The sequence below is a fragment of the Thiomicrospira aerophila AL3 genome, assembly GCF_000227665.2.
Lineage (GTDB): Bacteria > Pseudomonadota > Gammaproteobacteria > Thiomicrospirales > Thiomicrospiraceae > Thiomicrospira > Thiomicrospira aerophila.
On record NZ_CP007030.1, the window covers coordinates 1,897,133 to 1,954,803 of the forward strand.

Here is a 57,671-nt window from a genome sequence, read left to right on the forward strand (position 1 = left end):
AAGTCGATCAAACCGGTCCAGCCTGTCATACAGGCCGCTCAAATTGTTTTTATAATGGTATTGATGGGCAACACCTCACCATCTTATCCGATCCGCTAATTGACCCAAGCCAACTTTACGGCCACAGTCATACCCCTAAATAGCAGCCAATAAAAAGCCCGAGTAAACACTAGGCTTACTCGGGCGGCTTAGGAGAGCGTTAAAGCTTGCGCTTATTCAGCTGAGGCCACTGACTCGCGTGCATCAAAATTCCAGCTTAAAAAACCACCTGGCTGTTCTTCTAAACTTGCGACCGCTTCTTCAGTCACCGCTACAGCCGGGACATCCAACTTACAGCCAAATGCCCAACTAATCGTTTCCTCTGACTGAGCCATAACGCCCGTCGAACCCAAAACTAAACTACCAGCTAATGCCATAGATGCAAATAATTTCATGTAAAACTCCTTTTGATGAATTACTCAATGTCAAAAACAGTTTACAACCATACAAAAAACTTATCAACCCATAGAATAAAAATATATTATAAAAATCTAATATTAATAAACCCTAATTGGTTTTAATGCCATTACGGCCATTGTTCGCGCGGATTAAACCCGCGCTGTTCAGCCATTTGCTGATACCAGGCCTGGTCTTCCTCGCTCACTGCAGGCGGAATTTGAATCAATACCTGGACCACTAAATCTCCGGCTGGCTTACCATAACCACGCCCTTTTAAACGCAACCGCTTGCCTGAGGGGGTATTAGGCGGCAAGGTTAATTGAATTTTGCCTTGCAAGGTCGGCAAGGTCACTTTGCCGCCCAAGGCGGCTTCCCAAGGGGTAACCGGCAAATCGAGCACCAACTGCTCATCTTCAAAACGATAATAGGCATGGGGCAATAAACTAATCGCTAAATACAAATCACCATTGGGGCCACCATGTCGGCCTGGCTGCCCTTGACCACTTAAGCGGATTTTTTGGCCGTCTTTCACACCAGCAGGAATCTTGACTTCCAGCGAGCGCGATTCATAACCCTTTGAAACCTTAATACGTCGTTGCTGACCCGACATGGCCACCTCTAGCGTAAGGCTAATGGCGACCTGCTGATCTTGTCCTTTAGCAGGCCTGGCACCGCCAAAGCCGCTGCCAAACGGATTTCCACCCGCACCGCCAAAACCACCCTGCCCCCGAAATAGCGACTCAAACAAATCACTAAAGCCACCGGCACCGCCGCCCATGCCACCGCCAAACATCTGCTCAAAACCCGGCGGTGGCTCAAACTGCTGACCTTGACGATAATTGCTGCCGAGCTGATCATACATGGCGCGTTTTTTATCATCACTTAAGACTTCATAAGCCTCACTAATGGCTTTAAATTTCGTTTCATCTCCGTCGGGCTTATCAGGGTGATAACGCCCAGCCAATTTTCGATAGGCCTTTTTAATGGTGGCTGCATCGGCATTGCGCTCCACACCCAGCGTTTGGTAGTAATCCTGAAATTCCATGGCATTCCTTTTTAAGCTCAATTTATGCTATCCATTATGGGGGCGATTGAGCGGTTTTCAAGCAAACCCTTACACGATAGACCGCTATTAGCAGTTGCTCAATCCAACCAATCCCTTGATAATAGCTAGGCTGACATTTTGAGGTTTTTATGAGCGAACATCCTAACGCGTTATACATTCGGCCACAGGGCACGTTGCAAGTTTTATCCCAACACGAAGCGGAACAGCTTTGCGATACGAGTGAGCGAGGACTCAATGAATTATTTCGCCAGTGTTGCTTAGCTGTGCTTAATACCGGAAGCGACCTAGACAGCGGCTTAAAACTACTCGAAGAATATAAAAATTTCGACATAAAAGTTACCACACGCGGTCGCGGTATCGAACTGATTATTTGCAATCCACCCGCTAAGGCGTTTATTGATGGCGAACTGATAGCCGGCTTAAAAGAACATCTTTTTGCCGTGGTGCGCGACCTGCTTTATACCCAAAACAGTATTTTAGATTCTGGCAATTTTGACTTAAATGACTCCGCAGGTATTACCAATGCCGTATTCCATATGCTGCGCAATGCCGAAGTGATGCACACAGATGAATCGCCCAATCTTGTGGTCTGTTGGGGCGGTCACGCAGTGCCACGTCATGAATATGAATATGCCAAACATGTCGGTTATTCACTCGGCTTACGCAAGATGAATGTTTGTACCGGCTGCGGACCCGGTGTGATGAAAGCACCGATGAAAGGGGCCGCCGTTGGCCATCACAATCAACGCTTTTTTAACCGCCGTTATATTGGCCTTACCGAGCCAGGCATTATTGCGGCAGAAGCGCCCAATGCGGTAGTAAATGAACTGGTGATTCTGCCCGACATTGAAAAGCGCTTAGAGGCCTTTGTGAGATTAGGCCATGGCATTATCATCTTCCCGGGCGGACCAGGGACGCTTGAAGAACTGCTCTATATTCTGAGTATTCAGCTGCACCCCAACAATCAGCAGCAAGTGTTGCCATTAGTTCTGACAGGCAATCGTCATAGTGATGTGTATTTTGAAAAAATTGAACAATTTATTGAGCTGGCTTTGGGTATGGAAGCCCTTTCGAAGCTCAATATCATAATTAATGACCCTGAAGCCGTAGCACTCTATATGAAAGAGCAAATGAATTTAGTGCGTCAAGACCGCAAGGACACCAGTGATGCCTATTATTTTAACTGGCAACTCTATATCGACCCACCCTTACAGCAGCCTTTTCACCCAACCCATGAAGCGATGGCTGGCTTAAATTTAACCCGCAATCAACCGCTGCATTTACTTGCCTCACAACTGCGCTGTGCCTTTTCTGGCATCGTAGCGGGTAATGTGAAGGCCGAAGGCATTCGAGCTATTGCCGAAAAAGGGCCTTATCAACTGCAAGGCGACCCGGATATTATGGCTGCTCTAGATGACCTACTGGCCTTTTTAGTGGCTCAAAAACGCATGAAACTCGATGCAGAGGACTACCAGCCCTGCTATGACATTTTACGTGCTACTTTATAAAACCAAACAAGGCGTTGACTATGAATTTTGCCGATTTTGATCTTGATGACCGCCTACTTGAGGCGTTACGCGAGGTGCACTTTAACCGCCCCACACCCATTCAACAGCAGGCCATTCCTGCGTTGATGGCCGGCGAAGATGTCCTGGCCGGCGCTGCAACCGGTACCGGCAAAACTGCCGCATTTGTGCTACCGGTACTGCAACATATTATTGATAATCCACAGGGTTATTCACCCAACCCGCGCGCGCTATTATTAGCCCCCACTCGCGAACTCGCTCTGCAAATTCGACAGGTGGTGAAATCACTCAGCCGTCACCTAGATCTGCGCTCGGTTGCGATTACCGGAGGGTTAGCCCAGGATAAACAGCGTGCTTTATTAACCCAGCCTTATCAAATTTTGATTGCCACGCCCGGTCGCTTACTTAATCTCGTTGAACAAGATGAAATTGATCTATCTGAACTCGAACTGGTGATGATTGATGAAGCCGACCGGATGCTCGATATGGGCCAAGGTCCAGATGTTTATGCGCTACTCGATGCGATTCCCGATAGTTTTCAAGCAGGCCTGTTTTCGGCGACACTATCGGGCAGTGGCATTGAACGCTTTGCACAGCGTATGCTAGATGACCCAACTATTATTCAAGTCGATGCCGCCAACCACGACTCAGATCAAGTACAGCAGCTCCTCTACTTTGCTGACGATCGCGAGCATAAACAAACGCTATTGCGCACCTTGCTACAAGATGCCAGTTGCGAAAAAGCGCTGGTTTTTTGTAACAAAAAATCCCGCGCAATTGAACTTAATGACTGTTTAAATGCAGAAGGCCTGGCTTCACAGGTATTACATGGTGATTTCATTCAAGCGGCTCGCTTAGAACGGGTTAAACGCTTTAGCGAACATCCCAAACAAGTGTTAGTGGCGACGGATGTGGCCGCGCGCGGACTCGATATTGCCAATATCACCCATGTGATTAACTTTGATGTACCCCTGCGGGGCGACATCTACATTCACCGTATCGGACGCACCGGACGTGCGCAACAGATGGGCATTGCGATTACGCTTGCTGAAGGCCATGAGTTCAAGGATATCGCGCGGATAGAGTATCACCTCAATAAGCGTTTAAATATCACCACCATGCCTGGTTTAGAGGCGCGCCTCAGTTTAAACAAACCGACGCGCGCCAAGAAAAAGCCGCATAAAAAGAAGTTAGCTAAAAAGCTTGCCAAACAACCGGCTAAAAAGAGTTCCAAGCGGCGTTAAGACGCATGGCAAAATAAAAAAACCTGCGAAGTAGCAGGTTTTTTTATGCACGAACATATCAATAATGAGGCTAAAACTCGGCCCACTCATCCTGACTTGCCGGTGCTTTTGCTTGCGCTGTTGCAGGCTTTGGCTTAACAGGTAAAGCATTCATGCTTGAGTTCGCACTTAAAGCTAAGGGCGAGTTTAAGCGGGCATCTAACTTGCGTGACTGTTGGTTAATCTTAAAGAAGCGCATTTGCTCACTGAGCAAATCCGCTTGCTCGCGCATACTTTCAGCCGCTGCTGATGTCTCTTCAACCAAGGCGGCATTCTGTTGGATACCCTGATCAATAGAGTTAAGTGCCGCTTGCAGTTGCTTAACGCCTTCTGCCTGCTCTTGAGAAGCGTGAGATATTTCTTCAGACATCTGGGTGGCGCGTTCAATTGCATGAGTAATTTCGTCAATAACATGCCCGGACTCACCTGCCAGTTTAGTGCCTTGACTAATGCGCGTCACACTCTCATTGATTAATGCGGTGATATCTTTAGCCGCTTCGGCCGATTTTTGTGCAAGCGCGCGCACCTCACCGGCTACCACGGCAAAGCCACGACCATGCTCGCCAGCACGCGCAGCTTCAACCGCTGCGTTTAAGGCTAAGAGATTAGTTTGGAAGGCAATACCATCAATCAGCGTGACAATATCAGCGATTTTATGGCTGGATTGCTCAATCGCGGTCATCGCTTCAATAGTTTGCTTCATTACAGCAGACGCTTGGCTCGCTTTAGCTTCCACTTGTTTTTCAACATGAGTTGCCTCAGTGGCGTTCTGAGCATTATTTTGTACCGCCGCGCTAAACTCCTCCATCGTGGCAGAGCTTTGCTGAATGGCTGCCGCCTGCTTTTGCACTCGGTCACTTAAATCAAGCGACCCTTGTGCCACCTCAACGGCGGCATGATTCACTGAATCGGCTGCACTTACTGCAAAGGACACAATTTCACTTAGCTTAACAACTGATTCATTCACCGCATCACTCAGCACCCCCAACTGACCTGGATAGGTGTCCTGAATAGTTTTAGTTAGGTCACCTTTGGACTGTGCCACGGCCAATTGCGTAATCGAAGTAATCGCATTAGCTAGGGCATCAAGCGACTCATTAATCATATCTTTCAAGGTCAATAATTCGCCCTGTGCATCAGACTTAACGCGAACATCAAAATCCCCTTCACGCATTTTAGTCATAACGCTGACGATATCATCAATAGAAGTATTTAAGGCTGTCGTAGCATTAGCAACACTTGTCATCAACAAACCATAGTCGCCGGGCAAGTCGGTGTTGACACTTACTTTAAACTGACCTGAGGACAGTGCGTTCATAACCGTTGAGAGAGCTTTAATGGTTGCAGAAATAGAGTCTGCGCTGTCATTAACACCCGTTTGCAATACAGCTAGATCACCTCGATAATTTCCAGATATACGCTCAGAGAAATCACCATTCGAAAGGGCTTTTACTACATGGTTGGTGTTAGTAATCGACTCTTGAAGATTCGAGAGCAAATTATTCAGCGCATTAGCCGCTTGACCCACTTCATCTTGGGCATCATGGTTCAATCTGGCTGAAAAATCACCGGTTTCATCTACCTTACGTAGCGTGCGCACCATATTAGACAAGGGCATAGTGATCACACGAATAAGCACCGTACCAATCAAAATGGCCAAGATAATCGCAATCACTAACGTGACGGTCATGGTAACCTTTTTCTCATTAGCAACCGCAAGGGCTTCTGCAGCCTGCGCCAAACCAGTCTGCTCACTCTGTTTGGAAATCGCCTCAAAGCTACTGCCCATTGCATTAGACAGCGGCACCATTCTTAGCACCGTCGCCTCATAGTCGGCCATTAAGCGGTTCAATTCAAATTGCGAACGCGCCTTAATCATCTTATCGATCTGATCATCTAGCTCAACATAAATAGCCCGCCAGGCCTGGTACTCTTGTTGTAACCTTTCAAACATTTGCGCACCCTGCGCTGACTGCTTTGGAATTGCGGCAAAGCGCTCCCAATATTCATCAATGACCTGCCACGATTGGACACGTTGCTGCTGAATATTTTTGAGTGTTTCTGGGGCATCGGCATAGTTTGTATGACGAAATACATCCAAGGTTTGTGCTCGGATATTCATTCTTTCAGTATTTAAAACACCAAGCGATACAACACTTGGTAAACGAACCTCTGAAAAATTTTGCATACCATCAGACCAGAGCACAAAACCGCGCACCGCATTAATCCCACTGAATAACAAAGCTAGCACCATCAACAAAACAAACACTATTAATTTTGATTTAATTGTTAAGCGATTAAGCATTTGCATTTTTCACCCACCTTATATATGTAATTTAGAGTGTTTTACCAAATACAGCATTTAGAACTCTGCCCACTCGTCTTCTTTTGCAGGCTCAGATACTTTTTTGTTATCGACCTTTACGGGTTTTGATAGGGTTTTATTCGGCAAATTTGCTGACTTGGGAGATGCTAATGCCGGTGCAGCGGTTTTATCTCGCGTCTGAAAAAATCGCATTTGTTCAGTCAGCAAATCTGCTTGCTCGCGCATACTTTCAGCCGCCGCAGATGTCTCTTCAACCAAGGCGGCATTTTGTTGCGTACCCTCATCAATCTGATTCATCGCCAACTGCAACTGCTTAACACCCTCAGCCTGCTCAATGGAGGCCTGTGCTATTTGCTCAGACATTTGTGCCGCTTTTTCAATAGCACCCGTTATATTTAAAATCACATCACCAGACTCATTAGCTAAACGCGTACCTTGATCAATGCGCTGAACACTTTCATTGATTAACGCCGTAATATCCTTGGCAGCCTCGGCTGATTTTTGCGCTAATGCCCTCACTTCACCTGCTACCACTGCAAAACCACGGCCATGCTCTCCGGCACGCGCCGCTTCCACGGCGGCATTGAGCGCCAAGAGGTTAGTCTGGAACGCAATGCCATCAATTAAACTAACAATTTCAGATATTTTATGACTTGAGGCCTGAATAGCTGCCATAGACTCGATAGTCTGCTTCATTACCGCAGCCGCTGTTTTAGATTGCTGCTCAACTTGACGCTCAACTTCTGTCGCTTCAGCAGCCTGCTTGGCATTATTCTGTACAGCATGACTAAAGCTTTCCATCGTAGCGGTGCTTTGCTCAATCGCCGCAGCCTGCTGCTGCACCCGATCACTTAAATCAAGTGAACCTTGTGCAACCTCTAGAGAAGCATGGTTAACCAATTCGGATGCATCAAGCGCTACAGCGACCACTTCAACGAGTTTAGCTACACTTTTATTAACCGCTTCAGTTAGCACCCGTAATTCACCATGGTACTGACTATCAATGGTTTTAGTTAAATCACCTTGCGATAGAGCGACGACGACCCTAGTAATATCTGCCATGGCATGCTCTAGCCCATCCATAGCTGAATTTACATTACTCTTCATCACCGCGAGTTGACCCCGGGCTTCTACATCAACGCGGTGGCGGAACTTACCATTACTCATCTTATCCATCACACGGTTGATGTTTTCGATCACACCGTTAATGCTAGACAAGGCATTTTCTACTTTTGAGCTAAAGGCTTTTGGTACCTTAGGATCCATCTGCGTATCAAACTGCCCTTCGTATAAGGCGTCCATCACCTTATCCAGTTCGCTCATCATAAACGCGACGTTTTCGGCTGACCCATTCACCCCGTCTTTTAAATTTGCAAGGTCACCTACTAATTCAGTCTTAATGCGTTTGGAGTAATCACCCTGTGCAATCGCGCCGACTACCACATTGGTTTCTGTTATCGCCGCTTGAACCTCAGCCAACATGGTATTAAGACTCTGACCAATCTTGTTCAACTCATCGCTACGCTGATCAAACCGAACCGAAAAATCCATCGTTTTAGAAATATTTGATACCTTGGTTACGGTGGACTCAATCCCTATCCGCACATTTCTAATCACCGCTAAGGCTAACAGTCCAACCACAACAAAAGCAAAAATAGATACGAGGATCAAGGTTAAGCTTAGTGTTGCAGCTTGGCGCTCTGACTGGGCAGTCATGATCGATGAGTGCTCTATTAAACCAGCTCTAAACGCCTGTAAATTGTCCATAGTTTCATTTAACAAAGGGTTTAGCACTTCTAACAGGTGGATGTTGGCCTGATGAAAACGCTCTTGCTCATACAACACAATACCTTTTTTAGTTTCTTCGATATAACGTTGAGTTAAATTAAGAAAAGATTGCGCCTGAGGCAAAAACTCTTTAGAAGGTGGGAAGGCTGCAAATGCTTGCAATTGTTCGTCTATGCGTTGATGAATACGGTGCATATGTTCAAGATGCATCTCAGTCGGGTGATCATGCAGAGCGACTATATGTGGCTGACCAGGATCATGCTGTAGCGTTAAGAGATATTGATTGTGATTGCGTAAAAGTAAACTATCAACATTGGATAGCGAACGCATTTGCGAAAGGTCTTCAATATAAACCATAGATTTCGTCGTTTTGTCCATGCCAATATGGCCAACCAAACCAACAATACTTAGGGCAGCCAAACTCACTGCCGCCAATAATATTAAGCGCGCTTTTATTGTCATAAATTACTTAGCAACGAATGTTGCCATCCTCTAGTTTCTTTATTTAATTATGTTATTTATCAAGCAGGTCAAATAATAGTGCGTTAAGCCGCCATTAAAAACTGACGCACTTCTTCATATATACCTTGATTGATCATCAAATCCACATTCAAAATGATAATCATGGTGTGATCTAGCGTGGCCAAGCCTTTCACAAATTCTCCGCTCACTCGCTTGGTGTCACCAAAGCTTGGCGCAGACTGAAGTTCGGCGAGGTTGACATCATGCACATCAGATACGCCATCCACCACTAAACCAATGGTCTTCTGAATAACCTCGTCACTTTCAGGAATTTGATAATTAAAGTGGGTAATAATCACAACCGTTGAATCGTTGTAAACCATCTCACCGATTTTGAAGCGTTGGCGAAGATCAACAATCGGCACCACCGCACCACGCATATTAATGACGCCCTTAATGTAATCGGGAGTATTAGGAAGCGAGGTGGGCGGTTCCCAACCACGAATTTCTTGCACACGCAATATGTCGATACCATAGGTTTCGGCACCCAAGACAAAAGTTAAAAACTGATCGTTTAGGTTATTATCTAGATCATGGTCAATTGCTTGATTTTCTTCCATTCCCTGCATGAGCTTCTCCTTTGGTCTTAACGACTTACACACATTAGACTTTTATAATTTGATTTAATTTTTTTATATTATCAGAATATATCATAAAACATTAATGCTTTAGCTTAATTCAACTGCTTCGCGCAACCACACGGTAGCATACTGCCCTGCCGCTAACTCAAATTGAATCACCAAATCAGGCATTGACTGTTCCGCTTCCTGCAACCAATGCCAGCTAACCGCCTGTGCATTAAGGCGTAATGCACGTCGGCCGGTTTTCAGCTGTAACGCATATAAACCCTGGCACCAGGTCTGGTAATCCTGTAACACAGCCGTTTCCAATTGCAGTGCTACAGACGTCGCAGGTGATGGCTCCACTCCCACTAAAGGCCCGGTTGGGTGAAGATCATACTCCTGCACGCGCTGGGCTAAATCTGCACTGGCATCGTCTGCAAACCACTTGGTTGAACCCTCAAGCTGAAAAACATCACCCAAGCAGGCCTGGTTCCAAGACCCCTGCCGCACTCGCTCGGCAAGCACTTGATTAAAAAGGAAAGAACGTGCGGCGGAAATATACAAACTGCGCTGTGCCGGCCTTAAACGCGTCAACTCCCCGGCAAACAAACGCTGCGCCATCACCAAATTATGTTCATTGCGCCCAAAGCGCTGCGGGCCGTAGTAATTGGGCACACCGGCGACGGCCATCTGTTGTAGCCGCGCATCAATCTGAGCAGGATCAGCCGTCACCTCGCGCAAGTGAATAATGAAGCGATTGCCTTTTAATCCGCCAGTTTGTAATTTTCGTTGATGACGTGTAGACGACAAAATCGTCACCCCTTCAATCTGCCACTGCGCCCATGCTGGGTCGGCTTGCCCAGGCAAATACAAACTAAACCATTGGCGGGTGATGCCATGACGGTCTTTTAAACCAGCAAACCCGATATCACGCAACCGAATATTGGCTAACTTAGCCAATTGTTGTGCCACCCAGTCGGTGTTTTGACCGACCTTTTCAACCCACAGCCACAGATGTTCACCTTGACCGGTTAATGGATAGGATAGGATTTCTTCAACTTGAAAATCGGCAGGTGTTTGCTTAAGTTGCGCACAGCCCAAAGGACCACCAAACGCATAGGGGAGTTGTGCTATGTGCGACATACAAAGTCCAATAGATTAGATGTCTTCAAACACCCGTTGTGAAATAGGAAAGACACCAGGCTCGGCAGGATCGTCTAGATAGAGTTTAAGCTCTAAACGCTTAATATTGCCTGGTCGAATATAGTCATCAATAAATTGACGAGAGCCGGGCGGATCATCACGGCCTAGATATAAATAAAAATTACGTAATTGACAGGGATTAGTAGGATCCGACGCTTGATGGCGCAACCAACTGCCACCTGCCAACTGATAACCATCAAAGGTTTCAATACTCATGGTGTGATAGATAGATTTACGAACCTTTAAGGGTTCGTTTAAACAAATCTCTAACACGCGGTTAAAGTTACCCGAACCTCGATCAACATTCACCAAAACTTGGGCACTATCAATACTTAACGGCCCCTGTTGAGAGCAACCAGGTAAGGTTACTAAACCCACCGTAACGAACAACGCCATGACCGGCAGTGAAATGCGTTTAACTATTCCCTGACAATTCATGGCGCTGCTCCTAAATGACATCACTAAGCCAATTGATTAAGCCTGTTGCTGAATACCGGCAATTTGCCAGTTACCCTCACCTGCCTGTAAACGACGAATATGCCAAATTTCATTAAAGGCATGGGCATCGTCATCACGGCTTTCTTTAATATACCCGCTAAAACGAATGCTGACCACAAAATAATCACCATCAATCGACTGATCAACTAACTCACTGTGTAAGGTATCAATTTCAGTGTAGTTTTCACCCACCACGATTTCATCCATCATCGACTTGAGCTCAGCGAATAATTCTGGCGTACAGTAACTTTCAATTTCAGATGCATCGCCTTGATCCCACGCCTTTTGCACGCTCACAAAGTGCTGTTTCGCCCCTTCTACAAAGGCATCCGGGTTAAACCAACTCGGTGTTGCCACATTGTGTAACGCATTGATGCCTAAGCCAGAACCAATCATTGAACCGCTATAATTAGGATCATATTGCTGGGTTTGATTAACAGGGCTTGCTGTCGGCGCCTCACGATATTGAGTTGGGGCTGAAGCAGGCTCTTGCGGTGTTGCACCAGCCGCACCGGCATATTGGCCTGATTGACGAGCACGCCAAGCACGGAATAACATAAACAAACCAAAGGCAAGCGCGCCAAACAGCAGAATATCCATAAACTGCAGGCCATCAAAGCCATCTCCAAACAGCATCCAAGCTAATAAACCACCAGCAGCCAGGCCTGCTAAAGGCCCCAACCAACGAGAAGCACCCGAGTTGGCTACTGCTTGCTGGCGCTGCGCTTGGCGTTGTTGCTGTTGTTCCTGACGTTGTTGACGCTGCTGCTGCTGTTGCTGGCGCTGATGAGCCGGCATAGAATGCTGTTTACCAAAACTGCCACCGCCGCCAAAACGCTTGGCTTCGGCAGGCTGCGGCATAATTAAAATCGCCCCTAATACTAAACTGGCAAAGACTAATAGTCCGTTTTTCATTGATCTGACTCCTTATCAGGTTGATCGACTTTTCATTGCGAAAGTATAACAAAAACGACACCTAGCACGACTAAATTCCCACAAGCGCTGATGGATAGATTATGCAACCCGTCCAGGGCAAGCCGTATTGGGCAAGCAAACCTTATAGTGCCGCCAAGATTGCCTGGCTTAAAGCCTGATCCGACAGTACCAACGGATTGCCTAGCATACTGCCTGCCCGACAACTTTGCAGAACCGGCGCCAGGTTATCCTGGGTTAAGCCAAAATCAGCCAAACCTTGTGGAATTTTATCGGCCACCCACTGCTCCAAAGCCATCACCAGGCCTGGTAATTCCGGGCTGCCGGTTAATAACTCGGCCACCTGTGAATATTTAGCCAAGGTCATGGCTGCATGCGGCGCATCGGATGCCAACAGGGCCTCAATATTTAAACGGGTAATCGGCGCTAATAACTTAGCGCAAACCAAGCCATGTGGTGCTTCAAAAAATGCACCAATCGGCCCGGCCAGTCCATGCACTGCGCCTAAACCGGCATTGGCCAGCGTCATGCCAGAAAAGCTCGCCGCCAAAAGTAACCGACCATAGCCTTGTTGCTTGGTCGCTTCGTCTTCGGCCTTAATCATCTCAAACGCGCCATGAAATAACTGCATCCCCTGCCAAGCTAACGCATCCGTCATCGGATTGGCTTTGAGCGTGACATAGGATTCTAACAACTGGGTAAATGCATCCATCGCGGTTGGGTAAAGCACCGAACTCGGGCAGTGCGGTAAAAACGCCGGATCTAACCAGGCCTGGTTAGCCAGTAAACGCGCATCTCGAAACGACTTTTTGTATTCGCCGAGCTTTGAAATCACCGCATTTTTAGTGGTTTCCGATCCCGTGCCAGCGGTGGTCGGCACAGCGATAAAGGGCACAGGTTGTTGTTGCAGCGTTCGCCCGCAACCGACACCTTCTAAATAATCCACCACCGAATAACGCTCCGGCAGCAGGCCCGCTACCGCTTTAGCCGCATCCAACACACTGCCACCGCCAAAACCTATGACCAGTTCAATGTCTTGCGGCGCACCCGCCACCAGCTTATCCACCAGGTCAGGCGAAGGTTCACCGCGCACGATGACGCGATGCACCTCACGCTGCGCCAACACAGACTGCAAGCGCGGTTCCACAAAATGCTGATCGGCATAACCACTGCTAATTAACATCAGTCGCTTTTGAGTCTGCGCCAAAATGGATTCCGCTAATCGGCTATCAGTACAACCCCAACCAAATTCAATCGCCGGCATTTGCGCAAATGAAAAATTGTTCATCTCACACCCCTTAAACTCATTACGCGAACCCTAGCATCAGCTTGAGCTTGGATTCTATTTCTGTTAATTCCGGCTGGGTTAACCGCGTTATAACATCAGACTGAATGCGGTTTTTATCAATCGAACGGGTTTGTTCAAGCACAACATAGGAGGTTTTTAATAGACGCTCACGCGGCGGAATCTCAACCCTTAAAGCCGCCAACTCTGGCCAAAACTGGGTGGTCAAGGGTACCACCATCACAACCGGTAATCCCGCTGCAATCAATGGTGTTGCGGTTAACACGACGACTGGCCTAATTTTGCCGATTTCTGCGCCTTGGTTTGGATTGAGTCGGGCGAGCACCACGTCCGCGCGTACAAAACTCATTGCCACCAACCTTTTGCGGCCTTATCTGGCTCGACTTCGGTGGCTGAAAACTCATCACTCATTTCGGCGATATGCTGTTGCAATAGAGGGGAGGTTTTAATAGATTGAGTCGCTTCTACCATCGCTTGCAGAGCAAGTTCCTGTTGCGTTTGCTGCACAAAGCGCTCCAAAGCACGACGTGCAAAATCTGAACGCGTTAATTGCTGTCTTGCCGCTAAATCACGAATTTGGTGCTCTAAGCTCTCTGGCAAACGTAAGGTTAATGTGCTCATAGCCTTCTCTCAGTACAATACGTAATACAAATTGTAACACAGAAAGCGTAATTAATAGACTACTTGGCTTTGGCGGCTAACAAGGCGCGAATTTGCTCTAGTTGCGCATTACCATGGGCTTTCACCTCTTCCTTGCTTAACTCGACCCCAGGCTTGCCTTCCCATTGCAACACTTCTTGTGGCAATTCATATAAAAACCGGCTCGGCTCACAAGGCGTGTCTTCGCCATACTTACGGCGCTTTTGGGCATAGGTGATCGTCAGCGAACGCTGGGCACGGGTAATGCCGACATAAGCCAAACGTCGCTCCTCTTCTAGGCCGGGCGATTCGAGGTTTTGCTTGTGTGGCAACATTTCTTCTTCCACGCCAACCAAAAACACATGTGGAAACTCCAACCCTTTAGACGCATGCAAGGTCATCAGACTGATCATGTCATGCTCTTTTTCGTCTTCGTTGCGCTCCATAATATCCATTAGCGTCATATGCGACACCACCTTGGCTAATTTGAGTTGATCACCGTCTTCCTCATCGGCTTTTTTAACAATCCGTTCAATCCACAGCAACAAATCGCGCACGTTTTCAATACGTTTTTCGGCGGTTTTAACTGAGCTGGCTGTTTCCATCAACCAGTTATCATATTCAATTTTATCCAACACACCGCGCACAAAGGCCACCATCTCAACGCCTTCGACCGACTCGGCCTCCTTAACCCAATCCAATAACACCTGCCCAAACAATTGCACCCGCTTGAGCGATTTTTCTGACAAGATTTGGGTTAACCCAAACTCTTGAGTGGCATCAAATAGGCTGATGCCTCGGTTGGTCGCATAGGTCGCCAGTTTTTCCAGGGTTGTTGCGCCGATTTCACGTCGCGGGGTATTGATAATGCGCAAAAACGCGGCATCGTCATCGGGATTCACAATCAGCTTCAAATAAGACATCACATCCTTAATTTCAGCCTTATCAAAAAACGACTGGCCGCCCGATAGAATATAAGGCAAGTTTTGCTCACGCAGCGCACGCTCAATTAAGCGGGCCTGGTGATTACCACGATACAAAATGGCATAGTCGCGATTCTTAGTGCGATACTGAAATTTATGCACCACTAATTCCGACACCACCCGCTCGGCTTCTTGGTTTTCATTGGCGCAGGCAATCACCCTAATCGGATCCCCCATACCCATTTCGCTCCACAGACGCTTTTCAAACACGTGCGGGTTATTAGCAATCAACTGGTTAGCGCTATTCAAAATACGTTGGCTAGAGCGATAATTTTGCTCCAGTTTCACTAAATGCAAGCCGGGAAAATCCTGCTGTAACAACGCCAAGTTTTCCGGTTGCGCACCCCGCCAAGCGTAAATGGATTGATCGTCATCGCCCACCACGGTCAATTTGCCGTTTAACCCGACCAACTGGCGCACCAATTTATATTGCGCCGCGTTGGTGTCTTGATACTCATCGACCAACAAATAGCGCACTTTGTTTTGCCATTTTTCTAAAATTTGCGGCTGTTCGTTAAACAAGCGCACCGGCAAGCCGATCAAGTCGTCAAAATCGACCGCATTGTAAGCGTGAAGTTGTTTTTGATAAGCGGCATACAGCCGCGCACGCGCCTGGCCTAACGGGTCTTCAGCCATCTCTAGGGCAATTTGCGGGTCAAGATGTTGGTTTTTCCACGCCGAAATCTCCCACTGCACACCGGCGAGCTCCTCCGGATCCAGGTCGTTTTTTTTCATCAACTCTTTCAAAATTTGGCCGCTATCGGTCGCATCCATAATCGAAAAATTGGCTTTGTAATTAAGCGCCTTATATTCCTGACGAATAATGTTTAAGCCCAGATTATGAAAGGTGGACACATTTAAGCCTTTCGCCGGGGTATCGACCATCAGTTTGGTGACCCGCTCTTTCATTTCGCGAGCGGCTTTGTTGGTAAAGGTCACCGCATAAATCTGGTGCGGCTTATAGTCGTGCTTGCGCACTAAATGAGCGATTTTTTCGGTGATAACACGCGTCTTGCCACTGCCGGCGCCTGCTAGCACCAGCAAGGGCGTATCAATGTGCAACACCGCTTCAAGTTGACGAGGGTTTAAACTGTGCATTGTTTGCTGAGCATCTGATTTAAAAGGTAGAATATGATAAAACATATTGCAACGGCATGAGGCCTAAGTTCAAGGAGTCGCCAAAATGAAGCCTGCATTTTTTCCGAACTATACGGTCAAAGATTACGAGATATGGGAGGGCGATTGGGAATTAATTGGCGGATTTCCGGTTGCCATGTCGCCTGCGCCGGTGATAAGTCATCAATATGTCAATGGTGCCTTCTTCCGCCATTTAGACGAACAACTTGAAAACTGTGCCAAGTGTCATCCACTACAGGAATCAGATTGGCGTATCTATGACGATACTGTGGTACGCCCTGACACGGTGGTCGTATGCTATAAGCCCGACAAGTTTTTAACTAAGCGCCCGGAACTGATTATCGAAGTACTCTCCCCTTCGACGGCACGCCTAGATGAAACCACCAAACTTGAACTCTATCAAACCGAAGGGGTGCCTTATTACATTTTGGTTGACCCAACAAAACTGATCGCCAAGGTTTATCAGCTTAAGGATGGTCGCTACATTAAAGTGAATGATTTTATTGATGGTCAGTGCCCTATCGAACTGAGTGACTGTGCATTTGAATTGGATTTTGGTTTAGTGTTTGACCGCGTGCGTAAAGCACTGGATTAAAAGGACAAAAATACAAATGAAGCGACGTGATTTTATTAAAACCCTTACGGGTAGTTTTGCCAGTAGTTTAATCGCACCAGGCCTGCTACTCAGCCAGCAGGCGCTAGCCGCAGAAAAAAATGCTGAGTTCTGGCGTTTGGCTGCCCAAGGCCATAATCTGATTTTTGTCCGTCACACTCGCACCACGCCAGGTAACGGAGACCCAGACGGCTATCGCCTTGATGACTGCTCTACCCAACGTCAACTCAGTGACCTAGGGCGTGCAGAAGCACGGCAAATTGGTGAACATTTTCAGCGTTCGGGCGTGAAGCTAGACCGCATTTTATCAAGCGCGTGGTGTCGCTGTACTGAAACGGCCGACTTGGCATTTGGTCGCCATGAAGTCTGGGAACCGATTAACTCGATCTTTTTTAATCGCGATCGTGGCCCGGCGCAAACCCGAGCCATTTTAGCCGCGGCAGCAGAACAGCCCAAAGGCGAAAACTGGATTTTAAGCACCCACCGTAGCAACATCCTACTCGCTACCGGCCAAAACACCTCGATGGGGGATGTGCTACTGACGCGCTATGACCCTAACCAACCCGAGCAACTGCGGGTACTTGCCCAACTCGACTGGCGCTAAACGCAAGCTGGTTACAAGTGCCCGGTTTTAACCCAAATTAACGTATCTTGCTCAACAAACGGATGATGGCGGCTGGCGTGCGGACTTCGCAACCAGCTGCCCTTTGGGTAGCGACCATGTTCATCAATAAACTCACCCTCCAGCACAAAAATTTCCTCGCCGCCATAATGCGTGTGTGGCTGAAACACCTCACCTGCCGGCCACCAAACCAACGCACTATGCTCAGTACCAAACTGATGCAAGCCCATCACTTTCAGTCCACCATGCCCCGGTTGCCAGGCCTGCGCTTGTGTATTCATCGCCACAGTCTGAGAGTCACCCGGCTGAAATTGCTCCAGTTTCACAAACAACACACAACCCTCTTTGGAAAAAGGGGCATGTTGCGAACCAGGCGGATTGCGTAAATAACTCCCAGCGGGATAATCGCCACGCTCATCAGAAAACACGCCTTCCAGCACAAAAATCTCTTCACCTTGTGGATGCCGATGGGGAGGAAAAGCCGAACCAGGCATAAACTGAACCACACTGGTGGTGCGACCTGACTCGGCCGCTTCTCGCTCTAAAGGTTTGCGCAGCACGCCATCGGCACGACTGCCCAACCAGGCCTGCTCAGCGGTATTGACCACGACACGCTGGCTTAAATCCATATTAATCACGTCCATTCTGCCTCCTTTTAGCCTTGATAGCGGTTATCTTGGCAACCATCGCATATAATAGAAGGCAATTTTAACCAAATGTGAATAAAACTATGGCCAGCATCGCCGATCTAAAAAAAGACCTCACCATTGAAACCGAACTACTCGGCACGCCTCTTACTTTTAAAACCACCTGGGGCATTTTTAGTCCACGTGAAATTGACGATGGCACGCAATTATTGTTGCGCCACCTCGACATTAAAACCGACGATATTGTCCTTGACCTTGGTTGCGGCTATGGCCCCTTGGGTATCGCGATTGCGGCCAAAGCACCGCATGGCCAAGTGCATATGGTTGATAAAGACTTTGTCGCGGTGGATTATGCCAACAAAAATGCGCGCTTAAATGGCTTTGATCATGCCAAAGCCTATCTATCGAATGGACTCAGCGCTGTACCCAAAGAGATGCAATTCACCACCGTGGTATCGAATATTCCGGCCAAAGTTGGCAAAGAAATGCTCAGCATTATGCTCAACGATATTCATGCCCAGATGGCACCTGGCGGGCAATTAGTCGTGGTAACGATTAATGGTTTACGCGATTACATGAAGCGTAATTTTATGGAAGTTTTTGGCTATTACGACAAGGTCAAGCAGGGCAAGGATTACACGATATCGCGAGCGGTTAAAGTGCCTAGGTAATAAAAAACCACTAAAAAAGGAACATCAACATGATAACAACGCATTTTAAAACAAAACACACCCTATTATTCAGCTCTATTCTGGTTGGTAGCATCGGCTTTTCAATGCCAAGTCTTGCTGATACCACAACGAATGAGGTCAGTAGTTCACAAACTGAATCCGCTACACAACCAAGAGACCATCAGCGTCATCAAATGGGTCAGGGTCAGGGACGCGAAAAAGGACATGAGCAAGGGACTAAACAAAACGAAAGAGCGCGTGAACAAATGCAACGTCGTGACGAAATACTTGAACAAAATCGCCAAAACCGTGAAGAGCGGATGCGCCAAAACATGCAAAACCGCGATGAAAATCGCCGTAATGCCCATCCTGGCGGACAACCAGGTCGTCAGCCCTAACGCATTAAACTATAAGCAGGCCTGTTGATTAGCTTAAATTAAAGCTATTTTAAGTAAAAAAACGTATAATTGTTATGAATTAACCCTTCTACTAGGCCTGCTATTACCGAAACTCTCCTCGATAATCAAGACCATGACAGTCCGTGGAAAGAAGCCTTAGAGCTGCGTTTTCCAGAGTTTTTAGCGCTACTATTTCCAAATGTATTTGCCCTCATTGACTGGCAGCGCGAAGTGACTTTTTTAGATGGGCAAAGCCACTGGGTGCTGATTCATGTTGAGGTGCAAGGTGAGCCGGAAGTGGATTTTGCGGAGAGGATGTTTAAATACAACTACCGTATTCGTAATAAATACGCCAAGGATGTCATTTTAGTGGTGGCACTGCGTTCGCAATGACAGGTCGCGTCATCGCGAGGCCGGAGGCCGTGGCGATCTTGAGATGGCTTCGCGGCGCTCGCCATGACGGGGGTTGGGTTCGCAATGACGGAGGGGCAACTAGCAATTACAAAGGAAGGGAACGCACTAAGAGAAAAGGAATTTGCCAACTAAGGCAAGTAATGCTGCAGTATTAATCGCTAGTATCCATTGCAAAAAGGTGATCTTAATATCCACTTTGTCGATTTTGTAGTCCAAATAGTCTTTGCTGACGATACCATCATGTGCTTTTGCTATCGCTCTAACAATGGCTTCGGCCTGCTCGGGCGGAATGTTAGTTTTTTTAAGAATATCAGTCAGCTCAAGTTTATCAAATGTAATAATCGACATAATAGACTCCAACAAACTAATTACCAATAGTAATCATATCACAAAACTAAAACTCAAAATTTTCCTATACCTCTAATTATTGCGCAGAAATGCAAATAGACGATAAGCTATTTGGCAGGTCAGTTTTTGCCGGAGGCCGCTGGTGTCATCGCGAGGCCGGAGGCCGTGGCGATCTCCTTCAGACGTACTCGGCAAGAGATGGCTTCGCGGCGCTCGCCATGACGGGGGAAGGATTATCATAAAAAAATGACGAGCAGCCTGTAGGTTAATAGCGACAGTAAGCTGGGTGAAATTGCATTGAAGCGTTTTGGCTTTAAACCCTAGCGGCGCTGCAGACAACTTAAAGCTTATAATTTTAAGTAAAATAACGTATAATTATTACCAGTCAATCTTTATACCAGGCCTGCTATGACCGAAACTCTCCTCGATAATCAAGACCACGACAGTCCGTGGAAAGAAGCCTTAGAGCTGCGTTTTCCAGAGTTTTTAGCGCTACTATTTCCAAATGTATTTGCCCTCATTGACTGGCAGCGCGAAGTGACTTTTTTAGATAAGGAATTGCAAAAAATTCTGCCCAATGCCCAGAATGGGCGCACCTATGCCGATAAATTAGTTCAAGTCTATTTTTTGAATGGGCAAAGCCACTGGGTGCTGATTCATGTCGAGGTGCAAGGTGAGCCAGAGGTGGATTTTGCAAAACGCATGTATCGTTATAATTATCGCATTCAAGACAAATATGATAAGGATGTCATTAGCCTCGCTGTGCTGACTGATACGCATAAAAATTTTCGACCCAGTTGCTACGAATTCACGCTTGGCGGTTGTCGTATTCTGTTTGAATTCCCAATGGTTAAACTCTTAGACTGGCAGGACCGTCTCGACGAGCTGCACCATAGCGATAACGTCTTTGCGTTAATTGTGGCGGCGCAACTTCATGCAAAACTAAATAAACAGCCCGCACAAAAATTCGATGCCAAGATTCGTTTAACTCGCTTACTCTATCAGCGTGGTTACGAAAAAGTTCAGGTAATCGAGCTTTTGCGTCTTATTGACTGGATGATTACCTTACCGCATAATTTAGAAATTCAATGTAAACAAATCGTTGACCAGATTGAGGAGGAACAGCAGATGGCTTACATGACTTCAATGGAACGCATCGCCATGCAAGAAGGCCGGCTTGAGGGTAAACTTGAAATGGCTTTGAAAATGATTAACCGCTTTAATTTAAGCGTTAAAGAGGCGGCTGAAGAAGCTAGTGTTTCAGTCAATGATTTGATGGATTACCTCAAAAAACACGAGCAACCTAAACAGTAACTTATTTCGCCTATGCTAACCACCACGCCCCGCTTTGGGGCGTTGTTGTTTTTAAGGACTAAGGGCGTAGGCTGTTACGCAAAAAACAACTTATAAAGAATTGCCATGGTAAAAGCGAGATTAAACGCCACCATCCATTTGAGCAAAAGCATTTCAGACTTTAGGGTTTGAATATCGGCTTTACTTGCCAGGCTCTCATCAACGATTGCCTTTGCTGCTGCAACAGCTTGCTCGTCAGGAACACCCGCTTTTTTAAACGCATTATAAACTTCAATATTCATTGTGCTCATTTATAGAACTCCAGAAACACTCCAATAGCATCATTCTATCATAAAGTAAATGACGAGCAGCCTGTAGGTTAATAGCGACAGTAAGCTAGGTGAAATTGCATTGAAGCGTTTTGGCTTTAAACCTTAGCAGCGCTGCAGACAACTTAAAGCTTATAATTTTAAGTAAAATAACGTATAATTATTACCAGTCAATCCTTATACCAGGCCTGCTATGACCGACCCCCTACTCGATAATCAAGACCATGACAGTCCGTGGAAAGAAGCCTTGGAACTGCGTTTTCCCGAGTTTTTAGCGCTGTTATTTCCAAATGTATTTGCCCTCATTGACTGGCAGCGCGAAGTGACTTTTTTAGATAAGGAATTGCAAAAAATTCTGCCCAATGCCCAGAATGGGCGCACCTATGCCGATAAATTAGTTCAAGTCTATTTTTTAGATGGGCAAAGCCACTGGGTGCTGATTCATGTTGAGGTGCAAGGTGAGCCGGAAGTGGATTTTGCGGAGAGGATGTTTAAATACAACTACCGTATTCGTGATAAATACGCCAAAGATGTCATTAGCCTCGCTGTGCTGACTGATACGCATAAAAATTTTCGACCCAGTTGCTACGAATTCACGCTTGGCGGTTGTCGTATTCTGTTTGAATTCCCAATGGTTAAACTCTTAGACTGGCAGGACCGTCTCGACGAGCTGCACCATAGCGATAACGTCTTTGCGTTAATTGTGGCGGCGCAACTTCATGCAAAACTAAATAAACAGCCCGCACAAAAATTCGATGCCAAGATTCGTTTAACTCGCTTACTCTATCAGCGTGGTTACGAAAAAGTTCAGGTAATCGAGCTTTTGCGTCTTATTGACTGGATGATTACCTTACCGCATAATTTAGAAATTCAATGTAAACAAATCGTTGACCAGATTGAGGAGGAACAGCAGATGGCTTACATGACTTCAATGGAACGCATCGCCATGCAAGAAGGCCGGCTTGAGGGTAAACTTGAGGGTAAACTTGAAGCCGCGCAAACGATGGTTAGAGATTTTGGCATTTCAGTTAAAGATGCCGCGACCAAGCTAAAAGTACCGCTTGACGATCTGGTCGATTACCTCAAAAAACACGAGCAACCTAAACAATAACTTATTTCGCCTATGCTAACCACCACGCCCCGCTTTGGGGCGTTGTTGTTTTAGTTGGCACTGCGCTTTGACTGGATGATTACCTTACCGCATAATTTAGACATCGAATTTAAAATCCTTGTTGACCAGATTGAGGAGGAACAACAAATGGCCTATGTCACATCTGTAGAACGCATCGCCATGCAAGAAGGCAGGCTTGAGGGTAAACTTGAGGGTAAACTTGAGGGTAAACTTGAGGGTAAACTTGAAGCCGCGCAAACGATGGTTAGAGATTTTGGCATTTCAGTTAAAGATGCCGCGACCAAGCTAAAAGTACCGCTTGACGATCTGGTCGATTACCTCAAAAAACACGAGCAACCCAAACAGTAACTTATTTCACCTGTGCTGACCATCACGCCCCGCTTTGGGGCGTTTTAGTTTTAGTTGTGGCACTGCGTTTGCAATGACAGGACGTGTCGTCGCGAGGCCGGAGGCCGTGGCGATCTCTGGAGATTGCTTCGCGGTGTTCGCAATGACGGGGGGAGGTGCGCAATGACGGGGGGAAGGGTTGTGGAATAAAAAAACCCCGCTTTGGGGCGTTTTAGTTTTAGTTGTGGCACTGCGTTTGCAATGACAGGACGTGTCGTCGCGAGGCCGGAGGCCGTGGCGATCTCTGGAGATTGCTTCGCGGTGTTCGCAATGACGGAGGGAGGTGCGCAATGACGGGGGGAAGGGTTGCGGAATAAAAAAACCCCGCTTTGTGGGCGGGGTTTTTTGCCGTTAGGCGGCACTGCTACAAAAGGGGTCGAGGACGCGCCTCGACGACCAATTAGAAGCTGTGTGCGATACCAACAGTGAACACGTCAGTTGACTTGTTGTCGATTAAACGTGATAGAACACCATTACCGTTGTTTTTGTCAAGAACACCGTATTCTACGAAAGTACGAGTTTTCTTGCCAAGTGCATAGTCAAGACCGATTGCATAGTTAGTTGCATCTTTAGTTTTGAACTTATCACCTTCTAATACAAAGTCATCATAAGATACGAAAGCAATCTTAGCTCGTGGCGTGAAATCACCCATAGTGTAAGCAGCACCCAAGACGATGTTACTGTGATTACCAAAATCGGTCTTAGTAGGTGAAGTGCCAATTGCCTTAGTATTCAACTGATTATACATAGCAGAAACGACTAAGCCAGAATCAGCATACTGTACAGTGGCACGGATGTTTTGCTGGTCAATGTTTTCGTCAGCCGCATATAATGCGTCAGTACGCTGAGTTAAACCAACAGCCGCAAATAAGCCATTACGCTTTGAACCATACTGAACTGCTGCAGAATATGCGTTACCTAATGAACGACCTTTTTCATTAGCAGCGTTAGTGATACCACCAAACATAACCTGGAAACCATTCATGTTAGGCGATAGATACGCCACCATGTTGTCTAAACGATCTTCGCCAGAACCATTTAATTCAAAATCTTCACCATCTATTTGAGTTCCAACATTCAAACCACCGAAACGGCCAGTGTTGTTACCTAGGTAGAATGAATCGTTGAAGCGATCGTTAGGCTGAATCATACGTAATGGCGTGTCGTGACGACCAGCGATAACGGTACCGAAACCACCAGAAACACCTACGAAGGTGTTACGTAGCTGGCCCCAGCCATTATTACCACCAGTGTTAGAACCAGAACCGCCGTTACCTTGTGCCATGTTTAAGGTAGTTTCTAACTGATAAACTGCTTTTAAGCCGTTACCTAGGTCTTCTGAACCTTTAACACCTAAACGTGAGTTACGGTTAGCGAAGTAAGAACCAGAATCAGAAACTGAATCGATGGCTACGTTCATTTGACCGTATAGTGTTGGAGCTGAAGCGTTAGCGGCTAAAGGTGCGGCCATTGCGCCAGCGATTGCAACTGCAAGAATATTCTTTTTCATGCTGTGTTTCCTTATTAGTAAGTTAGTTAGGTTTTCACCTGCCGACTATTTTTATTTGTCGGCTTGATGTGTAAGGTACGGATTTTTAAAACCCAGTGCAAGCCCCGCCCAAAAAAACCACACAAAATTTAGAAGTGTTGTTTTTTTGCAACAAGCCCTGCTGCCACGGCTTAGTCTAGCCTTGGTTGGCTAATAACCCGGTGTGTAAATAACGCGCTACGCCGTCTTCGGCATTCGATGGCGCTTGGGCAGCGTGGCAACAGGCCTGCTTCAGTCCCGCATGGGCATTAGCCATCATTACCGGATGGCCGGCCAACTGCAACATATCGACATCATTTAAGCCATCGCCAAACGCCATCACCTCTTTCGGGTCTAGGCCGTGGCGGGTTAATAGGGCTTGCAAGGCCGCGCCTTTGGATACCCCTTGGTTCATCACTTCTAAATAGATGTCGGTGGTGTAGGTGATATAGAGGCGGTCGCCGAGTTGTTGCTCTAAGCGGGCTTGGAGCGGCGCCAGCGCATCGGGGCTGGCATTAAAATAAAACTTGTCGATATGCCGATGGGAAATTTGGGCAAAATCGGTTATACGATAAGCAAAGCCAGAGGCATGGTGAATGGCTAATAGCGGTTCGTTGGGCTGCTCTACCAGCCACAAGTCTTGTTGGTAAATATTGCGATGCACCGCAAATCCGGCAGACAGTGCTAATACCTGCGCAACCAATTCAGCAGGGATATGGTTTTCGTAAATTAACTGCTGCTGTGGATTATGCACGCGCGCGCCATTGGAGGTAATCAGCGTAATCGGTAGGTTGAGTTGCTGGGTGAGCAGATAGACATCTTGGTAATGGCGACCGGTGGCAATCGCTAGTTGCACGCCTTGTTGGTGCAGTTGCGCTAAAGCGGCTTGGTTGGCCGGCGAGATGACATGATGTGGGTTGAGCAGCGTGCCATCGAGGTCGAGCACCAGCAGTTTAATCATGTTGTGCGCCCTGCAAAAAAATCTGAATCGCTTGCTCTAGTACTGCGTCGCATTGGGCCGGGGTGAGGGTTTCGCCAAACAGCGCTCGAAAGTGCAATGGGCCTTTAATCATTTCAACAAACTGAAAGGCGGCGATTTCGCAATCTTGAATCTGCAGCAGGCCTGCGGCTTGTTGTTGGCTTAAAAAACGGCTCAGAATTTTATTCAGCCGATTGGGGCCATATTGCATAAAAATCCGTTGGATTTCAGCTTGATCGGCGCCCTGCTCGGTTAATACCAAGCGATAAATCGCCAGGGCATCGGGTTCAAAAATCATCTGCTGAAGTTGGCGACCAAAATTGCGCAGCGAGGTGGGCAGGTCATCGACCCAAAGGCCTTTTTCTTCAAAGTCGGCAAAGGCTTCGCAGGTGGCTTTTTGAAAACAGGCTTCAAACAAACCCAGTTTGTTGCCAAAAAACTTATAGACCGTGCCTAACGAGCCGCCGGAGCGTTTGACAATTTCATTGACACTGGCGCGCGCATAGCCCTGCTCGACAAACACTTGTTTGGCGGCGTCTAAAATTTTTTCATGGCGTTGATAACCACGTTTGGTGTGAGGGGTTGGGTCTAATTCCATCGGCTAAGTTGGCTGTTTATTTAGCGGTCATTATAACGAATTTATAGCGATTTATTGCACAGAGGTGCGCTTGCAAAAAGTGTAACGAATGCTACACTACATTTCTTTTTATTAAAGGGTATTGGATTAGCGTTATGAATCAGTCATCTGCTCGCGGTAAGGGTTGGGGTCGCTTGGTTACATGGTCTTTGGGCATGGGCTTGTGTTTTATCGCGCCCTATGCGATTGCCAATGCGCAGGCCGATGCGCCGCCACCGATGCCGGTGCAGGTGCAGGTGATTGAGGCGACAAATGTGGCGCTCAGTTATGAGTATCCGGCGCGGGTGCAAAGTGCGAATCAGGTAGACATTCATGCTCGGGTTAGTGGCGTGTTGTTAAAACAGCATTTTAACGACGGCGATGCGGTGAAAAAAGGCCAGCTGCTTTACAGTATTGAAGATCGGATTTACCAAGCGGCGGTGGATCATGCCCAAGCCCAGGTGCTGATGGCGCAGGCGCAATTACGCCAAGCCGAGCGCGAAAAGGTCCGTGTTGAGGGCTTGTTTAAAGAACAAGCGGTCAGTGAGCAAGAGCGCGATCAGACGATTTCGGCTTATGAGCTGGCACAAGCAGGCCTGGTAGGTGCGCAAGCGGCGTTGCAATCGGCCCAGATTGATTTGGATTACACGCAAGTACGCGCACCGATTAATGGCATGACCGGCCAAAAACAACAAACGGTTGGCGATTTAGTCGGTCGCGATTATAACCGCAGCCTGTTGACCACCCTCACCCAGCTCGACCCGATTGAGGTGCATTTTACGATTGGCGAGCGCGAGTTTATTGAGCGTCAGCAACAGTTGCAACAGGGCATTTTGCGCTTTAGCCAAGGCGAACAACTGAGCGCGCAGGTGAGCCATTTGGGTCATCAGCTGACGGGGGTGATTGATTTTGCTGATCATCAAATTAATCCACACACCGGCAGTGTCAGTTTAAGAGCGCGTTTTGCTAACCCGAATGCAGCGCTGCTGCCGGGTGCGTTTGTGCGTATTCAGCTCGACGGCATTGAAGCGGTCGATGTGATTCAAATTCCGCAATCGGCGGTGCTGCAAATTGGCTCGCAGGCGTTTGTCTATGTAATCAAAGATGGCACGGCGCAGATGGTACCGGTGGGCTTGCAACGCGCGGTGGAACAAACTTGGTTGGTGGACAGCGGTTTAGCGGTGGGGGATCAATTGATTTTAAACAACCTGATTAAATTGCGCCCCAATACCCCGGTTCAAGCTGTGCAAGCTAATCACAGCACAGACACCGCTGAATAACTCGCCTAGGAGCCTTGTCGATGTTTTCTAAATTTTTTATCGAACGCCCGGTGTTTGCGATTGTCATGTCGGTGATTATTGTGTTGGTAGGCTTAATGAGCCTGCGCGATTTACCGATTGCCGAATACCCCGAAATTGTACCGCCCCAAATTACCGTGTCCACCAGTTACCCCGGTGCTAGTGCCGAAACCATTGCTGAAACGGTGGCCGCGCCGCTAGAGCAACAGCTTAATGGCATTGAAAATATGCTGTATATGAATTCGGTCGCCTCCTCGTCCGGTACGGTGACCGTTAGCTTAACGTTTGAGGTGGGCAGTAATATTAACGAAGCCTTGATGGATGTGAATAACAAAGTGCAGTCAGCGATTAACCGCTTGCCAGAAGAAGTCCAACGCGTCGGGTTACAAGTCAATAAACGCTCACCAAGCTTGTTAAAAGTGATTGCGATGTATTCTGAAGATGCCAGCCGCGATACGATTTTTATGGCCAACTATGGCTTGATTAATGTGGTGGACGAGCTGAAACGGATTCCGGGTATTGGTGAAGTGCGCCAATTTGGGGCCAAAGACTACTCGATGCGCATTTGGCTAGACCCAAATCGGATGGCGCAATATGGCATTGCACCGGGCGATGTGGCGCGGGCGATTCGAGAGCAAAATTCGCAGTTTGCCGCCGGACAAATTGGTCAAGAGCCGCTATTTAATGAACAGGCGTTTACCTACACGATTATTACCGAGGGGCGCTTAAATCAACCCGACCAGTTTGAGAATATCGTGTTGCGCGCCAATGACGATGGCGGGATGCTGCGGATTAAGGATGTCGCCCGCGTGGAGCTGGGAGCTGAACTCTATAACTTTGAAGCGACGTTTAACGGCAAACCGACCGTGCCGATTGGGATTTTCTTGCAAGCCGATGCCAATGCATTGGAGGTGTCGAAATTGGTGGATGACAAGATGGCCGAGTTGGCCGAGCGTTTTCCGCAGGGCGTGAATTACGCGATTCCTTACGACACCACCACCTTTGTGAAGGTGTCGATTCAGCAGGTGTTTTATACCTTTATTGAAGCCCTGATTCTGGTGTCGTTTATTGTGTTTTTGTTTTTACAAAACTGGCGCGCCACCTTTATTCCGCTCTTGGCGATTCCGGTGTCGGTGATTGGCACCTTTATTGGGTTTGAACTGCTCGGTTTTTCGATTAACCAGCTGACGCTATTTGGGATGATTCTCGCCATCGGCATTGTGGTGGATGATGCGATTATTGTGGTGGAAAACGTCGAACGGATTATGCGCCAAGATAAGCTGAATGCCAAAGATGCAACGATTAAAGCAATGCGCGAGCTGACCAGCCCGCTGATTGCGATTGTGTTGGTGCTATCGGCGGTGTTTATTCCGGTTGGGTTTGTTGGTGGGTTTACCGGCGAAATGTATAAACAATTTGCGATTACGATTGTGGTGTCGGTGGCGATATCAGGCCTGGTGGCGCTGACGCTCACGCCGGCGCTCTGTGCCAGTATGCTTAAAGACCATGATGACAAACCGAGTCGATGGTTTGGTTGGTTTAACCGTTTGTTTGAGTGGCTGAGTGACCGTTTTAGTGACGGGGTGGCGAAGGTGATGCGCTATAGCTTGCTGAGTTTGCTGTTGTTTGTCGGCTTGGGGTATTTAGCCGTGCAACAATTGCAGGCCTTGCCATCGAGTTTGGTGCCGCAGGAAGACAAGGGCAGTATGTTTGTGGTCAGTTATTTGCCGCCGGCGGCTTCGCTGTCTAGAACAATTGAGGTGCGTGATCAGGTCACCGAACAGGTGTTGGCGCATCCGGCGATGGAAAACTTCATTCATTTTGCCGGCTTTGATTTGCAAACCTTCACTAACCGCACCGATTCGGCCGCTGGGTTTGCGACCCTGAAGCATTGGGACGAGCGCAACAGCCCCGATATGCATATTGATGGGGTGGTTGGTCAGTTGTTTGGCCAATTTATGCAAAATGATCAAGCCTTTAGCCTGCCGCTGGCGATGCCGACGATTATGGGCATGAGCATGACCGGCGGGGTCGAAGGGTATTTGCAAAACCGTATAGGTGCGGATTATCAACAGCTTGGCGAGGTGATAGATCAGATTGTGGCAGCTGCAAATCAGCGCCCGGAACTGCAACGGGTGCGTACCACTTTCTCGACTAAAACCCCGCAATATCAAGCGATATTGGATCGAGAAAAAACTCAAACCTTACAAGTGCCAATTAACGAAGCCTTTGCAGCGATGCAAGCGACCTTTGGTAGCCTGTATGTGAATGACTTTAACCTGTTTGGCCGCACCTTCCGAGTGAATTTACAGTCTGAAGGCGACTATCGCGAAAGCGCGGACAACCTGAAGGATGTGTTTGTGCGTTCTAGTCGCGGCGAGATGATTCCGCTGGATAATCTCATTCGCTTTGAGCGTATTACAGGTGCGGATGTGGTTGATCGTTTTAACCTGTTTCCAGCGGCTAAAATTATGGCTGAACCGCAACCGGGCTTTACTTCCGGCGATGCGATGATGGCGTTGCAACAGGTGGTCGATGAGATTGCGCCGGATGGCTTTACGCTCGGCTGGGTGGGCGAAGCCTATCAAGCGGATGCCGCGGCGGGGAGTGGCACGCAAGCGTTTTTATTTGGTCTGCTGATTGTGTTTTTGATTTTGGCGGCACAATATGGTCGCTGGACCTTGCCGTTAGCGGTGGTGATGGCGGTGCCGTTTGCGGTGTTGGGCGCGGCCTTGGCGACCCAATGGCGCGGCTTGGACAATGACATTTATTTCCAGCTTGGTTTGCTGACGCTGATTGGTTTGTCGGCCAAAAACGCGATTTTGATTGTGGAGTTTGCGATGCAAAAACGCGCGCAGGGTATGGAGCTTAGGTTGGCCGCGATTGAAGCGGCGCGGATGCGCTTCCGCCCAATTGTGATGACTTCACTCGCCTTTACCATGGCCGCGATTCCGTTGATGATTAGTGAAGGCGCGGGAGCGGCGGCACGTAATGCGGTCGGCACCGGCGTGGTGGGTGGGATGATTCTTGCCACCTTCTTAGCCCCTTTGTTTATTCCAATGTTCTTCCACTGGATGGCGAGCTTTTCTGAATGGTTTGATCGCAAACGCCAAGCTACGCCTAAAGGAGCCGTCTAATGCGCCTGTTATTTAGTAAAACCTCTTGCGTGACTTGTCGCACGACTAGCCGCATGAAACGCTTAACGGCGGCCATCGCTTTAGCTGCTTTAGCGACGGGCTGCTCGCAAATTCCGAGCTACCAAGCGCCGCAAAACGATTTGCCGCCAAGCTTAACGCTAGCTGATAATTTAAAGCTGGACAATCAGTTAAATGACCAGGCCTGGTGGCAAAGTTTTGCCGATCAACAGCTCACAGAATGGCTAGAACAGGCGCTCGGCTACAACCGTGATTTAGCGGTGCTGGATCAGCGTTTAGTGCAGGCGCAAGCGGCGCTCACACGCGGTCAAGCAGACAGGCTGCCCAATGTGATAGGACAAGCAGGCCTGGGTCGCCAACAAACCAGTGACAATGCTTTTCCGACTAACCAAGGCGCTGAGTTTGATCGATTTACGCTAGAAGGTTTAGTGAGTTATGAAGTCGATTTATGGGGCCGAGTTCGTGCGCAACAACAAGGCCTGGTTGCACGCTATCAAGCGCTGGCTTCGGATCGTCAAGCCGCACAATTAAGCTTAACCAGTGCAGTGGCGCAGCACTATTTTAGCTTGCGGGCGTTAGATGAAATGGTACTGATTGCACAAAATACCGTGGTGTCGCGCCAGGAGAATTTGCAATTGCGCCAACGTCAGTTTGAGCTGGGACGTCTTACCCCGTTGGCGGTGCAGCAAGCCGAAGTGGAATTGAGTCGCGTGGAGGTTGAACTGATTCGTTTACAGGCTGAGCAAGACCAACAGCGTAACGCCCTGAGTGTATTGTTAGGCCATAACCCGACCCAACAACTTGCGATGGCCCAATCACATCCCGAATCGAACACACGATTTATTGATTTAACCCTGCCGCCGCTGCAGCTTGATTGGGACAGTCAGCGGTTATTACAACGACCGGATGTTATCGCTGCGGAACAACGCTTGCAAGCCGCCAACGCCGATATCGGTCAGGCCCGCGCCGCCCTATTTCCTAGTTTAAAACTGAATGCTCTGCTCGGATTTAGCAGTGTCGATTTAAACAGTTTATTTGATTCAGATGCGCTGCAATGGCAGGCCAATGCTGGTTTAACGGCACCGATTTTTAATGGCGGTGCGTTACGCGCGCAACTTCAGATCACGGAGGCCGAACAACAAATTATCCTGTTAGATTATCAACAAACTCTACGCCAAGCCTTTGCTGAAACCCTGAATGCCATCAGCCAACTAAACCGTGCCGATGCGCAACTGGCGGCACAACAGCGTCAACTTGATGCCCTGCGCAAAACGCTGGACTTAGCCCAAAAACGTTTTGATGCTGGCTATTCAAGTTATTTGGAAGTGCTCGATGCACAACGCGCATTATTTGATGCTGAAATTGCGATGGCTCGCACCCAGCGTGACCTTAGGTTGGCGCGCATTGCACTCTATAAAGCACTCGGAGGCCATAGTCAGGCCGCCACATGAAGCGATTTAGGTTAGCGAGAGGCCTTGTTGGATGGTTTTTATGGGCTTTTTTAAGCCAGGCTTTCGCATTTGATGGCATTGACCAACCTGGCAAGAACACTTATCGCGCCGTGCTCACTAGCGACAATGATTCCATAGCGCTATTCAATTCAGATCGTTTTTACACCAATGGACTAAAACTGACCCTGAGCCACAATAGCCAGAACCAAGCCCCTATATGGCTGCAAACAATCGGACAGTGGCTGCCTTGGTTTCCAGACCATCAGTCAACACGTCATGCTTATACCATTGGACAAAGCATGTTTACGCCTGAGGATCTTGCTACAGCCTCATTGCTGCCATTTGATCGCCCCTATGCGGGTTGGTTATATGCGACCGCAGACCTTGCCACAAGACAAGATAATCAGTTTGATGCGCTTTCTATTTCTATTGGTATTGTCGGCCCTTATTCCCAAGCTGAGCAATCACAGAAATTTGTGCACCAATTAATCGGTGCGCAAGACCCAAAAGGTTGGAATAATCAATTGGATAATGCGGTAGGTGTCAATTTGGCCTATCAACGCAGTTGGCGTATTGTTGAAATTCAGCGAAACCAACACAGTCTATTTGACTTAACACCCTATGCCAGCGGCGCTCTAGGGACTGTCTATCGATATCTTGGCACCGGCATTAACCTACGCTATGGTCCTCATTTAGCGGATGATTATGGCGTGCCAAAACTTCAATTCGGTTTACCTATTACTCACTCCATCGCCCTCTCTGCGGCGAAATCATTCAGCTGGTATATTTTTAGTGGTATTGAAGTGCGTTATGTGGAATATAATTATTTTTTGCATGGCAATAATGCGTTGACCCGCCAAATTCAAATTCAACCTAACCCTTGGATAGGCCAATTGCAAGCGGGGGTGGTATTCGATTGGCCACGCTTTAGCCTGACACTTAATCAGATGTTTCAAACTAAAGAATATACCTCACAAGTGCGCGCGCATAATATTGGCGCACTGTCTTTTTCGCTAAAGTATTAATCCCAACTTTTTAGCAAATAAATAACACCGAAACCCGCCATTATCAGTAAAATATTCCGAGCCGATTTCTTGGCTATTCCTATGTTTTTTTGATCAATCGCAGTATTTTTTTATGGGGTGATGTATGGATGACTTTAATCCATGCTTGTCTTGCGGTGCCTGCTGTCATCATTTTCGGGTGTCTTTTTACTGGTCTGAAGCCGATCCTTTTTTAGGCGGCAGCGTACCGGTTGAGCTGACGGAAAAAATTAATAATAATTATATTTGTATGCAGGGCACCAACCAGCCGAATCCACGCTGTGTGGCGTTGGAAGGCACCTTGGGCGAATGTGTGAGCTGCAAAATTTACGCGCAACGCCCCACGCCCTGCCGTGAATTTCCCTTGTGGCTAGAGGATGGATCACTTAATCCAGAGTGTAATCGACTGCGCGCGCTGAAAGGTCTACCGGCGATTGAGTTACCTGATCATCAGCCCAATGACGAACCACCACTGGTTCCGATTGTGGCTTAGGATAACTAAGTATTAAAGTAAAAACAGGCCGATTAGCACGAGCACGCCACCATAAATGGCGAGCATAAAGGCATGGGCTTTAAACCAGGCTACCACCGTTTGGAAGATTTCTTCTGGGCGATATTGGAAAAACGCCAAAACAACCATACCAAGTGCAATGATTAAGAATGCCGCAGGTACGATAAGCAATAATTGATACAGTGTCATGGTTGCGTGACCTCCACTAGATTGACTGTAATAGATCGGCTTGTAATTGAATTAACCAGGCCTGCGCCTGTTGGGCTGGCAAACTGTGACCGGCTAGTTTAACGGCTAGACACTGTTGTTGCGCATCGCCCTGCGCAAGTAGATGAGCAAGCTGGTCGTTAAGTTTAGATAAGGCTCGCGGATTTTCTTGGCTAAATAACTGTAAGCAGGCCTGCTGATTGTCATTCTCAGCGCCGTCTTCAATGGCGATATAGGCTGCCAACAAGCTGTGTAGCTCGGGATAGGTATTTAAAAAATCCATTTGGGCTTGCCAGTCCAATTGAACACCTTTAATCTGGTTGTGGAAAGGCGGTTAGCACAAAAAAATCATCGCCACGCCGCACCAATACCACCCGCACCACTGCATTTTCTGGCACCCACTGCGGCTGGGCATCCGGATTAGCCTCCAGCTGCGTCCGCGTAATATAGCTGCCATGAGTCGGCACCCGCGCAAAAAAGGCTTGTCGTGCCAGCTCGCCCTGCCACCAACGTGCCACCTGTTCACGTTGTAGATTTAGCACCGCATTGACCGAGGCTTCCGCCACCGCCAGGTTACTAAAGGTTGACGTGGTGTTAAGACGCGCATCACGCTGCAAACGTTCAATTAAATAGGCATCGCTTTTAGCGACATGGCGTTCAATAGTGTGACCACCCATCGCTTCGTGCTCAACGAGGGACACCTGAATGGGTTGCGATAGATCGGCTAAACCGCTGGCGGGTTTGTCACATCCTGACAAACCAAGCAGAATTAAACCCAACATTAAGGTGAATAGCAGGCCTGCTACACGCCCCAAAACGCCTTGTTGTTTAATCATTGCGTGACTCACTCCTTGATAAAGAATAGGTAAAATACGCCGTTATTAAATTTCTTGCAAAACTTGAGCACCCCTGGTTACCAAGTTGTACTTGGAGGGAGTTTCGGGGTTGCTAAGAAGAATAAGGCCAAAACAGATTTGATTATGCGCACAGACTAGGATGTTTAATGCTTGGTGGTGTCTGATTGATTTAGCTTGTCCATCAGTTCATTAAGGGACAGTTGGTATTTTTCAGCAACGGTTTTAACTGGCAGGTTAAAATCCCTAACCATTTCAATTGCAAGCTCCAGCTTGCCCTTTTCGACACCCTGTTGCATACCCTGCTGCATACCCTGCTGCATACCCTGTTGCATACCCTGTTGCATACCTTTTTCAAGATACAACTGCTCTAATGAATTCACGTATTGCACGTTCTTCTCCTTCTCGATTTCATCAATCTGATGATCAAATTCTATCACAAGCTCTCTCGGCAGCGTAATCATCCAATCAATCAGATTAAACAGCGTGATGATCTGTTGTTTGTCATAGTCTTGGTTATAGGATGAACAAGAAGTCTATTGATGCGTTATTAAATACTGGTGCTAGTGAATGTTAATACTCAAGGCTTGGTAAATTTGCCAAACGCCCATTGCTATCACGGTTGCACCGGCGCTGCGCTTTACCCAGGTTAATCGCGCCCAACGGGTAAAGTAAAACGCAAACACGCCCATCAGCATTAAGTTGGGCAAGGTGCCAAGACCAAACGCCAGCATGACCAACGCGCCCTGGGTCATTGAAGCGGCACTAAAGGCCATAATCAGTACACTGTAAACCAGTCCGCAAGGCAACCATCCCCAAACCAGACCATATAACCAGGCCTGCGGCAAGGTGCGTACCGGGGTCAGTTTTTGGGTAAAGGGTTGCAGGCGACGCCATAAGCCAGCCCCCACCCGCTCAACGGCGGCTACACCTAACCACCAACCGCCCAAATACAGGCCTAGCGCAATCATAAACAAGCCAGCAAAGACTTGTAATGCTTGCTGGAACGGCAAAAACGGCACCAGCGTTGACAAGGAAGCCGCTAATAAACCAATCAGAGCGCCAATAATGACATAGCTACTAATCCGCCCTAAATTATAAGCGAATTGATAAGGCAACATGCGCCACTGACTGAGTTGATGCTGCGGCGATAGGCTAAAGGTGAGCGTACCCACAACCCCACCACACATGCCTAAACAGTGCACACCGCCCAGTAAGCCGACAATAAACGCAGCGATGAGCATCCCTTCAATGGCCATTACTGGCTGCCTCCAAGTTGATCTAAATTGCGATAGCCCAAGGCTTCGGCCAAATGGCCACGGCTTATCTGCTCCGCCGCGTTCATATCAGCAAGGGTTTGCGCAATACGCAGGACTTTGTGATAACTGCGGGCGGATAAGCCTAGTTTAGTGAGCGCGCTGGCTAGGAAGTCTCGATCGGCTTGGGCAATGGGTAAATCTTGACATTGTTGCGCACTGAGCTGACTGTTTAGACAGCCTTGCCGTGTTTGTTGGCGCGCGCGCGCTGCTGCCACTCTGGCTCGCACAGTTTGTGATGTTTCAGATATAGACTGTTGTGGTTTAGCTAACTCGGCTAAATCCACCGCCGGTAATTGCAGGTGCAGGTCAATTCGGTCGAGGATGGGGCCGGATAGTTTACGCTGATAGCGCAAAATTTGGTCGGGGGTTTCTTTACAACGCGGGTCATCGGCAAAATAACCTGACGGGCTAGGATTGAGCGCGCCAATCAGCAGACTATTACATGGATAGCTGACTTGTTGCTTAACGCGGGCGATATTGACCTGTTTAGTTTCCAGTGGCTCCCGCAAAGCTTCGAGGACATCGCGCTTAAACTCGGGCATTTCATCGAAAAAAATGACGCCATGATGTGCTAAAGACAAGGCCCCTGGCCGCGGCGTTTGCCCACTGACATTTACAGAAGTTAATGCTACACTTTCTGTTAATTTCAATAATTTAGAAACCAGTTTACTAAGAATTAATGCTACAAATACCATTTATTAATGCTACAACCTTGCTTTTTACCAGAAGTTTTTGCTACAACCTTTTAACAAAGAGAGTTGTTAATTGAAATTTTCCCATAAGAATAGAAAAATTGGCTACACATACGGTAGTTTATCAGGTGCTTATTCATTTAGAGGTGAAAAGAGCCTTTCATTTGAGTCAAAAATTGAACGTGATTTTTTAACACTACTAGAATTTGATGATTCGGTCATTGAAGTCACCGAACAGCCATTCACCATTGAATATGAAAATCACAATGGCCGACCAACAACCTATACACCAGATTTTTTAATTGAATTCAAATCCCCTCTTACCAGCAGCTCTTACAGCGCATATCGCAAATCTCTCTTGGTAGAAGTTAAACCACATGACATTCTTAAAAAGAAATTTTTAGATCTTAAACCTAAATTCCAAATAGGCATGCGCTTTGCCAAAGCAAACGACATGGTTTTTAAAATTTTCTCTGATTCGAAAATACGCACACCAAAACTTAAAAATATTCAAATGATTGCCCGTTACAAGCGTTACAAATACTGTTTAAATGAAGAAAGTAGAATACGCGAACATCTACAAAACGTTGGGCATACCAGGCTTGATCACTTACTCTGCTTCTTATATGTCACAGAAGAACAGCGCTCAATTGCTTTAGGCCAGATCTGGCAGTTGGTATGGAATAAGCAAATTGGTTGTGATTTAACGCTGCCTCTCAACTTGCAAACGGTCGTATGGCTAAAGATTGATGAAACTTATGAAGAAGGCGTATTCAATGACAGATTTTGAATCAGGCGGTTGTTATGCTGACCGAAGACGCATTACATTTCGTCCGAATGATTTTGTTGAGAGTTTTGGCGAAGCATTTAGGCTTACACAGATTATTAACTTTGAAGATGTCATAGGCGTTAATTTAAAAACCGGGCGAGCTGAACGTCTTTTAATTAAAAATCTGAGGCACATCGATGACGTGGATACCGAAGCATACCAATCTCTAAGAGATATGGAGGATTTTTCGGATGCGGAATGGAAGGAAATCGAAAAACGCTTTATCAGTATTCAACCATTACTTGAGGGCTTAACTCGCAAGGAAATTGAGCAGTATGCAGAAAAGATCGAAATTCATTTTACAACTCTTTACCGTTGGCTGAAAAATTACCAAACGACAGGAACTATTACTGGCCTGCTACCAAAAAAACGTGGCCCTTCACAAGGAACTTTAAAAATTGAATCTCGTGCCGAGTCAGTCATGCATGAGGTCATCAATAACTACTATCTAACCTCTCAAAAACCATCTGTCAGCGATACCATCCTAGTGATCAAAGAACGTTGCGAAGCACAAAATTTAGCAGCGCCATCCGGAAACACTATTCGAAACCGCATTTCGCAAATTTCAGAAGAAAAAAGATTAAGGCACAGGAACGAGAGAGGGAGAGCTAGAACAAAGTTTGAACCTACCCCCGGAAAATATGAGGCTGATTACCCATTACAAGTCATACAAATTGACCACACACCCGTAGACTTAATACTTGTGAGTGACGATGAACACCGACTTCCCATTGGAAGACCCTACGTTACTTTTGCGATTGATTGTTACAGCCGAATGATCGTTGGCTACCATCTTTCACTTTATGCGCCAAGCACAACCTCTGTAGCAATGTGCATATCTCAGATGATTAACCCTAAAGATCAGCTTTTAATTCAATTTAAAGTTGATTCAAGTTGGCCTGTCTGGGGAAATCCCGAGTTTCTTCACCTCGATAATGCCGGTGAATTTCGTTCTGACACTCTTCGACAATCATGTCTTGCTTATGACATAAATATAGATTTCCGCCCTGTAGGAAAACCAAACTATGGCGGTCATGTTGAGAGCCTAATGAAAACAGTCATGAAAAAGGTTCATAACTTGCCAGGAACAACATTTTCAAACATTGAAGAGCGTGCTGAATACGATTCAGATGGAAATGCTACTCTAACTTTTGATGAGTTTGAGCGCTGGCTTATTATTTACATTACGAAGTTTTACCATAAAAAGAAACATTCAAGTCTAGGAATATCACCTGAAGATAAATGGCATGAGGGAATTTTTGGTTCAAACCATTCCAATGGAATCGGTCTACCTCCGAAACCATCAGATCCAGAAACGGTTTACAGGGATTTTTTACCCATCGAACGCCGCACAGTTCAGAGTAATGGCGTTAACATTAACGGTCTAAACTATTACGAGCACGTTCTGAGACCATTTATTCATAAATTTGACAATGAGACAAATAAAAAACAGCGCTTCATATTCCGTATAGATCCTCGAAATATACGTCAAATTTGGTTTTATGAGCCTGAGCAAAAGCAGTATTTCAAGATTCCCCTAGCCAATCCATCCATACCTCACATGAGCTTATGGGAACTTGAAGAAGCCAAAAAACAGATTAAAGAGTTTGGCTTCACTTTTACAGAAGAGCAGCTTATTGAAACACACCGTGAAATGCAGGCAATTGTTGAAGCATCTGTGAAAAAGACTAGGAGTGCACGGCGCAAACTAGCAAAATCTAAAATAAATAAAGAACAAGCTACACCAGAAAGCAAAACCTCTCCATTACCTCAACCATCTCAGCAGCAAGGGTTAGATGACGACCTCTGGGATGATGATATTCCAATATTTGATTAATACACGGGTGAATTAGATGACAGAACAGTACTCTCACCTTCATGAAAGCGTTCACGAGGTAATACTCCAAGGTAAACAGGAACGAATTGACTATATGAATAACCCCTTATGGATTAACCATAACCGGTCAACGCAAGTCATTCAATTACTCAACCAGCTTCTAAGAAATCCAAAAAAGCCAAGAATGCGAAACCTATTGATGATTGGAGAGCCGAATATAGGCAAAACATCGCTGATTAAATACTATTCAAATTTACACCCTAGTTATACGAGTGAGGATGAGGACGGAATATCGAGAGCAAACATTCCTCTAATTGTCATAGATGCGCCGACTCTTGAGTCCGAAAAAGCATTGTTTGTTTCAATACTTGAGCAGTTTTGGACACCCTTTAACCCAGAGCACACACCACTTCGCCTTAGAAACCAAGTCATTTCTCTAATGCGGGAATGTAATGTTCGAATGCTGATAATTGATGAATTTCACAACTTATTGACATTTTCTGCCTCAAAACGCTTAAAAACAATTGGAATACTAAAGACGCTTGGCAATGAGCTAATGATACCAATTGTTGCCGTTGGCATTCACGATGCCATGACATTAATTAATAGCGATCCACAGATAGCGAGTAGATTCGATACACTGACAATTCCACGTTGGGATTTAGATAAAAACTTCAGAGGATTGCTACTAGCATTTGAAAAGCGGCTACCTCTAAGAAAACCATCAAGATTGCACGAAAAAGATAAAACTGTTCTGCTTCATAACATTTCCCAAGGAAATACAGGAGATTTACACCGGCTTCTCATAGAGTGCGCAACTTATGCTATTGAAAACGAAATTGAAGAAATTTCGACAAGTGTTATTCAAAAGTTTTCTTGGGTGAAGCCTACTCATGCCAGTTATTCAAGACAACTTCAAATAAGTTAGAAAATGAATTCGCATCGTCTCTGGCCAATTTTAATACCCATCGAAGACGATGAGTTGTTGAGCTCTTGGTTAATCAGGAACGCTCTTGCTAACGGTTCAGATCCCATGACTTGGACTTGGTATTTTTGGGGCAAGTGGCGAGCCTGGACACTTGATTTTGATCGATACTGCCCCGATGTTATGCTTTATCGAATTGCTAATGCACCCTTTGATATAAATACGCTTCGTAAAGCAACACTGTTATCTATCGCTGCAAATATCAATTCAGCTCAACTAAACCCAAAAACAAATTGGAACTGGGTAATCCCCCAAGGTAGTCGTAATAGAGATCGAAGCACTGGCTTAAGATGTTGTCCTGAGTGCCTTAATGAAAAGGCCTATTTTAAAAAATCATGGCGATTGGCTTGGAACCATTCATGCCCTACTCATAAAACTATACTTCTAGATAAATGCCCAAATTGCGGGCTTCCGATTAGCCCACATAAAGCAAATCAAGATAACCCCGATATTTGCATTTGTCCTCGATGTCAATTTGATTTACGACTTGCTCATAGTAAACCAGCCAACTCCAGAGCACTTAATGCCCAACTACTTTTGAACAACGCTATAAACCATGAAGGTAGTGTTTCGTTTGCATGGGGCACAAATGAAACTAAAGAGCTTTTCAGCACCGTACACTTAATGCTTCGATTTCTTCATTTCACCTGCACACACCCAGCAACCTTAACAAAGTTTAGGAAAGTGATGTGCCTGCCTGTTATGGAGCAAGAGTTCATCATGGGCGTTAGCATCGAGCAGTATCCACCTGATTGGATACATACTTTATTTTGCGCCCTGGATACGTTACTAAGCATGGAGATTAAGAGCTTGATTAAACATCTTGCTGCTCATGATGTAACTCAAAAGATGATGATAAAAAATAAAACCAATCTTACTGAGACATTTGCCTTCATCGCCTCCAAGCTTAGGAGCTCGGAAACAAAACCAACAACAGTCATCAGAGCACGGACTCCTATCAAGCCCAAGTCAAAAGATGAGGTTGATAAAATGTGGCTTGATATCCAAAGGTACCTTTAGATGCCTCAATGTGATCAATGTGGCCGTGAAGTCGAAAAGTATAAGCGCAGGCATAACAATGAGGGATTTTGTGCAACATGCTATGCTCGAACCTTTAAAAAAAGAACTTGCAGTATCTGTGGCGAAATCAAAAAAATCCATAAGAACGATGTGATTCCGGTATGCAATACTTGCAAAAAGAAAAACACACCATGCATAAGGTGTAATGCGACCGACTACCAGCCCGGGAAGATTACCGAGCATGGCCCCGTTTGCAAAGCTTGTGCAAAACATTACAGACCTCGATTAAGATGTCATATATGCGGATCTGACGCTCGGAGCGTTTCAAGACGTTTAATTTTTGGCATAGATAAACCAATATGCAATAAATGTTTTAATAAGTCTTATGGCTTTAAGTGCATCCGATGTCATACCACCTATGCACCATTCTTTTTTACACTGGACAAAAAACCTGTTTGCAAGCACTGCACGACAAAGCCGGATAAGGCCTGTAATGTTTGTGGAAAGCATATGCCTGCTGGCTTTAAGAACAATACTTGTTCTACATGCGCTTCAAAGTCGAGATTACGAAAACGTCTTTCTATTTCCCAAAAAGCATTGTGTCACGAGGTCGCCGAGATATTCGCTAACTATGGGCTATGGATGGAAAAAACGAGAGCTCCAGATATTGCGGCAAGAAAAATCGTATCAAGCTTTGAAGTATTCAAGTTCTTAAGTGACTGGTATGAAAAACATGAAGCTATGCCCACTTATGCCGAGTATGCAACAAGCCTTACCGTGGCTAAAACTAGACAACACTTAACCGTAACCTACTTTCTTGATGAGTCAGGCCTCATCCCATTAGACCATGAGCGCAAGTGTGAGATCGGTAATTTAGATTGCATTGATAGAGCATTCAATCGCATACCGGCATCCAGCCCACTGTTTAAATACATGGATAGCTATCACAAATTAATCATGACCAAGTATGAAACCGGTAAAAACACAGCACATACTGCACGATTGAGCTTTGGTACAGCCGTTAATTTTTTAGCACTAGGTGAATACCAAAATAAAAGCCAGCCAGATGTTGAGCTTATTCGCCAATACTTATGGTTTCATACCGGGCAACGAGCAAGCCTATGGGGTTTCATTACGCATTTAAGAAAGCACCATAAAGTTGAGTTACCGAGTCTCGATAATAAAGTTTATGAGCTGGCGTTAGATCGGCCACATGAATCCACTGAGCGTACTAAACAAAAGTTGATTGCATTGTTGAGGTCTGGCGAGTTTTCCCAAGAGGATTACATTGAATTAGGTTTAGCTTACTTTCATCGAGTTAGAATGCCGAAAGAGTTGAATGGTATCAGGGAGCTAGTAAGCGTTAATGAACAGAGAGAAGTAAAACTTTATAAGGATATTTTTTATCTGCCCCCGTAAGATGGGGAGGTAACTTACTTTAGAAGGAGGTAAACCATTGTTAAATCTGGCTACAACTGGATACAAAATTAAAGCTTAAAACAAGTAAATCTAGTTACAAATAAGTAATCGGCCCTGAATAACTCACTCAAGCCATGATTTATAAGGGTTGAGCTTTAATTTAGTGCTTTAAAAATTGCCAGTTTTAATATAATAATGATTTAATTTCTTGCAAATTGACACGCCTATGAAGCCCAAAACACCGCCCAAAAACCCCAACCAAGATTTGTTTCGACCCTTGTTGGTTGACATCATCAATCCTGAACATGAACTCGCCCGATTAGAAGGCCTCATCGACTGGGCGTTTTTTGAGCGTGAATGGGCCGGGTATTTCCCCTCAACCACTGGACGACCTGCGACCTCACCGCGTTTGATTGCCGGTTTGTTTTATCTGCAACATCTCTACGGCCACAGTGATGAAGGGGTATTGAGTGCCTTTTTGCAATCACCTTACTACCAGCACTTTTGTGGTTGTGTGCACTTTGAACATCAACTGCCGATTGACCCCAGTTCACTTGTGCGCTGGCGTAAACGGGTCGGTGAAGAAGGGTTAGAATGGTTACACACCCACAGCATTCAGGCGGCCGTCAACGCCAAGATGGTCAAGCCCAAATCCTTTGAAGAGATTCTGGTTGATACCACGGTCATGGAAAAAGCCATCACCCATCCAACCGACTCCAAGCTGTTAGAAACCGCACGACAACGCCTGGTTAAACAAGCCCAAGCGCAAGGCATCAACCTTCGCCAAAACTACAACAAAGTCGCCCCTAGACAAGCGATACAAACAGGCCGCTATGCGCACGCCAAACAATTCAAACGCATGCGCCAAAGCCTCAAAAAACAACGCACCTACCTCGGGCGGATTGTTCGAGATGTAGAGCGTAAAGCGCAACAGATAACCGATGGGTTAAAGCATGAACTGAGTCTAGCCAAACGCCTACTCAGCCAAAAACCCAAGGACAAAAACAAACTCTACAGCCTGCATGCGCCGGAAGTCGAATGCATCGGTAAAGGTAAAAGCCGCAAACCCTACGAGTTCGGTGTGAAAGTCACTGTAGCGACCACCTTAAAAGAAGGCTTAGTGGTGGGGATGCGCAGCCTAGCGGGCAACCCCTATGACGGGCATACTCTACATGAAGCCTTAGAACAAAAAGAAATCCTCACCGACATGCCAACCAAACTGGTGTGTGTCGATAGAGGCTATAAAGGCCATTGGATTGAACAGAGTAAGGTGCTGATAAGCGGCCAAAAGCGTGGCATGACCGCGAGCTTAAAGAGAAAGCTCAAACGCAGAAGTGCCATAGACGCGAGCATCGGGCATATGAAAACCGAAGGACGATTAGACCGTTGCACGCTAAAAGGACAGCTAGGTGATGCGATGTTTGCGCTGTTATGCGGTGCAGGTCACAATCTGCGGTTAATCCTAAACTTCCTGCGGGATTTTTTGGCTTTTTTATGGACGGCTATCTGGCAAAGCGAATGGATTAAGGAAAACATTCGTACGAAAAAGCGCAAAATTAAAGTGGCTTGAGTGGGTTATTCAGGGCCGACTAAATACGTTTGAAAGCATCAAACAAGCGCAATTACTGGCAACTCAATGGTTATGGACATACAATAACGAATGGGCACATACTGCAATCGGACAAGTGCAATCAAAAGAATTTATCGAAGCAACTTAACCTTCTACTTTTGACTTCGGCTAAAATGTGGTGGTTACAGTCGACTATGCTAAGTTTAGACTTTTCTTACTCGAAATGTATAAAAATTAGCGGCTTTGCTATAAAGCACTAGGCCAATCGAATATTTTAATCGTTGAAATTTTATTTTTGTAACTAAATTTATATGGCGGGCTAAAGCACCAATGAACAATGATAAGATAGATAGTATTTTTTTTAAAATTCTAAAATATATCAGCATTATTCTAGCCGTGTTTCTAGGTGTGCTATTTGCCACTTTAGTATTGACAAAATTCAATATCGACCCTGTTTCTTGGCTATTAAACACAGTTAAAGGAGTGTTCTACAAACAGAACAGCCCCCTTACCATAGAAGAACAAGAAGCTTTAAGCCTGTTAATTAAAAATGGTCGAATTCTTCCATCTGATGGCATCATTACACAGGTAACCAGCTTTTACAGCACTATAATTACGTTTCTTCTTGGTTTAATAGCATTAATTTCTGGGATGGCATTTGTATATATAAAAGCCCAGTCCTATGAAAAAATGGAAATTATGACTGAGAAAAAAGTTGAAGAGTACTTTAAAACTGCCGAGTTAACGGATAAGTTAGATATTTTGGTAAAAAGTAAGACTGAAGATATAAGACAAAACCTGAAACTAGATTTAGATGACTTCTCAGATTGGAAAGATAATATCGAAAATAGACTCAATACAGTGGAGGAACGAAACAATGGAAAATCCATTTTCAGTAAATCGCCAACAATTTCGATACCCGATGGATACGATGAGGACGGAGAGAATAAATAATGGCTATTCTTCGAAGAAAATCAATTAGGAAAATTCATGAAGCACCTACAAAGTTTAATGTTGAGAACCTTCTAAAAACAGCACGAGAACATGGCATTGATACTAACCCTATCGACATAAAAAAATTGGCAAGTTCTTTAGGCGTGCAGATTAAAAGCATAGAAATGGAAAATGAGGTATCTGGTTACCTAAGAAAAGAAGATGGACACTGGATTATAGGCGTAAATGCGTTACATCATCCAAATCGAAAGCGCTTTACAATTGCTCATGAATTGGGTCATTATTGCCTTCACTCTAAAGTCATGGATTGCTTTGAGGATACCGTTTTATTCAGAAAAGGTGAAACAAACTTATATGAAACTCAAGCAAATAAATTCGCCGCTGAGTTATTAATGCCAAAAGATTTATTCTTAGACTATATAAGGAATAAGTCTTCAGAAATTGAAAGTATTGCTGAACATTTCGAAGTCTCTTCAATGGCAGTTCGGCTGAGAGCAAAGAATCTTGGGTTAGGAGGTCACGGAGTTGATTGAAAAATACCAATACATTCCAATCATTAAAACTACCGATGCAGAACTTCGAGGATATGAAGAACTCGATGGGTCGGTAAAAGATGGTGTTTTGCCTTTGTTTGAATTGACTAAATCTAGAAAATCTAAATATAACGTAGAAGCAACTGTGCACAAACGCATTGACTCACTTAAAGATATCGTTGGTGATCATAGACCGTTTATTTTAGATATTACATCTCATGAAGACCTCGCAAATGATGAAATTTACGAGTTCGGAGATGAAATAAACGGCTTTGATAATTGGTGTAGTTTTGTAGAAAGCTTTAGGGCTGATTTAAAATTAATCCCTGTAATACACATGCTTCCACCTGAAGAGCATTTAGATCATGAAATTAAGTCTCAAATTGAGAGATTAGCAGCAAATTTTGAATATTTAGCATTTAGATATACACCATTTGATTTTGTTGATGATGGTTATATGACCACTAAAGATCTAGTCAACGAATTCACCCATTACATAGAACTCATTAAAGGATCATTTGATATAGAAAAGCTCATTCTAGTAATTGATGGGCAATACATAGAAAAATCACTGTTTAATTCTAAAGTTTCAGTTATTAAAGAATTACTATCAATATTTGAAAGCAATCGTCAGCCATGTAGAACATCAATTACAACCTCATCATTTCCATCCTATGTAAAAGGACATGAGGATGATTGCTATGATGATTACGGAACGTTAACCATCCTTGAAAAAAGATTTTTTAGAACTATTTGCAATGAAGCGAAGATGAATTCCATCATTTATGGGGACTATGCAAGCATTCACCCTGTTAGAAAAATACAAGGTGGGGGCAACTGGGTTCCACGAATAGATTTTCCATTATCTGAATCTATCATCTATAAAAGGTTTAGAAGGGATGATGGCGGTTATGTAAGATGCGGTGAAAAAATGGCTGTTGAAACAAAGTTTCTATCTAACCCCAATCCCTGCTGGGGAGAAGAGCAAATTAAATTGGCATCTAAAGGTAAACCTCAAGGAAAAAGCCCTTCTTTTTGGATTTCTGTAAGATTAAATCTATTTATTTCAAGGTTATTCCTCGATGGCGAGCTCCCCATTTGCCATGTTAAGTAACTGGATGTCATCAATGAGGGTTACATGGCCTCTATCTTTCAAGAATTGATTGAAGTTTGAGCTGTACTTATTAATCACTGTTTTTTTCACCAGCTCAAGTGCTTCATTAATTGTTATATTTCGAACAAGAAGCTCCCTAGCGTCTTTAATGCCAAGACTCATTAAATTCTTACAATAAACTTTTTTTTCTCTTAAAACAGATTTAACCTCTTTAACGCCGATCATTTTTAGCAACGATAATTTACTAAGTTTTTTCTCAACTTTAGCCTGCCTATAAACCTGTATCTTTGAATCCTTGATTAAAAATACTCCAACATTTTCTGGGCAAATCCCAATAACACCATTCAAATGTTTTTGTGTCGTCACAATACTCACTGACTCAAAACATTCTAGATAGTTTGCGATCTGACCTGCAAGAGTCGAAAGACTGTCGAAATCACTCTTTATTTCAAACCCTTCTAATAATTCAGAAATACAAAGAATATCTGCTCGTCTATTCCCATCAGCGAATCTAAATTCAGGATTAATTACTTTTAAAGTATCACCATACTTCTCGATTAAATAATCAATTAAAGCCGCCTTTATAAAAGGTTCTTTCATTTTTAGAATTCACTCACTTATTGTTGCTATCCTATCTGCCTGTTTACTTCTCAAAAACTGCTAAACCTTCAGAATTATTTAAATACTTTATATACCTAAGACGCTTTAAATCAAATGGAATGTCATGAACATATTCCGGCCTAAATTGAACAGACAAACCAGATTGTGAAGCCGTATTTTGAATTGATGCAGAAATTCGATCTAAAGATGGAGCAAAAGAAATCATTACTGAAACCTCACGAACTAACTAATTAGATGTAAGATTTGCTGCCTAACATCACGCCCATCTTTATCTTGTTCAACGGCCATTATGAAAAGGCATTTTCCCCCACTCAGCTTAGCCCACAAGTCACCTACAGCCCGTTTCTCTGCCGAATCATCATTTGACACGTAAGCTTCGCCTTTATATTCGACAACAAGCATTCTGCCGTCTTCAAGCTCACAAATGAAGTCAGGATAGAATTTGCCGTGCGCCAATGGAAGCCAAAAAGAAGACTGGTCTCTACGCACTAGATTGCGTATCCAATGTTTTATTTCGGGTAAACTATCAATAACCTTTGCACATTCATATTCCTCGCCACTGGTCTTTAAGTCTTCAATCATCCCTTGAGGAAAGTAGTGCTTTTGGAATTTGTATTTTCCAGTATAGTAGGGCGGTCTGGAAGGGTAGCTGCTTGGATTAAACTCATAAATAAACTGGTCTGATACGCAGACGCTTGATTCATCACCAAATAACGTTTCTTGATATGCCGTCTTTTGTGCTTGTTTACGATAAATTCTGATTAAATCTCTAATCGCTCTTGCCAGAGGGAATTTGTTTCTAACCAACGCAGTTAAGGTCATGTTTGGCTGTTGTAGCAAACTTTTCACAATTCGTGATAAAAATGCAATCATCTGGCTCTGAACAATGTCTGGTTGCTTTAGTTCACGGTCTAGCCAGCCAATTAAATCCTGCTCTGTAACGTCAAGAAAGCCTTGGTTAAATGTAATCACGTTTTGTTGCTTGGATATGCCGTATGTCACCTCCGTTCCATCAATGTCGATAGAGAAGCTGTTACTGGTTTCATGTAAGCTAAAATTCTTTAGTTCAGCCGGATAATCCAACAAGTCCCAACCATGTGCATGAAGAAATACTTCGGACTCAACTAGGTCTAACTCACCCTGCTCTTGCATGCAAAGATATGGCAGTGATCCAAAGGGAATGCCTTTTTCTGACGGGGCTTTTTCAGCTTCTAATGCTTGATTGTGAATGCGAATATTTTGTTTAAATGCCTCCGTGCTTTTGCCGTTCTTGACATGCTTTGTCAACGCTTTCTCGATGCTCTCGGAAACTTCTCCGGTAATCCTAACAACGGTAGTATTGGTTTGCGAATCATGAGACATACTAATTCGCCCCTTTTCATCATCAGATAAAGAAGTTAAATCAGGCGTACTTTGGGTTTCAACAACAAGTGACTTCGATACCCTCACCGGTTTAATCTGTAGTTCTTCATCACCAGCGCCAAACATGTCCTGCTGGTCTGGATTATGGATACCTGGCGTTGCTTCTCTCAAGAAAGCGGCAACCTCCATTTCCTCAAAACCCATTGCAATCAGTTTGTCGGTCAAGTCCTGCGCGGCTTTACTGAACTTTGAAGTGGAGAGGTGTGCGTAAGCACGGTTAAGGTCTTCTATCAGTCTTCTTTTGGCATAAGGCATCCTTAAAACACGCCCTAGCAGTTGTTCGGCATCTTTGCTTGATGAAACTTGCTTAACAGAACAAAAAACGTAAGCAAACGGACAGTCCCAGCCTTCTTTCAACGCCTCAATTGTAATGATGTATTCAATTTTGCAATTTGGCGAAAACAAGTCTAGACCATCAAGCTCCCGTTGATTGCCGGTAGCTATAGCAATTTTCTCTTCATGGATGTTGAGCTGATCCATTAGGTGCGTCTTCAAAACATCAACCGTTACTTCGCCACTTTTGTTTTCTGCTTGAAATAGAGCAATAGGTCGAATGTAATCCGCATCCTTTTGAGCATCAATAGCAAGCTTGTTTCGGGTGATAACAGCATCTTGAATGGCGTCTTGCCAGTTTTGATGTTCCGTGAGCATTACCGGCAACTTAATCATTTCTTCGGCTTTCAGCTCAGAAGCGGATACATGAAATAAAACATTGCTTCCATTAGTCTTACTGGTGTTAGGTGTGGCGGTAAGCTCAATGATTGCAGAGGGGTGGACGCGCTGCAAGACTTCAAATGTTAACGTGGTTCTGGCGTTGTGAGCTTCATCCATAATCACAATCGGTCGGTGGATAGCAAGAAGATTGGCAAACGAGTATTTAATCTTCCCAATCGCTGAATTGCTTAAACCATTTTCTTGAACATCATCCGCCGATACCTTTTCAAGACGAGATATTAACGGGTGGTTTGCTGGTATTTTGGCAAAATGCGGCTCAAAGTTTTCATGATAGGCATAAATTTTTCGCCCGGAGGTATCTGTGACACGCAGGTTCGCCAGCGTGGAAACAATAACGATTGCCTTGTTCTCAAGGTCTTGTGGCCGAACCTGAGTGACTTCATCAATATCTAAAACTAACACCTGTCTTTTAAAGGCTTCATCTAGTTTTTGACGGTATGGGTGACTTGGTTTTTTTAGGGCTTCAACGGTTTGTTCTCGAATCGTGATACTTGGTACAAGCCACAAAGCAATCGGTGTTTCGGTATCAAGCAAGCTCTTTGATGCAACATCAATCGCATAGGAGCCAAGAACGGTTTTACCGCCCCCTGTGGGTATTCTTAAACAGACATAAGGTACTTGTTTAAAACCATAGTCTCGATACTCAAACTCAGGTAATTCTTGTTCTTCAAGTGCTAATCGGTATGCCTCTTCAACATCATTGTCGAGGCACTTGGTTAGGAATGATTGCAGAACATCAACGGCACGTTGTTGGTAGCCTTTTAATTGAAACATTTGAATAAATCCGAGTTAAAGTGTGACTCAATGATAGATTTATTTGTATTTTACAAAATCTATATCTATTTAACTAAAGCATCATAAAAAATAAATGGCTTTTATGACGATTTACTGGAAAAATGAAGCAAAACTAGCAGCTATAGAATGGGCTGCTAAAAAGTTGAGATATTCTATTGATAGACTCAATATGAATTCTAGAGGAATTACTGAATCATTAGATGACAAAATCATGGGAGACTTGGCAACCATCGCTGTCGCGGAATTTTTCAGGTCCAGTGGTTTTGCAGCAATTGCTTATGATCAAATTCGAACAGATAATTTTCAAACACCTGATCCCGGCTGGGATTTATTAATTTCAAAGCGAGGCATCGGCCTTGGACCTTGGGCAAGAAAGGTTCAATCTCTTAAAATATCGCCTGACGACATTCCTGAATATGCGGTGACTGTCTCCGTTAAATCCTCTAGATTACCAAGAGGATATAACCTAGAGAAAGCACTAAAACGATGTGATTTTAAGGTACTTAATGAGCATGATAATAACATAGCTAAAGACCTTAAAGCACAAATAGAGACACAGGTTTATTTTGACCTCAACAAGTCTCAGTTAAATGGCTTAAGAATAATTGATGAACACATAGATGAAGCCTGTAAAGATACAATCGAAGATAGGAGTAATTGCTCCATCATTTTCGATCAACTCCAGATCGAACACAGGTATATTCCTTGTATATTAACTCGCTGGAATTATTCAGGAAAAATACTGGATTACTCCAACAACCTTGCTAAGCAAAATAAAAAACGGACTTGGAATAGCCCTCATGACGGGGAAACCAAGTCCATGTGGCTGGCTCCTTTAAGAGAAGGAAAGTCATTTCATGAAATACACGAAATTTTTGAGCATCTCCCCTAAAACGCACTAACCGCTTAAAACAGGCCAACATCATAAGGTATTTGCTTAAAAATAATATTGGCTTGTTTTAAGCTATCGCCACCTAACCGACAAGATTCACCATAAATTACAATTTTTTCATGTTTAGAGACATTAGGAAGTTCGTTTAGAACCTTTCGAGTTAGTACGTTCCCACCACTTGGTCTTCTATCTCCAAGAACACCATTATAAAGAAGGTAGTACGCTGTTCCGCCATGACATCCTAAAAACGGAGACGGTTCAGTTATATGGATTGGCTTTTTAGTTTCCAAATACCAAATATGAGCAGCAAGAATCGGAAATTTTATTTCAGGGTTAATCGAGCCGTACTCATTGAATACCATCTCACCTAATTCATAAAACTTAAAACCTCCACCTCCAGACCAATTTAATGACTTAGAGATCCCACCCTGTTCCCCATTAACGACTTGCTTTAGTCTATTCTGACAATGAGTCTTTGCATGGTCTCCTATCTCGACACCGATATATCTGCGCTTCATCTTATGAGCAACAGCTGCGGTAGTACCAGAACCTAAAAAAGAATCTAGAACCAAATCATTTTCTTCAGATGCAAGGGTTAGTATTCTTTGAATAAGCTTTTCAGGTTTCGGAGTCGCAAAAGCATCGTCTGGATTAAACAATCTGGATTCTTTTTTTGCTTCCTGATTATGTCCAACCTCTTGATACGGCCATATAGTCATCGGAGTGGTGCCATCCTTTACCTCTGTCAAAAATTTTTTAACAGCAGGGACATTATTTCCACTTTGACCAAACCAAATCCTATTATCTTTAACCATTTCCTCATAACGCTCTTTAGAATACCCCCAACAACGGCTTGCTGAGGGCTTTACAACACGTCCTGATGGAACGGTAATAGGGTAATCGTTAGACTCTGAATATGTCTTTACAGACATATCTGCTGCTTTCCAAGGTCCTCTAGGATCGTTATCGGGGTTTTTATACCTAGAATTTGCCTCATCACTTCTTGGAAGTAGATTTGGCCTCCAAGCCTCTTTATTTTTAGCATAAACCAGAATGTGGTCGTGATTGTCGCTAAACCATTTGGCATCATTTTGCGGTGCATACTTTTTTTGCCACACAATATTGGCTACAAAATTATGACGCCCAAAAATTTCATCCATAACTACTTTTAAATAGTGAGATTCATCGTCATCAATAGAAATCCAAATAGAGCCATTCTCCGATAATAGTTCTGCGAGTAATTCCAACCTTGGGTACATTAAGGAAAGCCACTTACTATGCTCTAAATTATCATCGTAATGCTCAAATGCGCCTTTAGTGTTGTAAGGAGGATCAATAAAGATACATTTAACTTGTCCTGCATAGTATGGAATCAGTGCTTTAAGAGCCTCAAGGTTATCCCCTTGAATCAGCATATTATTGGAATCTACCTCACCATAAGAAAACTCCGACTTTTCTTGTAATAGACGATAGCGACAATTCTTAGCATCCAAAAGAGATTCATCTTTATTTAGCCACTGTAAAATAGGCATATTCCTTCCTTTTCTTAAAATAATTGGCCAAGTTAAACGACTCAGACTCTGTCATAGCAATGAGCAATCAAACTTTTCATATTCTTTAAAGTCTTAACCAAAGCCTTTTCGGACTCTTTACTCCCGTCCCATAAATCCATCAAAGCCTCTTTTAGCTCTTGGGATAGCTGAACCCTGTCATTTGAATAAATTTGAATATTTGCATATTCACATATTTTTTTTACATTAGGAGAAACTGTCTTAAAATTCCCAGATAAAATTTTAGAAATCTGCGACTGTGAAACGCCTGTAACCATAGATATATCTTTTTGAACATCTGTAATATTTGTGGCCCAAGCGATTAACTCCTTACGAATAACAGCTACACCTTTATCCATTTTTAGCAACTTATTTGAATATTTGAATATTTATTTGTATAATATCTAAAAATTTCAACGACATCAACATTTGAAAACGGTGGGTAAATATGAAAGTTCTACTCTCGATAAAGCCTCAGTTCGCAGAAAAAATCTTAACGGGCGAAAAGCAGTTTGAGTTCAGAAAGGCCATATTCAGAAATAATTGCGTTACTTCAGTAGTTATTTATGCATCCAGCCCTTTGCAAAAGGTCATAGGGGAGTTTGATATTTCTAAAATATATGAAATGGAGCCTGATGCTTTATGGAAAGAGACAGCCGATCACTCAGGGATAAGTAAAGAATATTTCGATAAATACTTTCAAGGTAAGATGAAAGGCTTTGCGATTAAAGTAGGAAAAATGACAAAGTACCCGACACCTCTCAACTTAGAGGACTTGGGCATTAGAACTCCGCCTCAATCTTTTTGCTATGTAAGAAAGCATTAAGGGCTTATAAAATCAATAATTAGCGGAATATTTTCTTGTTCAGAAGTTACTTTTAATAATGGAAGGTTTAAGCAACTAGCCACCGCTTTTGCCTGAGATATCTCCAAGTCTGGAACTCTTCTATCAACTTCAAATCAAACAGCTGTCCTCTGCGCCCTTCCAGCCTACTTCTTATAACTTCAGGAGATTGTGTCCACTTCCCCTAAAATTAGTTAATCGAGGTACCCTTTAATTAATCACTTCAACATATCAAAATACTTTTCAAGATTAGGGTACGCCATTGGTTCTTGATCAACTGACTCTATTGGCTGTAGTCCGAGTTGACTAAATACTTCTGACAACTTTCTACCTGCCTTAATCCAGTCAAGACTTCTTCCTAATTCAAGCTGACGAAGCTGCCAAATATTGCAATCTATCAATCGAGCCATTTCTTGATCAGAAGCATTTGTAAGTTTTTTTATGATCAAAATCACCGCACCAAGCCTGGCAGCCCGAGTGTTTTTTGTTCTCATTAAAGTCATATTAGACATAGATTTATCTCAATTAAGTTAGCGGCTTAAGTCATAAAGAAAATTTGAATTTAGAAGCTTTCTTAGAGCATGTTTTCAGCTCACAAATAGCACAACGCTAAAAAAGACACGCTAATTCACTTAACAACCATTACAGTATCATTAATGACATATTTACCAAAACATAGTAATACTAATTATCGCAAGAATCTAGTCGTGCCGGATCAACAGCGCCAGACCTTGCCGTACTCTTATTATTCGATGATCCTGAACAAATCCACTCAAGTCGCTCTCATCGATTTGCATTTGTTTTCTTTGGTTGAGGAGGCGGTGGTGGTGAGCTTGGTCTTCCCCTTAGCTCACCACTGTTAACCGGTTTTATATTTCCTTTTGTATAACCCTCTTGAAGACTCTTATCACTCATAACACTTCTCCATTATATTCAAAGCTACTTGTTAGGTTTTGGTGCTGGCGGCGGCGAAACAGGTCTAGTATTTTTTTCCGGCTGAGATGTTGAGCGCTCTACACCACCCTTAACATGCCCATAATTTTTTACAACATTCTTTTCACTCATGACCGGACTCCTTCGTCTTAGAAAAATTCTCTTTAGGAACGTACTCAATTAAAAACTCACCTACTTTTTTTGATAGATAGATTTTGGGCACAGAATAATATTCTTGCGAGTCTTCATACCCATAGACAATAACATCACACAATACCAACTCTTGAATCGATTGGTTTTCAGAAAAAGATAAGATTCTTCCCTCGTAAGTCAGGTTTCGAGACTGATCCCTTACATATACCCAGTCAGCATCTCGCGCGTTTAAAAAATAACTAAATAAGTTCTCATCTCCATACTTGAATGAAACGTGTAAAAAGCTTGCCAATTTATTAATTATCTTATGATTAATTATTGCGGCTACAACAAACCCAAGCGGAACAGAAAACACAGTTGCCCAAAAGACCTCTAACATTGAAAATTTTGACGTTGAGTCCAGAATAAAATTCCATACCAACAAATATTCATACTCATCTGGAATAATGAAAAATGCTTGAACAATCAAATCAATCATTTGCAATCCTGTATAAGACAGAAGGCCGAGTACAAAAGAGTATATGCCATACTTTAAAACACCCCATGGTTTTGCGTGAGTCGTAATTCTCTCTGAAATTACCGCTGATATTAGCCCCGGAAAAAATATCAAACCAATTAGAACAGCAAACTCAGTCATTATTTACTCATCCTAAATTTTCTTAACAACAACCATTTCAACAAAGTCCCCAAGAGTCGCTCCATTAACTAAACCCAGAGGACATCAAGTTCTTCAGCTTTTGTGCCAGGTTCTTGGGGTGCTTAAATACTTTAACTTGCCCCAAATGATCTTCCAAAGAGTTTTTCGCCTTGAGTAATAACCCTTGTTCGTCTTTAATGCACTTCATTAAGTTGTAAACTAAGTCACATTCAAGTAAGCCTTTTGGAGAGCTAAACATTAATCCACGATACTTATCACTTACTGTTCTAGGCTGAATTTCAACAAAGTAAAACTGTTTCCCGTCATATTTCACTTTTATAAGAGCTATCTTTCGATAGGTAATAGCATACTCAGGAGGGAATACATTTTTAATCTTCTTCCGTGTCATCTGATGCCAGAGTATTTTTCCTTCATCTTTATCGCCATCACGAGTAAATGAAATTCCAAAAAATGCACCGGGTTCCATTTCATAAATAGAATCATTGCAACCTAAGACAGCGTAACCTTTCATCTTCTCATCTGAAGCCTTAAGTATTTCCAGAGATTCAATGAATTCCTTTTCAATACCTGACGCTTTTTTGTCTGAAGCCTTTGCTGTCTTCAACTTGCCAATTTTGTCGTTGTCAGAAAACTCACTACCTGAAGAAAACTGTTCTGGTTCATTTGCATCTTTATCTCGAGGGGCTGGAATAGGCTCTTTTCGCTCCACTACAGTCTCGGTTACTATGTTTGAGTCATGCACAACAACACCTGATTCAATGTATTGGGTATTACTACCCACACCTGGTGGAATTGAATTTTGAACATAGATTTCGTCATGTTCTGTGATTTTGGAATTTGGCTTGCGGCCAACATTAGGCTTATTGGGTTTGCTGGTGATTTCTTCCTTTACCTGAACTAAAGGTATATCAGTCGGAGTTCTAAATTTATTTATTCTATGTACAAAGATTACCCCATTATTTTCTTCATAAGCGGCTTCAAAAGACAGTTTATTCGGGTGGTAAGGAATGGCATCAATAAAACGGCGACCCCGATTAATCTGGGAGCGAATTTTTGATAAGCGCTGACGTGTAACGTGATGATTCGCAATATAAGCTAGAAATACAGCATTAGATCGCTCAAAACCCTTTGGAAGAATATACTGCCCATTAATCATACCTTGCTGATCTTTCGGCACGAAGTTGTCTACAACACCATCCAGATCAAAGTTCAATAAAGCTCTACGAATATTTTTGTTTTCAGGAGTATAAAGAGAAGTGAATATTTCTAAAGATTGTACGTAAACAACTTTTCCTGTCGTTGTTAAAAGTTTAGCTACACGTGTTTTACCAATTTCCTGATCAGCCGGATAGATATTTATTAGCTGATAGAGATCGAAAAACTCAACTTGCTGGCTAGAAAGGTCAAATTCTAGCCATCCATTTTGTAGAACCTTATTGTCTTTAAGCTCATTTTGAATGCCAAAACTTCCCCTCCAAACGCTGCCTATACGCAACACATCAAGCTCTGAAATGGCCGCTGTAGAGTACTCAATCTGACCACAAGAAACTCTTCTGAAAGCAATAGTAACCAATGGATTTGAGCGGTCAGATGTGTTTTGTTTAACACTACAAAAAGCTCTTACAACTCTTTCGATGTTGTCACTGAATAACGTTTCTATATGGAAAGTTTTAGCCAATACTGCACCTCCTCGAATAAAAAGGGGCGCAAACCAAAATATTTAGTGATGAACCTTGATGAAGAAAGCCTAAGAATTTAACGAGAAAGCTGTAGCATAATCTTTTGTAATGTAGCAAAAACCGTTGGAAATACCACCCACCGCCAATGACCGCTGCAGCCGATGACGAATGATGCGGCGCTTGCCAAGGTCGATTCAAAAACTGGGCAGCGGTGATTCGCTGCCCAGCTAAGGAATGCAGTTGAGCGACTTCCAACGCCTCATCACGATTTAGCGGCGGCAACAAACTGACCAAACGTTGCGCCAGCATACTTTTACCCGCCCCTGGTGGGCCAACCATTAATAACGAATGATGACCACTCGCGGCGATTTCAAGAACGCGCTTCGCTTGCGCCTGACCTTGAACATCGC

60 protein-coding genes (2 of these 60 running past the window's edge) are annotated in these 57,671 nt (G+C 44.6%); 27 read left to right on the top strand and 33 right to left on the bottom strand.

All coding sequences use genetic code 11. The features are described 5' to 3' along the window. Positions 1-143, top strand: partial view of a phosphoribosyl-AMP cyclohydrolase gene (gene hisI, locus THIAE_RS09205; protein ID WP_006460805.1) — the 3' portion only. Its footprint begins 316 nt before the window's first position; 143 of the gene's 459 nt are visible here — the last part of the coding sequence; its start codon lies beyond the left edge, outside the window; its stop codon occupies positions 141-143. 69 nt (positions 144-212) lie between these two features. Here hisI and THIAE_RS09210 read toward each other — a convergent pair whose 3' ends face one another. Together THIAE_RS09210 and THIAE_RS09215 are read right to left on the bottom strand one after the other, a co-directional pair. Then, entirely contained in the window at positions 213-434 is a 222-nt protein-coding gene (locus THIAE_RS09210; RefSeq protein WP_006460804.1) for a hypothetical protein, read from the bottom strand. A 131-nt stretch (positions 435-565) separates the two neighbouring features. Then, complete coding sequence (locus THIAE_RS09215; RefSeq protein WP_006460803.1) at positions 566-1,483, bottom strand: DnaJ C-terminal domain-containing protein; 918 nt, start codon at positions 1,481-1,483, stop codon at positions 566-568. Between the two features lie 149 nt (positions 1,484-1,632). Between THIAE_RS09215 and ppnN the strand changes: the two genes are divergently transcribed. Both ppnN and THIAE_RS09225 read left to right on the top strand, forming a co-directional pair. Then, positions 1,633-3,012 (top strand): nucleotide 5'-monophosphate nucleosidase PpnN, encoded by a 1,380-nt coding sequence (gene ppnN, locus THIAE_RS09220; protein ID WP_006460802.1) that lies wholly within the window; start codon positions 1,633-1,635, stop codon positions 3,010-3,012. A 20-nt stretch (positions 3,013-3,032) separates the two neighbouring features. Next, positions 3,033-4,274 (top strand): DEAD/DEAH box helicase, encoded by a 1,242-nt coding sequence (locus THIAE_RS09225; protein WP_006460801.1) that lies wholly within the window; start codon positions 3,033-3,035, stop codon positions 4,272-4,274. 70 nt (positions 4,275-4,344) lie between these two features. Here THIAE_RS09225 and THIAE_RS09230 read toward each other — a convergent pair whose 3' ends face one another. From THIAE_RS09230 to rep, 10 genes are all read right to left on the bottom strand, one after another. Beyond that, positions 4,345-6,624 (bottom strand): methyl-accepting chemotaxis protein, encoded by a 2,280-nt coding sequence (locus THIAE_RS09230; protein WP_006460800.1) that lies wholly within the window; start codon positions 6,622-6,624, stop codon positions 4,345-4,347. 51 nt (positions 6,625-6,675) lie between these two features. After that, positions 6,676-8,889, bottom strand: coding sequence for a methyl-accepting chemotaxis protein (locus tag THIAE_RS09235; RefSeq protein ID WP_006460799.1), 2,214 nt, complete (start codon positions 8,887-8,889; stop codon positions 6,676-6,678). Positions 8,890-8,972: 83 nt separating this feature from the next. Next, a complete protein-coding gene (locus THIAE_RS09240; RefSeq protein WP_006460798.1) occupies positions 8,973-9,518 on the bottom strand; it encodes a chemotaxis protein CheW in 546 nt (181 codons plus the stop codon). A 99-nt stretch (positions 9,519-9,617) separates the two neighbouring features. Then, positions 9,618-10,655, bottom strand: coding sequence for a tRNA pseudouridine(13) synthase TruD (gene truD / locus THIAE_RS09245; protein ID WP_006460796.1), 1,038 nt, complete (start codon positions 10,653-10,655; stop codon positions 9,618-9,620). A 15-nt stretch (positions 10,656-10,670) separates the two neighbouring features. Continuing rightward, complete coding sequence (locus tag THIAE_RS09250; protein WP_006460794.1) at positions 10,671-11,153, bottom strand: hypothetical protein; 483 nt, start codon at positions 11,151-11,153, stop codon at positions 10,671-10,673. Between the two features lie 36 nt (positions 11,154-11,189). Further along, positions 11,190-12,128, bottom strand: a complete 939-nt coding sequence (locus THIAE_RS09255) for a Tim44 domain-containing protein (protein ID WP_006460793.1) — start codon at positions 12,126-12,128, stop codon at positions 11,190-11,192. A 142-nt stretch (positions 12,129-12,270) separates the two neighbouring features. Further along, positions 12,271-13,434 carry an iron-containing alcohol dehydrogenase gene (locus THIAE_RS09260; RefSeq protein ID WP_006460792.1) on the bottom strand — a complete coding sequence of 388 codons (1,164 nt, stop codon included), beginning with the start codon at positions 13,432-13,434 and terminating at the stop codon, positions 12,271-12,273. A gap of 19 nt (positions 13,435-13,453) precedes the next feature. After that, entirely contained in the window at positions 13,454-13,801 is a 348-nt protein-coding gene (locus THIAE_RS09265) for a type II toxin-antitoxin system PemK/MazF family toxin (RefSeq protein WP_006460791.1), read from the bottom strand. Continuing rightward, positions 13,798-14,073 carry a ribbon-helix-helix protein, CopG family gene (locus tag THIAE_RS09270; RefSeq protein ID WP_006460790.1) on the bottom strand — a complete coding sequence of 92 codons (276 nt, stop codon included), beginning with the start codon at positions 14,071-14,073 and terminating at the stop codon, positions 13,798-13,800. Before THIAE_RS09270 ends, THIAE_RS09265 begins: the two co-directional genes overlap by 4 nt. Before the next feature lie 59 nt (positions 14,074-14,132). Further along, positions 14,133-16,172 carry a DNA helicase Rep gene (gene rep, locus THIAE_RS09275; RefSeq protein ID WP_025299397.1) on the bottom strand — a complete coding sequence of 680 codons (2,040 nt, stop codon included), beginning with the start codon at positions 16,170-16,172 and terminating at the stop codon, positions 14,133-14,135. A gap of 85 nt (positions 16,173-16,257) precedes the next feature. On the opposite strand from rep, the gene THIAE_RS09280 reads away from it, so the two are divergent. Then, positions 16,258-16,806, top strand: a complete 549-nt coding sequence (locus THIAE_RS09280; protein ID WP_006460788.1) for a Uma2 family endonuclease — start codon at positions 16,258-16,260, stop codon at positions 16,804-16,806. Positions 16,807-16,822: 16 nt separating this feature from the next. Then, positions 16,823-17,428: a histidine phosphatase family protein gene (locus tag THIAE_RS09285; RefSeq protein WP_006460787.1), complete on the top strand. Its 606-nt coding sequence runs from the start codon at positions 16,823-16,825 to the stop codon at positions 17,426-17,428. A gap of 11 nt (positions 17,429-17,439) precedes the next feature. Here THIAE_RS09285 and THIAE_RS09290 read toward each other — a convergent pair whose 3' ends face one another. Continuing rightward, positions 17,440-18,090 (bottom strand): cupin domain-containing protein, encoded by a 651-nt coding sequence (locus THIAE_RS09290; protein ID WP_006460786.1) that lies wholly within the window; start codon positions 18,088-18,090, stop codon positions 17,440-17,442. A gap of 86 nt (positions 18,091-18,176) precedes the next feature. Between THIAE_RS09290 and THIAE_RS09295 the strand changes: the two genes are divergently transcribed. The 3 genes from THIAE_RS09295 (at position 18,177) to THIAE_RS10935 (ending at position 19,555) form a co-directional block, all read left to right on the top strand. Next, positions 18,177-18,764: a class I SAM-dependent methyltransferase gene (locus THIAE_RS09295; protein WP_006460785.1), complete on the top strand. Its 588-nt coding sequence runs from the start codon at positions 18,177-18,179 to the stop codon at positions 18,762-18,764. 29 nt (positions 18,765-18,793) lie between these two features. Next, positions 18,794-19,162: a hypothetical protein gene (locus THIAE_RS09300; RefSeq protein WP_006460784.1), complete on the top strand. Its 369-nt coding sequence runs from the start codon at positions 18,794-18,796 to the stop codon at positions 19,160-19,162. Between the two features lie 231 nt (positions 19,163-19,393). Beyond that, positions 19,394-19,555 (top strand): hypothetical protein, encoded by a 162-nt coding sequence (locus THIAE_RS10935; RefSeq protein WP_239232377.1) that lies wholly within the window; start codon positions 19,394-19,396, stop codon positions 19,553-19,555. A 126-nt stretch (positions 19,556-19,681) separates the two neighbouring features. On the opposite strand, the gene THIAE_RS09305 is transcribed toward THIAE_RS10935, so the two are convergent. Beyond that, positions 19,682-19,924: a hypothetical protein gene (locus tag THIAE_RS09305; RefSeq protein WP_006460783.1), complete on the bottom strand. Its 243-nt coding sequence runs from the start codon at positions 19,922-19,924 to the stop codon at positions 19,682-19,684. A gap of 408 nt (positions 19,925-20,332) precedes the next feature. On the opposite strand from THIAE_RS09305, the gene THIAE_RS09310 reads away from it, so the two are divergent. Then, complete coding sequence (locus THIAE_RS09310) at positions 20,333-21,238, top strand: RpnC/YadD family protein (RefSeq protein ID WP_025299398.1); 906 nt, start codon at positions 20,333-20,335, stop codon at positions 21,236-21,238. A gap of 74 nt (positions 21,239-21,312) precedes the next feature. Here THIAE_RS09310 and THIAE_RS09315 read toward each other — a convergent pair whose 3' ends face one another. Continuing rightward, positions 21,313-21,528, bottom strand: coding sequence for a hypothetical protein (locus tag THIAE_RS09315; RefSeq protein WP_006461112.1), 216 nt, complete (start codon positions 21,526-21,528; stop codon positions 21,313-21,315). Between the two features lie 211 nt (positions 21,529-21,739). Here THIAE_RS09315 and THIAE_RS09320 point away from each other — a divergent pair, with 211 nt between their 5' ends. Beyond that, positions 21,740-22,657, top strand: coding sequence for an RpnC/YadD family protein (locus tag THIAE_RS09320; protein WP_025299399.1), 918 nt, complete (start codon positions 21,740-21,742; stop codon positions 22,655-22,657). A gap of 54 nt (positions 22,658-22,711) precedes the next feature. Beyond that, on the top strand, positions 22,712-23,026 hold the full coding sequence (locus THIAE_RS09325; protein ID WP_025299400.1) for a hypothetical protein: 315 nt from the start codon (positions 22,712-22,714) through the stop codon (positions 23,024-23,026). 439 nt (positions 23,027-23,465) lie between these two features. On the opposite strand, the gene THIAE_RS09330 is transcribed toward THIAE_RS09325, so the two are convergent. The 3 genes from THIAE_RS09330 to THIAE_RS09340 form a co-directional block, all read right to left on the bottom strand. Next, positions 23,466-24,575 carry a porin gene (locus THIAE_RS09330; RefSeq protein WP_006460252.1) on the bottom strand — a complete coding sequence of 370 codons (1,110 nt, stop codon included), beginning with the start codon at positions 24,573-24,575 and terminating at the stop codon, positions 23,466-23,468. Between the two features lie 175 nt (positions 24,576-24,750). After that, positions 24,751-25,554 carry a Cof-type HAD-IIB family hydrolase gene (locus THIAE_RS09335; protein ID WP_006460251.1) on the bottom strand — a complete coding sequence of 268 codons (804 nt, stop codon included), beginning with the start codon at positions 25,552-25,554 and terminating at the stop codon, positions 24,751-24,753. After that, positions 25,547-26,170, bottom strand: a complete 624-nt coding sequence (locus THIAE_RS09340; RefSeq protein WP_006460250.1) for a TetR/AcrR family transcriptional regulator — start codon at positions 26,168-26,170, stop codon at positions 25,547-25,549. Before THIAE_RS09340 ends, THIAE_RS09335 begins: the two co-directional genes overlap by 8 nt. Before the next feature lie 134 nt (positions 26,171-26,304). On the opposite strand from THIAE_RS09340, the gene THIAE_RS09345 reads away from it, so the two are divergent. The 5 genes from THIAE_RS09345 (at position 26,305) to THIAE_RS09365 (ending at position 33,628) form a co-directional block, all read left to right on the top strand. Then, positions 26,305-27,468, top strand: coding sequence for an efflux RND transporter periplasmic adaptor subunit (locus THIAE_RS09345; protein WP_006460249.1), 1,164 nt, complete (start codon positions 26,305-26,307; stop codon positions 27,466-27,468). 20 nt (positions 27,469-27,488) lie between these two features. Further along, complete coding sequence (locus tag THIAE_RS09350; RefSeq protein WP_006460248.1) at positions 27,489-30,623, top strand: efflux RND transporter permease subunit; 3,135 nt, start codon at positions 27,489-27,491, stop codon at positions 30,621-30,623. Then, positions 30,623-32,092: an efflux transporter outer membrane subunit gene (locus THIAE_RS09355; protein ID WP_006460247.1), complete on the top strand. Its 1,470-nt coding sequence runs from the start codon at positions 30,623-30,625 to the stop codon at positions 32,090-32,092. Before THIAE_RS09350 ends, THIAE_RS09355 begins: the two co-directional genes overlap by 1 nt. Continuing rightward, positions 32,089-33,117 carry a lipid A deacylase LpxR family protein gene (locus THIAE_RS09360; RefSeq protein ID WP_006460246.1) on the top strand — a complete coding sequence of 343 codons (1,029 nt, stop codon included), beginning with the start codon at positions 32,089-32,091 and terminating at the stop codon, positions 33,115-33,117. Before THIAE_RS09355 ends, THIAE_RS09360 begins: the two co-directional genes overlap by 4 nt. Before the next feature lie 124 nt (positions 33,118-33,241). After that, entirely contained in the window at positions 33,242-33,628 is a 387-nt protein-coding gene (locus THIAE_RS09365; RefSeq protein WP_006460245.1) for a YkgJ family cysteine cluster protein, read from the top strand. A 12-nt stretch (positions 33,629-33,640) separates the two neighbouring features. Here the strand turns inward: THIAE_RS09365 and THIAE_RS09370 are convergent, their stop codons facing one another. From THIAE_RS09370 to THIAE_RS09395, 6 genes are all read right to left on the bottom strand, one after another. Beyond that, positions 33,641-33,835 carry a hypothetical protein gene (locus THIAE_RS09370; RefSeq protein ID WP_006460244.1) on the bottom strand — a complete coding sequence of 65 codons (195 nt, stop codon included), beginning with the start codon at positions 33,833-33,835 and terminating at the stop codon, positions 33,641-33,643. Positions 33,836-33,851: 16 nt separating this feature from the next. Then, positions 33,852-34,154, bottom strand: coding sequence for a hypothetical protein (locus THIAE_RS09375; protein ID WP_006460243.1), 303 nt, complete (start codon positions 34,152-34,154; stop codon positions 33,852-33,854). Between the two features lie 10 nt (positions 34,155-34,164). Further along, positions 34,165-34,689, bottom strand: coding sequence for an RNase A-like domain-containing protein (locus THIAE_RS09380; protein WP_006460242.1), 525 nt, complete (start codon positions 34,687-34,689; stop codon positions 34,165-34,167). 164 nt (positions 34,690-34,853) lie between these two features. Further along, positions 34,854-35,099 (bottom strand): hypothetical protein, encoded by a 246-nt coding sequence (locus THIAE_RS09385; RefSeq protein WP_025299401.1) that lies wholly within the window; start codon positions 35,097-35,099, stop codon positions 34,854-34,856. 171 nt (positions 35,100-35,270) lie between these two features. After that, the gene (locus tag THIAE_RS09390; protein WP_006460240.1) at positions 35,271-35,966 is read right to left on the bottom strand and encodes a sulfite exporter TauE/SafE family protein; all 696 of its coding nucleotides are present in this window, start codon (positions 35,964-35,966) and stop codon (positions 35,271-35,273) included. Next, positions 35,966-36,676 carry an ATP-binding protein gene (locus THIAE_RS09395; protein WP_239232378.1) on the bottom strand — a complete coding sequence of 237 codons (711 nt, stop codon included), beginning with the start codon at positions 36,674-36,676 and terminating at the stop codon, positions 35,966-35,968. Before THIAE_RS09395 ends, THIAE_RS09390 begins: the two co-directional genes overlap by 1 nt. A gap of 115 nt (positions 36,677-36,791) precedes the next feature. On the opposite strand from THIAE_RS09395, the gene THIAE_RS10665 reads away from it, so the two are divergent. The 9 genes from THIAE_RS10665 to THIAE_RS09440 all read left to right on the top strand — a co-directional run bounded on the left by THIAE_RS10665 (position 36,792) and on the right by THIAE_RS09440 (position 46,979). Beyond that, positions 36,792-37,508 carry a heteromeric transposase endonuclease subunit TnsA gene (locus THIAE_RS10665; protein ID WP_006460238.1) on the top strand — a complete coding sequence of 239 codons (717 nt, stop codon included), beginning with the start codon at positions 36,792-36,794 and terminating at the stop codon, positions 37,506-37,508. Then, positions 37,495-39,384 carry a Mu transposase C-terminal domain-containing protein gene (locus tag THIAE_RS09405; protein ID WP_006460237.1) on the top strand — a complete coding sequence of 630 codons (1,890 nt, stop codon included), beginning with the start codon at positions 37,495-37,497 and terminating at the stop codon, positions 39,382-39,384. Before THIAE_RS10665 ends, THIAE_RS09405 begins: the two co-directional genes overlap by 14 nt. Positions 39,385-39,400: 16 nt before the next feature. Further along, complete coding sequence (locus THIAE_RS09410) at positions 39,401-40,312, top strand: TniB family NTP-binding protein (RefSeq protein WP_006460236.1); 912 nt, start codon at positions 39,401-39,403, stop codon at positions 40,310-40,312. A 3-nt stretch (positions 40,313-40,315) separates the two neighbouring features. Continuing rightward, on the top strand, positions 40,316-41,389 hold the full coding sequence (locus THIAE_RS10670) for a TniQ family protein (RefSeq protein WP_006460234.1): 1,074 nt from the start codon (positions 40,316-40,318) through the stop codon (positions 41,387-41,389). Positions 41,390-42,031: 642 nt separating this feature from the next. Then, a complete protein-coding gene (locus tag THIAE_RS09420) occupies positions 42,032-42,808 on the top strand; it encodes a hypothetical protein (RefSeq protein WP_025299402.1) in 777 nt (258 codons plus the stop codon). 226 nt (positions 42,809-43,034) lie between these two features. Further along, positions 43,035-44,378, top strand: coding sequence for an IS5 family transposase (locus THIAE_RS09425; protein ID WP_006460232.1), 1,344 nt, complete (start codon positions 43,035-43,037; stop codon positions 44,376-44,378). Positions 44,379-44,708: 330 nt separating this feature from the next. Further along, positions 44,709-45,332, top strand: a complete 624-nt coding sequence (locus THIAE_RS09430; RefSeq protein WP_006460231.1) for a hypothetical protein — start codon at positions 44,709-44,711, stop codon at positions 45,330-45,332. Next, a complete protein-coding gene (locus THIAE_RS09435; RefSeq protein WP_006460230.1) occupies positions 45,332-45,865 on the top strand; it encodes an ImmA/IrrE family metallo-endopeptidase in 534 nt (177 codons plus the stop codon). The genes THIAE_RS09430 and THIAE_RS09435 overlap by 1 nt, the downstream gene beginning before the upstream one ends. After that, positions 45,858-46,979, top strand: coding sequence for a beta family protein (locus tag THIAE_RS09440; protein WP_006460229.1), 1,122 nt, complete (start codon positions 45,858-45,860; stop codon positions 46,977-46,979). Before THIAE_RS09435 ends, THIAE_RS09440 begins: the two co-directional genes overlap by 8 nt. On the opposite strand, the gene THIAE_RS09445 is transcribed toward THIAE_RS09440, so the two are convergent. Together THIAE_RS09445 and THIAE_RS09450 are read right to left on the bottom strand one after the other, a co-directional pair. Continuing rightward, the gene (locus tag THIAE_RS09445) at positions 46,938-47,579 is read right to left on the bottom strand and encodes a sce7726 family protein (RefSeq protein WP_006460228.1); all 642 of its coding nucleotides are present in this window, start codon (positions 47,577-47,579) and stop codon (positions 46,938-46,940) included. The two genes, THIAE_RS09440 and THIAE_RS09445, sit on opposite strands and share 42 nt — an antisense overlap. Before the next feature lie 243 nt (positions 47,580-47,822). Continuing rightward, entirely contained in the window at positions 47,823-50,531 is a 2,709-nt protein-coding gene (locus THIAE_RS09450; protein WP_006460226.1) for a DEAD/DEAH box helicase, read from the bottom strand. A gap of 94 nt (positions 50,532-50,625) precedes the next feature. Here THIAE_RS09450 and THIAE_RS09455 point away from each other — a divergent pair, with 94 nt between their 5' ends. Beyond that, positions 50,626-51,444, top strand: coding sequence for a hypothetical protein (locus THIAE_RS09455; RefSeq protein ID WP_006460225.1), 819 nt, complete (start codon positions 50,626-50,628; stop codon positions 51,442-51,444). Between the two features lie 14 nt (positions 51,445-51,458). On the opposite strand, the gene THIAE_RS09460 is transcribed toward THIAE_RS09455, so the two are convergent. Both THIAE_RS09460 and THIAE_RS09465 read right to left on the bottom strand, forming a co-directional pair. Continuing rightward, entirely contained in the window at positions 51,459-52,976 is a 1,518-nt protein-coding gene (locus THIAE_RS09460; protein ID WP_006460224.1) for a site-specific DNA-methyltransferase, read from the bottom strand. A gap of 41 nt (positions 52,977-53,017) precedes the next feature. Beyond that, positions 53,018-53,353, bottom strand: coding sequence for a helix-turn-helix domain-containing protein (locus THIAE_RS09465; protein ID WP_006460223.1), 336 nt, complete (start codon positions 53,351-53,353; stop codon positions 53,018-53,020). Between the two features lie 89 nt (positions 53,354-53,442). Between THIAE_RS09465 and THIAE_RS09470 the strand changes: the two genes are divergently transcribed. Further along, entirely contained in the window at positions 53,443-53,820 is a 378-nt protein-coding gene (locus tag THIAE_RS09470) for a hypothetical protein (RefSeq protein WP_006460222.1), read from the top strand. Between the two features lie 236 nt (positions 53,821-54,056). Here THIAE_RS09470 and THIAE_RS09475 read toward each other — a convergent pair whose 3' ends face one another. From THIAE_RS09475 to THIAE_RS09490, 5 genes are all read right to left on the bottom strand, one after another. After that, positions 54,057-54,350, bottom strand: a complete 294-nt coding sequence (locus THIAE_RS09475; protein ID WP_006460221.1) for a hypothetical protein — start codon at positions 54,348-54,350, stop codon at positions 54,057-54,059. Between the two features lie 427 nt (positions 54,351-54,777). After that, entirely contained in the window at positions 54,778-54,903 is a 126-nt protein-coding gene (locus THIAE_RS10980) for a hypothetical protein (RefSeq protein ID WP_006460220.1), read from the bottom strand. Further along, positions 54,896-55,561: a hypothetical protein gene (locus tag THIAE_RS09480; RefSeq protein ID WP_006460219.1), complete on the bottom strand. Its 666-nt coding sequence runs from the start codon at positions 55,559-55,561 to the stop codon at positions 54,896-54,898. Before THIAE_RS09480 ends, THIAE_RS10980 begins: the two co-directional genes overlap by 8 nt. Positions 55,562-55,625: 64 nt before the next feature. Next, entirely contained in the window at positions 55,626-57,260 is a 1,635-nt protein-coding gene (locus tag THIAE_RS09485; protein ID WP_006460218.1) for a hypothetical protein, read from the bottom strand. Further along, positions 57,253-57,671, bottom strand: partial view of a YifB family Mg chelatase-like AAA ATPase gene (locus THIAE_RS09490; RefSeq protein ID WP_006460217.1) — the end only. The gene runs 571 nt beyond the window's last position; 419 of the gene's 990 nt are visible here — the last part of the coding sequence; the start codon falls outside the window, past its right edge; it ends in the stop codon at positions 57,253-57,255. The genes THIAE_RS09485 and THIAE_RS09490 overlap by 8 nt, the downstream gene beginning before the upstream one ends.

Bases quoted from the DNA above. Each gene is read 5' to 3' on its own strand.
- THIAE_RS09210 (WP_006460804.1), bottom strand. From the start codon at position 434: ATGAAATTATTTGCATCTATGGCATTAGCTGGTAGTTTAGTTTTGGGT.
- THIAE_RS09215 (WP_006460803.1), bottom strand. From the start codon at position 1,483: ATGGAATTTCAGGATTACTACCAAACGCTGGGTGTGGAGCGCAATGCC.
- ppnN (WP_006460802.1), top strand. From the start codon at position 1,633: ATGAGCGAACATCCTAACGCGTTATACATTCGGCCACAGGGCACGTTG.
- THIAE_RS09225 (WP_006460801.1), top strand. From the start codon at position 3,033: ATGAATTTTGCCGATTTTGATCTTGATGACCGCCTACTTGAGGCGTTA.
- THIAE_RS09230 (WP_006460800.1), bottom strand. From the start codon at position 6,624: ATGCAAATGCTTAATCGCTTAACAATTAAATCAAAATTAATAGTGTTT.
- THIAE_RS09235 (WP_006460799.1), bottom strand. From the start codon at position 8,889: ATGACAATAAAAGCGCGCTTAATATTATTGGCGGCAGTGAGTTTGGCT.
- THIAE_RS09240 (WP_006460798.1), bottom strand. From the start codon at position 9,518: ATGCAGGGAATGGAAGAAAATCAAGCAATTGACCATGATCTAGATAAT.
- truD (WP_006460796.1), bottom strand. From the start codon at position 10,655: ATGTCGCACATAGCACAACTCCCCTATGCGTTTGGTGGTCCTTTGGGC.
- THIAE_RS09250 (WP_006460794.1), bottom strand. From the start codon at position 11,153: ATGAATTGTCAGGGAATAGTTAAACGCATTTCACTGCCGGTCATGGCG.
- THIAE_RS09255 (WP_006460793.1), bottom strand. From the start codon at position 12,128: ATGAAAAACGGACTATTAGTCTTTGCCAGTTTAGTATTAGGGGCGATT.
- THIAE_RS09260 (WP_006460792.1), bottom strand. From the start codon at position 13,434: ATGAACAATTTTTCATTTGCGCAAATGCCGGCGATTGAATTTGGTTGG.
- THIAE_RS09265 (WP_006460791.1), bottom strand. From the start codon at position 13,801: ATGAGTTTTGTACGCGCGGACGTGGTGCTCGCCCGACTCAATCCAAAC.
- THIAE_RS09270 (WP_006460790.1), bottom strand. From the start codon at position 14,073: ATGAGCACATTAACCTTACGTTTGCCAGAGAGCTTAGAGCACCAAATT.
- rep (WP_025299397.1), bottom strand. From the start codon at position 16,172: ATGCACAGTTTAAACCCTCGTCAACTTGAAGCGGTGTTGCACATTGAT.
- THIAE_RS09280 (WP_006460788.1), top strand. From the start codon at position 16,258: ATGAAGCCTGCATTTTTTCCGAACTATACGGTCAAAGATTACGAGATA.
- THIAE_RS09285 (WP_006460787.1), top strand. From the start codon at position 16,823: ATGAAGCGACGTGATTTTATTAAAACCCTTACGGGTAGTTTTGCCAGT.
- THIAE_RS09290 (WP_006460786.1), bottom strand. From the start codon at position 18,090: ATGGACGTGATTAATATGGATTTAAGCCAGCGTGTCGTGGTCAATACC.
- THIAE_RS09295 (WP_006460785.1), top strand. From the start codon at position 18,177: ATGGCCAGCATCGCCGATCTAAAAAAAGACCTCACCATTGAAACCGAA.
- THIAE_RS09300 (WP_006460784.1), top strand. From the start codon at position 18,794: ATGATAACAACGCATTTTAAAACAAAACACACCCTATTATTCAGCTCT.
- THIAE_RS09305 (WP_006460783.1), bottom strand. From the start codon at position 19,924: ATGTCGATTATTACATTTGATAAACTTGAGCTGACTGATATTCTTAAA.
- THIAE_RS09310 (WP_025299398.1), top strand. From the start codon at position 20,333: ATGACCGAAACTCTCCTCGATAATCAAGACCACGACAGTCCGTGGAAA.
- THIAE_RS09315 (WP_006461112.1), bottom strand. From the start codon at position 21,528: ATGAGCACAATGAATATTGAAGTTTATAATGCGTTTAAAAAAGCGGGT.
- THIAE_RS09320 (WP_025299399.1), top strand. From the start codon at position 21,740: ATGACCGACCCCCTACTCGATAATCAAGACCATGACAGTCCGTGGAAA.
- THIAE_RS09330 (WP_006460252.1), bottom strand. From the start codon at position 24,575: ATGAAAAAGAATATTCTTGCAGTTGCAATCGCTGGCGCAATGGCCGCA.
- THIAE_RS09335 (WP_006460251.1), bottom strand. From the start codon at position 25,554: ATGATTAAACTGCTGGTGCTCGACCTCGATGGCACGCTGCTCAACCCA.
- THIAE_RS09340 (WP_006460250.1), bottom strand. From the start codon at position 26,170: ATGGAATTAGACCCAACCCCTCACACCAAACGTGGTTATCAACGCCAT.
- THIAE_RS09345 (WP_006460249.1), top strand. From the start codon at position 26,305: ATGAATCAGTCATCTGCTCGCGGTAAGGGTTGGGGTCGCTTGGTTACA.
- THIAE_RS09350 (WP_006460248.1), top strand. From the start codon at position 27,489: ATGTTTTCTAAATTTTTTATCGAACGCCCGGTGTTTGCGATTGTCATG.
- THIAE_RS09355 (WP_006460247.1), top strand. From the start codon at position 30,623: ATGCGCCTGTTATTTAGTAAAACCTCTTGCGTGACTTGTCGCACGACT.
- THIAE_RS09360 (WP_006460246.1), top strand. From the start codon at position 32,089: ATGAAGCGATTTAGGTTAGCGAGAGGCCTTGTTGGATGGTTTTTATGG.
- THIAE_RS09365 (WP_006460245.1), top strand. From the start codon at position 33,242: ATGGATGACTTTAATCCATGCTTGTCTTGCGGTGCCTGCTGTCATCAT.
- THIAE_RS09370 (WP_006460244.1), bottom strand. From the start codon at position 33,835: ATGACACTGTATCAATTATTGCTTATCGTACCTGCGGCATTCTTAATC.
- THIAE_RS09380 (WP_006460242.1), bottom strand. From the start codon at position 34,689: ATGATTAAACAACAAGGCGTTTTGGGGCGTGTAGCAGGCCTGCTATTC.
- THIAE_RS09390 (WP_006460240.1), bottom strand. From the start codon at position 35,966: ATGGCCATTGAAGGGATGCTCATCGCTGCGTTTATTGTCGGCTTACTG.
- THIAE_RS09405 (WP_006460237.1), top strand. From the start codon at position 37,495: ATGACAGATTTTGAATCAGGCGGTTGTTATGCTGACCGAAGACGCATT.
- THIAE_RS09410 (WP_006460236.1), top strand. From the start codon at position 39,401: ATGACAGAACAGTACTCTCACCTTCATGAAAGCGTTCACGAGGTAATA.
- THIAE_RS10670 (WP_006460234.1), top strand. From the start codon at position 40,316: ATGAATTCGCATCGTCTCTGGCCAATTTTAATACCCATCGAAGACGAT.
- THIAE_RS09420 (WP_025299402.1), top strand. From the start codon at position 42,032: ATGGAAAAAACGAGAGCTCCAGATATTGCGGCAAGAAAAATCGTATCA.
- THIAE_RS09425 (WP_006460232.1), top strand. From the start codon at position 43,035: ATGAAGCCCAAAACACCGCCCAAAAACCCCAACCAAGATTTGTTTCGA.
- THIAE_RS09430 (WP_006460231.1), top strand. From the start codon at position 44,709: ATGAACAATGATAAGATAGATAGTATTTTTTTTAAAATTCTAAAATAT.
- THIAE_RS09435 (WP_006460230.1), top strand. From the start codon at position 45,332: ATGGCTATTCTTCGAAGAAAATCAATTAGGAAAATTCATGAAGCACCT.
- THIAE_RS09445 (WP_006460228.1), bottom strand. From the start codon at position 47,579: ATGAAAGAACCTTTTATAAAGGCGGCTTTAATTGATTATTTAATCGAG.
- THIAE_RS09450 (WP_006460226.1), bottom strand. From the start codon at position 50,531: ATGTTTCAATTAAAAGGCTACCAACAACGTGCCGTTGATGTTCTGCAA.
- THIAE_RS09455 (WP_006460225.1), top strand. From the start codon at position 50,626: ATGGCTTTTATGACGATTTACTGGAAAAATGAAGCAAAACTAGCAGCT.
- THIAE_RS09460 (WP_006460224.1), bottom strand. From the start codon at position 52,976: ATGCCTATTTTACAGTGGCTAAATAAAGATGAATCTCTTTTGGATGCT.
- THIAE_RS09465 (WP_006460223.1), bottom strand. From the start codon at position 53,353: ATGGATAAAGGTGTAGCTGTTATTCGTAAGGAGTTAATCGCTTGGGCC.
- THIAE_RS09470 (WP_006460222.1), top strand. From the start codon at position 53,443: ATGAAAGTTCTACTCTCGATAAAGCCTCAGTTCGCAGAAAAAATCTTA.
- THIAE_RS09475 (WP_006460221.1), bottom strand. From the start codon at position 54,350: ATGTCTAATATGACTTTAATGAGAACAAAAAACACTCGGGCTGCCAGG.
- THIAE_RS10980 (WP_006460220.1), bottom strand. From the start codon at position 54,903: ATGAGTGAAAAGAATGTTGTAAAAAATTATGGGCATGTTAAGGGTGGT.
- THIAE_RS09480 (WP_006460219.1), bottom strand. From the start codon at position 55,561: ATGACTGAGTTTGCTGTTCTAATTGGTTTGATATTTTTTCCGGGGCTA.